Genomic DNA, 55,597 nt, shown 5'->3' on the forward strand with positions numbered 1-55,597 from the left:
GACCGCCGATGCTGCCAAAGTCCCCATCAGCCATCGCATCAAGAAATGCGCCTGGAACGACGACTATCTCATCAATGCCATCACTCATATGCGATAGCCCTGCACTAGAGGGGGAGATGTCCGGCAGGACAGAGGGGGGCGCGAAGGATCGCAGCCTGACTTGGCTTGAAGCCCGGTCGTCACCCTCGGCCGTTCACCAGATCCCCGACAATGTCGTATTTGCCGGAAATGCGCATCTTGTAGACCTCGTAATTCTCCATCACGCGCTGGACGTAACTTCTTGTTTCCGTATAGGGAATTCGCTCGATCCAGTCGACGATGGCGTCGACGTCCTTGCCGCGCGGGTCGCCGTATTTCGCCACCCACTGGGCGGCGCGGGTGGGGCCGGCATTGTAGCCTGCGAAGGTCAGCACGTAGGAGCCATCGAAACGGCCGAGCTGCTCGCCGAGAAAGGCAGCGCCCAGCGTTGCATTGTAGCCGGCATCGGTGGTCAGCCGGGCCTGAGAAAATGTGATGCCGGCCTTCTTCGCCAATTGCTTGGCCGTGCCCGGCATCAGCTGCAGCAGTCCGCGCGCGCCGGCGCTGGAGACAGCGCCGATGTTGAACTCGCTTTCCTGCCGGGCAATCGCATAGGCCAGCGCCTTGCCCGAGCCGGTGATGTTGGCGGTGTCGGGAATGACGCCGAGCGGATGCGACAGCGCGCCGACGTCGATGCCGCGGGCGCCGGCGATCTTGCCGACCTTCAGCGCCATGAAATGGTTGCCTTGTCTTTCCGCCAGCGCCGCCAGCAGCGCAAGTTCGCCGGGGCTGTTCAGCTGCCCGGCAAGGTCGCGGTAGAGCGTTTCGGCGTAGCGGTCATAGCCGGCCTCCTGCAGCCGCTTGATGGCGCTGACCGCCTCGCGGATGGCAAAATTCCGCCGGTCGGCGGCACTTGGCTGGGGGTAGACGATGTTGAGGGTCTGCCGGCCGACGCGCTCGCCGGCGAGTTGGCCGTAAAAGGTCGTGCCGTAGCTGGCGGCGCGGCTGAAATAATCCTTGGCATTGCCGGGCCCGCCGACTTCAGCAGCGCGGCCGAGCCAGTAATAGGCGCGCGACAGCGACATCGGCCCTTGGGCGAGCTCCGCGATTCGCGCAAAATGCTTCGCGGCGGTGCCGGGATCGTTGAGGCCGCGCAGCGCGTACCAGCCGGCGTGGAATTCCGCCTCGGCGGCATTGGCGGCACTTTCGGCGGCGTGCGCGGCGACTATTCTGTAGGCGGTCTTCATGTCGCCCTGGTCGACCAGCGCGCGCGACAGCACCCGGCGCTCGACCCACCAGGCGTCCGGATCGACCAGCGCGTCACGGTCGCCCGGCGCCTTCAGCACCAGCGCGGCAGCGTCTGAAAATTTCTGCTGCTTGCGCAGATATTCGGCTTCGGCAAAGAGATAGCCGGCCGCCCGCTGCGCTGTCGGCACCGCCTTCAGCAGCTTGGCCGCGTTCTTGTCGCCTTTGGTGACTGCCGCCCAGGCGTCGGCCAATTGCTGGGCGCCGGCGAGACCGGCGACGCGCAGCGCCGAAGCGACCCGGTCGGCATAGAACATGCGCTCCATGCGGAAGCGATGGTCGGCGGCCGGGATCAGCGCGCCGAACTCGCGGATGACCGCCGCCTCGTCCCTGGCTTCGAGCTTTTCGGTGCGCCAGAACGGCGACAGCACCGAGCGCGCCGCCTTCGTATCGCCCAGCGCTACATAGGAGCGGGCCAGGATCACCACGCCCTCGAAGGTCAGCGGCTGGCTGCCGTCGAACGCCCGCACCACGACCTGTGGCGCGGGGTTCTCGCGATAGAGCGCGCGCTCGCTGTTCTTGCGCAAGGCGATCGTGCCCGGCCAGTTCGGCAGCATCTTCGCGGCATCGGCGATGTCGCCGCTCGGCACCTGGTCGCCGCCATAGAGCGCTATCGCCCAGGCAAGGATGTGCCGATCGAGCGATTTGGCCGGCAGCGCCTCGCGCATCTGGCGCGCGCGCTGGATGTCGTTTGCCGCCAGCGCGTCGAGACCGCTCTTCAGCATCGCAACGCTGGCGGAAGGCGACGGGGACTGCGGCAGCGCATCGTTGTCCGGCGCCGTCATCGGGATCGCCGACGTGACCCGCATATCGACGCTGCCGCCGATCGCCGCGCCGGGTATCAACGCGACGATCGCGCCGAAAAGCGCGAAAAGATGAGGCCGCCTGGCCGGCATGGATCTGGTCATTTCCTGTTCTTCGACGTTACAACAGGCACAGTTGAACCGAAGCCTATTCGTCGGTGGTGAAGGGCCCGTAAAGAAACTTTGTCGAGGTCGTTCGAATTGCGATTGCCGGCGCAATGCTTGCCGCGCAACAATGTCGAGACTATGGTGCGCCGCTTCGCTTTCGGCTAGAAGGCGCGCACGACAAAACCCGAAAGGCCCCAAGGAGTTGGACGACATGCTGAGAGGCTCGCTGACCGCGCTCGTTACACCGTTCGAAAAGAGCGGCCGTTTCGACGAGAAAGCCTTTCGCGCGTTCATCGCGTGGCAGATCGCGGAAGGCACGACGGGCGTGGTCCCGGTCGGCACCACCGGCGAGTCGCCGACGCTGTCGCATGACGAGCACCGCCAAGTCGTCAAGGTTTGCATCGAGGTCGCCAAGGGCCGGGTTCCGGTCGTCGCCGGCGCCGGCTCCAACAACACCGAAGAGGCGGTCGGCCTGGTTCAGTATGCCGAGAAGGCGGGCGCCGACGCGGCCCTTGTCGTCACGCCCTATTACAACAGGCCGACGCAGCGCGGCCTCTATGCGCATTTCGCCGCCGTCGCCAAGGCGACCAGCCTGCCGATCATCATCTACAACATTCCACCGCGCTCGGTGGTCGACATGAGCCCGGAGACGATGGGGCAATTGGTACACGACTTCAAGAACATCGTCGGCGTCAAGGATGCCACCGGCAAGGTCGAGCGGGTTTCAGAGCAGCGCGCCACTTGCGGTAAGGATTTCATCCAGCTCTCCGGCGAAGACGCCTCGGCACTCGGCTTCAACGCGCATGGCGGTGTCGGTTGCATCTCGGTGACAGCAAATGTCGCGCCCAGGCTCTGCGCCGAATTCCAGGAGGCAACGCTTTCCGGCGACAGCGCCAAGGCGCTCGACCTGCAGGACCGTCTGTTACCGCTGCATAAGGCGATTTTCATGGAGCCCGGCGTTTCCGGCGCGAAATATGCGCTGTCGAAGCTGGGCAAGGTCGAAAACGTGCTGCGCTCGCCGCTAATGACGGTCGAGCCGTCGACCGCCGAGAAGATCGACGCGGCGATGAAGCACGCCGGCTTGATAAACTAGGGATGAGGCGCCACCTCTCCGCATCATGAATCAAGTCAGAAAAGCCGATCCCAACAACAAGACCGTTGCGGAAAACCGCAAGGCGCGGTTTTCCTATGAGGTGCTCGACACGATCGAGGCCGGCCTGGTGCTGACCGGTACCGAAGTGAAGTCGCTGCGCCAGGGCCAGGCCAACATCCAGGACAGCTACGCCTCGGTCGAGGGCGGCGAGATCTGGCTGATCAACTCCTATCTGCCGGAATACCTGCAGGCCAACCGCTTCAACCACGAGCCACGCCGCCGCCGCAAACTCCTGCTCAACAAGCGCGAGATGGCCAAGCTGTCGCAGAGCGTCGACCGCGAAGGCATGACGCTGGTACCGCTGAAGATCTACTTCAACGACCAGGGCCGTGCCAAGCTGCTGCTCGCCGTTGGCCGTGGCAAGAAATTGCACGACAAGCGCGAGACCGAAAAGCAGCGCGACTGGTCGCGCGAGAAGGGCCGGCTGCTGAAAGAGCGAGGGTGAGGGGCGGTCCGAAGCGGAGGAAAGCCAATGATTTGGCTTTTCGAGCGACGAACGCCCGGAGCCATAGCGGCGGGCAGGGCGGACCAATAGGGATAGGTCTCTGTTGAAAAACCGGATCGTCTTGTGGGGTGCTGCCGGTCTGCTCATGGCGGGCCTCATCCTGGCCGGCGGCTATACCTACTTTCAGACGTTTTCTCCGGATCGCGGCAAATATCCGATCAGGGGCATCGACGTTTCCCACCATCAGCGGCAGATCGACTGGCGGCGTGTTGCCGCCGACGATGTCGCCTTCGCCGTTATCAAGGCAACTGAAGGCGGCGACCATGTCGACGATGCCTTCGCGGGCAATTTGCGTGCGGCCCGCGCCGCCGGCCTTGCCGTCGGCGCCTATCACTTTTTCACCTTCTGCAGGCCGGGTGCCGATCAGGCACGCAACTTTATCTCGGTGGTGCCGCGCGATCAGCCTTTGCTGCCGCCGGTGGTAGACATCGAGTTCGGCGGCAATTGCCCGCAGCGGCCAACTCCCGAACAGCTGAGCGCCGAACTCTCAGCCTTCCTCGGCCCGGTCGAAGCAGCGTTCGGCAAGACGGCGATCCTCTATGTGACCGACGAGGCCGCCCAAGCCTATGCCGGGCAGGTAGCCGGCCGCCGGCGCTGGCTGCGTTCGCTGGCGCTGCGGCCAGGCCATGACGCCTGGATTTACTGGCAGTACCACAACCGGGGCCGCGTCGACGGCATCAGCGGCGACGTCGACCTGAATGTTCTCCAAGGCGGGCCGGCGACGCTGGCCGCGTTGTTTGCCGCAGAGCCTGAAGCGACGGCGTCGGATTGACACTATTCCTGTCCGCCCGAAAGCACCCTCAGTGGCGCGATGACGACGAAGCCTTCGCCAATTCATATCGCAGGTGGCGCTGTGCTAAGTACATTTGATGCCAAAGCGCCCTTCATCGACCAATGACAGCAACGCCCCGCCTGCAGCGACGGACGGCGGCGACCCCCGCCTGGCATTTGTCTACGCGGAGGCGGTGCGTGGCCTCCAACACCAGCGGGGTGTGGTTGAAAGTCTCAGTACGCGCGCTGGCAATCTGATTTTCGCAACTGCGTTCGCGAGTTCTCTCCTTGGAGGCAGGGCGCTCCTGGATGGCGTAGGGCCTTGGGACTGGATGGCGCTGACATTGCTCTTTCTGATCGGGCTGCTGGTCGCGATTATGGTGTGGCCGTATTATAACTATACGTTCCGTTTCGATCCCAAGAAGCTGCTCCACGACTTCGTCGATCAGCACCCTCCCGCAACCGTGGACGGGATGCACCGAGCGCTTGCTGCGCATCAAATCCGACATGGCCAGCAATTGGCGGATCATCCAACGCCTGCGCGTCGCGCTGCAGCTTGCACTGTTTCTGTGGTTGCTGGATCTCCTGGCCTGGTTGTTTGCGATTGCTCGAATCTAGGGCTCGTGCCCTGGCGGGCGTCGTCCGACTCTATGTCTTCAGAAAAGCTTCTATCTGACTGAAGACGTTGACGAACATCGCTTCCGTCAACACGCCGGTATTGGTGTTGTAGCGCGAGCAATGATAGCTGGAAAACAGCGTGATGCCATTGGCCTGCCGCTGCCCACCATGCCGAAACGGATAGGCGGCAACGCGTTGGCCGAGCGCCCGCACGGTCGACTGGTGCGCGATCGAGCCCAGCGCCAGCACAGCGCGCAGATTTGGAAACCGCGCAATCGTCGATACCAGGAACGTCCGGCAGGTCGCTATCTCGGCGCCAACCGGCTTGTTATCCGGCGGCACGCAGCGCACCGCATTGGTAATCGCCGTACCGACAAGCTCCAGCCCGTCATCTGGTCGCGCTTTGAATTCGCCCCGCGCAAAGCCGTGCGCGATCAGCGTGTTGTAGAGCAGGTCGCCGGCAAAATCGCCGGTGAAGGGGCGCCCGGTCCGGTTCGCCCCGCGCAGGCCAGGCGCCAGGCCGACGATCAGCAAGCGCACCGCGTCCTCGCCTTCCGGCGGCAAAAAGGTCGGCACTGGCGCGTTGAACCAGGACGGCTCGCGCCGCCGCCACTCGGCGATGAAGCCGTGCAGCCGCGGGCAGAGCGGGCAATCGCGATCGGGTTCGGGCGAGACGACCAGGGGCGCGGTCAAGGCAACGACCGTCAATAGTCTTCCTCGTCGACTTCGGCCGGTTCGGGCCGACGCACCGGCCGCTCCGACGGATCGCGGCCGACTTCGTTCTTGAGTGTCATCAGGTCAATGAAATGGTCGGCCTGGCGGCGCAGATCGTCGGAGATCATCGGCGGCTGCGACGCCATCGTCGAGACGATCGACACCTTGCGCCCGCGCCGCTGCAGCGCCTCGACCAGCGTACGGAAATCGCCGTCGCCTGAGAAGATGACATAATGGTCGACGACGTCGGCAAGCTCCAGCGCATCGACGGTCAGCTCGATATCCATATTGCCCTTGATCTTGCGCCGGCCGGTCGAGTCGGTGAATTCCTTGGCCGGCTTGGTCACCACCTTGAAGCCGTTATAATCGAGCCAGTCGATCAGCGGACGTATCGAGGAGTATTCCTGATCCTCGACCAGCGCGGTGTAGTAATAGGCGCGCAGCAGATAGCCGCGTTTCTGGAAGCTCGACAAAAGTTTGCGGTAGTCGATGTCAAAACCCAGCGCGCGCGAGGTGGCGTAGAGATTTGCACCGTCGATAAAGAGAGCGATTTTTTCACGAGGATCGAACATGGAAAAATGTCCTTTTTCGAAATAAGCGGTCGTCTAAATGCGTCGCGACTACCGGCCAGTCTGATACCGGTCTGATAATAGACCTGTTGGCCTTCATTGTTCGAGATAACGCCAGTTTTACGGCAATCCAAGGCGCCATGCCGCACTGCAAGCAATTGTGATCGGCGCTGTGTCGTCGTAGGCGGCCCGCGTCAGAGCTGCGCACCGCCATAAAAGCTTGTATTTTGGCGGCGTTCGGGTTATGGACCGCGCCTGTTTTCCATTAAATCCAGGCATGAAAGGGGCAACTCATGGCCCGCGTAACCGTTGAAGATTGCATCGACAAGGTCGACAACCGCTTCGAGCTGGTGCTCCTGGCCGGCCACCGCGCCCGTCAGATCAGCCAGGGCGCGCAGATCACCGTACCGCGCGACAACGACAAGAACCCGGTCGTTGCGCTCCGCGAAATCGCCGAAGAGACGCTGTCGCCGGACGACCTCAAGGAAGATCTCATCCATTCGCTGCAGAAGCATGTCGAGGTCGATGAGCCGGAAGCCGATGGCGAGGCGATTGCCGACCAGACCGGCAGCGCCGTTGCGGCCACCGATGCCGACGACGCCGAGGACAACGTCACCTTCGATCGCATGACCGAAGAAGACCTGTTGGCCGGCATCGAAGGTCTGGTGCCGCCGGAAAAAAGCGACGATTATTGATCTTAGCGACAACTGCCGACACTTTCGCGTCGGCGGTTTCGTGGCTATCTATGACATGCGCCGTACGCCAGTGCGGCGCATGATTCATTTCAGCATTGCGAGATCCTGCCCATGATGCGTCAGTACGAGCTTGTCGAGCGCGTCCAGCGCTACAAGCCTGACGTCAACGAGGCGCTGCTCAACAAGGCCTATGTCTACGCCATGCAGAAGCATGGCCACCAGAAGCGCGCTTCCGGCGATCCCTATTTCTCGCATCCGCTCGAAGTCGCCGCCATCCTCACCGAAATGCACATGGACGAGGCGACAATCGCCGTTGCCTTGCTGCATGACACGATCGAGGACACCACGGCGACTAGGGCCGAGATCGACGAATTGTTCGGCCCGGAAATGGGCAAGCTGGTCGAAGGCTTGACCAAGCTGAAGAAGCTCGACCTCGTCTCCAAAAAGGCCGAGCAGGCGGAGAACCTGCGCAAGCTGTTGCTGGCGATCTCGGAAGACGTTCGCGTGCTGCTGGTCAAGCTCGCCGACCGCTTGCACAACATGCGCACGCTCGACTATGTGCCGGAAGCCAAGCGCCTGCGCATCGCCGAGGAAACGATGGACATCTATGCGCCGCTGGCCGGGCGCATGGGCATGCAAGGCATGCGCGAGGAGCTCGAGGAGATCGCCTTCCGCTTCATCAATCCGGAAGCCTACCGCGCCGTCACCGCACGGCTCGCCGAAATCTTCGAGCGCAACAAGGGTGTGCTGTCCGAGATCGAGAAGGCGCTCTCCACGCTGTTCGACAAATATTCGATCAAGGCCGAGGTCAAGAGCCGGCAGAAGAAGCCGTGGTCGGTGTTCCGCAAGATGGAAGCCAAGGCGTTGTCGTTCGAGCAGCTGTCCGACATCTTCGGCTTTCGCGTCGTCGTCGATACCGTCGAGGACTGCTACCGGGCGCTCGGCGCCATCCACACCACCTGGTCGATGGTGCCCGGCCGCTTCAAGGACTACATCTCCACGCCGAAGCAGAACGACTACCGCTCGATCCACACCACCATCGTCGGCCCGTCGCGCCAGCGCGTCGAATTGCAGATCCGCACCTACCAGATGAACAAGATCGCCGAATACGGCGTCGCCGCTCATTCGATCTATAAGGATACCGGCGGCAAGATGAATGGTGCCGCCCATGCGATCTCGAAGGAAACCAATGCCTATGCCTGGCTGCGGCGCACCATCGAGCAGCTTGCCGAAGGCGACAACCCCGAGGACTTCCTCGAAAACACCAAGCTGGAACTGTTCCAGGACCAGGTGTTCTGCTTTACGCCGAAGGGCATGCTGATCGCGCTGCCGCGCGGCGCCACGCCGATCGACTTTGCCTATGCCGTCCACACCGATGTCGGCGACACTTGCGTCGGCGCCAAGGTCAATGGCCGCATCATGCCGCTGATGACGGAGCTGAAGAACGGCGACGAGGTTGAGATCATCCGCTCGAAGGCGCAGGTGCCGCCTGCGGCATGGGAATCGGTGGTGGTTACCGGCAAGGCGCGGTCGGCCATCCGCCGCGCCACCAAGAACGCTATTCGGAAGCAATATTCAGGTCTCGGTATCCGCATTCTGGAGCGCGCCTTCGAACGGTCCGGCAAGACCTTCACCAAGGAAAGCCTGAAGCCGGTGCTGCACCGCCTCGCGCGCAAGGACATCGAGGATGTGCTGGCCGCGGTCGGCCGAGGCGAAGTTGCCTCCACCGATGTCATGAAGGCGGTGTTTCCCGACTACAAGGACGAGCGCGTCACGCTGGTCGCGCCCAAGCAGCGCGAGGAGGGCTGGTCGAAGATCCGCAATGCCGCCGGCATGCTGTTCCAGATTCCGGGCCGCGCCGCGCGCAAGGATAAAAACCAGCCGCGCGACGATGCGGTGCCGATCCGCGGTGTGCGCGGCGATTTGCCGGTGCGCTTCGCGCCGGAAGGGGCAGTGCCAGGCGATCGCATCGTCGGCATCGTGCAGCCGGGAACCGGTATCACCATCTATCCGATCCAGTCGCCGGCGTTGCAGGCCTTTGACGACCAGCCCGAGCGCTGGATCGACGTGCGCTGGGATATTGACGAGCGCACCAAGGAGCGGTTCCCGGCGCGCGTCTCGGTCACCGCCATCAACGCGCCGGGTTCGCTAGCCGACATTGCGCAAGTCGTCGCATCCAACGATGCCAACATCCACACTTTGTCGATGGTGCGCACCGCGCCCGATTTCACCGAAATGCTGATCGATCTCGAAGTGTGGGACCTCAAGCACTTGAACAGGCTGCTGTCGCAGCTAAAGGACAATTCGAGCGTCAGCGACGCGCGACGCGTGAATGGGTGAATAGTGAATAGTGAATAGTGAATAGTGAATAGTGAATAGTGAATAGTGAATAGTGAATAGTGAATAGTGAATAGTGAATAGTGAAAGAGAGTGCACTCACTACTCACTACAATTCACCATTCACATTCACCATGGGCATGGAGTGAAAGATGAACACCGACGAAGTGCTGGGCATTTTCCGCGAGGCCGGCGCCGTTCTTGAAGGGCATTTCATCCTGACGTCCGGCCTGCGCAGCCCGGTCTTCCTGCAGAAGGCGCGCGTTTTCATGCATGCCGACAAGACCGAGCGCTTGTGCAAGGCGCTCGCCGAAAAGATCCGCACTGGCGTGCCCGGCAGGATCGACTACGTCGTCGGCCCGGCGATCGGCGGGCTGATCCCGGCCTATGAGACCTCGCGCCATCTTGGTGTGCCGGCGATCTGGGTCGAGCGGGAAGGGGGCGAATTCAGGCTGCGCCGCTTCGAGATCGCCAAGGGATCGCGCGTCGTCATTGTCGAGGACATCGTCACCACCGGCCTGTCGATCCGCGAGACCATCGACTGTCTGCGCGCACTTGGCGCCGATGTCGTTGCCGCTGCGTGCATCATTGACCGCTCGGCCGGCAAGACCGATGTCGGCGTGCCGCTGATCGCGCTCGCCGAATACGAGGTTCCGGCCTATCCGGCCGACAGGCTGCCGCCCGAGCTTGCCGCCCTACCGGCGATCAAGCCGGGCAGCCGCAATATCTAATGCATGTCGCCCAAAGCTTATCCTCGGGCTTGAACCGAGCATGTGCAGCGGTTTTGGGACAAAGAAATGCATAAAACAAGTCAAGAGGCGCTGCCGTGATTGCTGGTATCGACCATTTCGTGCTGACGGTTCGCTCCGTTGAAGACACCTGCGCCTTCTATCAGCGCGTGCTTGGCTTCAAGCGCCTCGACGAGCCGGACCGGCCGACGGCGCTGCTGTTTGGAACGCAAAAGATCAATGTGCATGAGGTCGGGCACACCTTCGAGCCGAAGGCCAAGGCGCCGACCCCGGGCTCCGGAGATTTCTGCTTGATTGCCGCCCGTCCGCTCGCCGAGATATGTGCCAACCTCGCCGCCAATGGCGTGGTGATAGAGGTCGGCCCGGTCGAGCGTGCCGGCGCTCGTGGCGCGATGATGTCGGTCTATTTTCGTGACCCGGACGGCAACCTCGTCGAGGTCAGCGAATATCGACCCTAAGTGGCGCTCCTTAAATTCGCCGCGATCATGCCCTGTTCAGAACGGCGATACCCAAGGCTGGCGCGACCGGCCACCGAGCGGATGCCCTCGGCCTCGTTGTTCTTCGGCCAGCGCATCGCTATATCAAAGTCGTAGTTGCTTTTCGGCGACCGCAGAGCGCAGCATGGGGCTGTCGCGCCCGGCTGGAGAAGCCGGCGTGAAGCTATTGACGGAACTAGGAACAGGAACAGAGTGCTTTTTCGACGGCGCAAGCCTGATGGTTTCTTAGAGCGGGTGCGTACTTATTTGTGGCCGCGCCGCTCGTTCTCGCGCTCGCTGCGGTATTTTTCCAAGCGCATCCTGCGGCTTAGAGCCACGCCGCATGCCGTGGCCGCCGGTGTTGCGGCGGGCGTATTCGCGTCGTTTTTCCCGCTTGGCTTCCACTTCATCATTGCCGCCATCCTGTGCTGGCTGATCGCCGGCAATCTGGTTGCCGCAGCACTCGGCACGGTCTTCGGCAACCCCCTTACCTTTCCGCTGCTATGGGCCGCCTCCTGGGAGGTCGGCAAGCTGATCCTGCATGAACACCTGCCGGCACACGGACCGCCTGCCCATCTCGGCGACATGCTGCACAATCTTTCCTTTGCGCAATTGTGGGGACCGGTGCTGAAGCCGATGACGGTTGGCGCAATACCGCTCGGCCTGGTTTTCGGGCTGCTGTTTTACGGCATCACCCGCTGGGGCATGGTCACTTTCCAGGAGCAGCGCCGCAAGCGTCTGGCCGAAAGAGCGGCAAAGGCTGGAAAAACCGGGCCGGAAGTTCCCGCCGAATGATTATCGGTATCGGCAGCGATCTCATCGACATCAGACGCATCGAGAAGTCGTTGGAACGTCACGGTCAGCGCTTCATCCAACGCATCTACACCGAGATCGAACAGGCGCGCTCTGAAAACCGCGCGGCGCGTGCGGCCTCCTACGCCAAGCGTTTCGCCGCCAAGGAGGCCTGCGCCAAGGCGTTGGGCACCGGTCTTGCACAGGGTGTGTTCTGGCGTGACATGGGGGTCGTCAACCTGGCCAGCGGCAAGCCGACCATGGCGCTCACCAACGGGGCGGCAGCGCGGCTGGACGAAATCCTGCCTGAAAGGCACCGAGCCGTGATCCACCTCACCATAACCGATGATTTTCCGCTCGCTCAAGCCTTTGTGATCATTGAAGCGTTGCCGGTCGAAGAAGCGCCACATTGATTGCATCTGACCACCGGCATGACGTTGCCCAGCGCGCGCCGAGACTCTATACCATCCAACGCACAATCGAGGACGACATGAGCGTGGCTGAAAAAACCCAGAAGAAATCCGGTGGACTTGGCGAAACCGTCAGCGTCATCGTCCAGGCCCTGCTGCTTGCGTTGGTCATCCGCACGCTCCTGTTCCAGCCGTTCTCGATCCCGTCCGGGTCGATGCGGCCGACTTTGCTCGAAGGCGACTATCTCTTCGTCACCAAGTGGTCCTACGGCTTCTCCCGCTATTCGCTGCCGTTCGGGCCGAACATCTTTTCGGGCCGCATCTGGGGCTCCGAGCCGAAGCGCGGCGACGTGGTGGTGTTCAAGTTTCCGCCGGATCCTTCTGTCGATTATATCAAGCGCGTCGTCGGCCTGCCGGGCGACAAGATCCAGGTCAAGGATGGCCAGCTCTTCATCAACGACGTGGGCGTGCCGCGCGTCAAAGTCGGGCAGATCGACAACCGCGACATCACCGAGGAGAACGGGCCGGTCGATGTCTATCGCGAGACGCTGCCGAACGGCGTCAGCTACGACACGCTCGACCTGACGCAGGCTTCGATCGGCGACAATACCAAAGAGTTCAAGGTGCCGCCCGGTCACTATTTCATGATGGGCGACAATCGCGACAACTCGTCGGACAGCCGCTTCACCGTCGGCTTCGTGCCGGACGAGAATTTGGTCGGCCGCGCCAACCTCATTTTCTTCTCGATCGGCGGCAGCGCCAGCCCGCTCGAAATCTGGAAATGGCCGTCGCAGATGCGCGCCTCGCGCCTGTTCCATTTCGTCAATTAGGACCATGGCGGCGACGAAACGGTTGACCGCCGATGCGCTCGCCGAGGCGCTCAAGGAGCGCACCGGCCACAGTTTTGGCGACCACCAGCGCCTGCAGCGGGCGCTGACCCATGCCAGCGCTCGCGGCAGTCATGCCGGCGTCGACTACGAACGTTTCGAATTCCTGGGCGACCGCGTTCTCGGCCTTGTCGTTGCCGATATGCTGCTGGCGGCATTTCCCGACGCTGCCGAGGGTGAGCTGTCGCTCAGACTGAACGCCCTGGTCAACGCCGAGGCCCTGGCGGAAATCGCCGATGAGATCGGCCTGCCGGAACTCATTCGCGCCGGTTCGGACGTACGCGGCCTCGATGGGCGCAAGCGCGTCAATCTGCGCGCCGATGCACTGGAATCGCTGATCGCCGTGCTCTATCTCGACGGCGGGTTGGAAGCGGCCCGTGCCTTTATCCACAGATACTGGCAGCCGCGCTCGCAAGCCATTGACGCCGCCCGTCGCGATGCGAAAACCGAACTCCAGGAATGGGCGCATCAGGCGGCAAGCGCAGTGCCGGTTTACATAATCGACAGCCGCGAGGGACCGGACCACGATCCGCTGTTCACCGTCAGTGTGAAGGTCGGCGCCTATCCGCCGGCGACCGGTAGCGGGCGCTCCAAGCGCGAAGCGGAGCAGGCTGCGGCCGCGGCACTTCTGCAGCGGGAAGGCGTCTGGCTCGATCAAGGGAGTGCCGCATGACCGCCACCGAAGCTCCCGCAACAGAAGCGCCCGCTACCCGCTCCGGCTTCGTCGCGCTGATTGGCGCGCCCAATGCGGGGAAATCGACGCTGGTCAACCAATTGGTCGGCGCCAAGGTGTCGATCGTGACACACAAGGTGCAGACCACGCGCGCCATCGTGCGCGGCATTGCCACCCACAACAACGCGCAAATCGTTTTCGTCGACACGCCGGGCATATTCAAGCCGAAGCGCCGGCTGGACACCGCGATGGTGACCACAGCCTGGGGCGGTGCCAAGGACGCCGATATCGTGCTGCTCTTGATCGATGCCGAGCGCGGCATCCGGGGCGATGCAGATGCCATCCTCGAGCGGCTGAAGGATGTCCGGCAGCCGATGGTGTTGATCCTCAACAAGGTCGATCGGGTCAAGCACGAGACGTTGCTTGCATTGTCGGCGGCAGCCAACGAAAGGGTGCCGTTCAAGCGCACCTTCATGGTTTCGGCGCTGACGGGGTCCGGCTGCAAGGACCTGCTCGACTATCTCGCCGAGACCCTGCCGGCCGGACCCTGGTACTACCCTGAAGACCAGATCTCCGACCTTCCGATGCGCCAGCTCGCAGCCGAGATCACCCGCGAAAAGCTCTATCTCAGGCTGCATCAGGAACTGCCTTATTCCTCCCACATCGAGACAGAGAAATGGGAAGAGAAGAAGGACGGGTCGGTGCGCATCGACCAGACAATCTATGTCGAGCGCGACAGCCAGAAGAAGATCGTGCTCGGCCATAAGGGCGAGACGATCCGCGCCATCGGCCAGGCCGCGCGCATGGAAATCGCAGGCATCCTCGAGCAGAAGGTGCATCTCTTCCTGTTCGTCAAGGTGCGCGAGAACTGGGGCGACGATCCCGAGCGCTACCGCGAGATGGGGCTGGAGTTTCCGCATTAGAGATCGGCTAAGGTCAAGACGCGCGGCTCTGATACAAGCGGCGGTCAGACCGGTCCTTACGTCGCCGCTTGGACGGTTCTCGTTCGTCGTCCCTCCGTCATACATGCTCCGTATAGGCTGTGCGAAAGACCCGCTTCCGAGCAACACGGAAGTGACGGGCAAGCAGCCAGATCTAGGACATGATGAGGACTTGGAATCGCATCGACCCCATCCGTCAGACCGAGTTGCAAATGCCGTCGCTGTTGAGATCGAGCGGGTGCTGGCGCGGCGAGATCAAATCATCGATGACGATGCGATTGGTTCGGCGGGCAGGATCGCCGGAGCCATCGCCGCTGCAATCGCCCTACTTCAACCGAGCGAACTTCGGGCCATCGACACCATGCAGGAAAGGCTGCCTGACAGGGTATTGCAGTTCGTGAGGATACTGGCAGCGGAAGCCGGCGGCCAAGCCACCGAGGCGTCTGCCTCATCGGGGTTTGAAGGCCGGAGCATACACGTCTCAAGCCGGCCTGCCGGACGAGACGACGTCGATTCGATGCGGGTCGAAGACTGGGCAGGTCGCGTCGCCGGACCGACATTCCTGGAAGACAATTTCGGTATATCCCGGTCGACCCTGCATCGTTGGCAGCGGAGCAGTAGGGTCGTCGCCTTGCGCACCGGCGGCCGCAAACATGTGTTTCCGCTGGCGCAGTTCGTCGACGGCAGGCCGGCATCCGGCATCCGGGAAGTGTTGTCTGCAATGCCGAATCCGCGGCGCGCATGGCACTGGCTGATCCGCCCCGCTGCCGTGCTCGGCGGCCGTATTCCAATTGAGTTGCTTAAACAGGATTTGGTGGCGGATGTTGCCGTTGCTGCTCAGCACGAAGCACGTATGAAGCTGGCTTAATTTCCTTCTACCCTTCGAATTTTCTAGATGGGTAGATAAACGTTGGGCTGCAATTGGACGGCTAACGTACAAGTACTCTTCTAACTTACGTGACAATGTGCCATTTGTGTCATTTCAGCTTGGTGGATTAAACGAACGTGATATTTGCGCAACACGAATTTATTCTGTTGCAAAAACCATAATTATTTTCGGAATAGTCATTGAGGATCAAGCGCGGTTGGGTATGTTCGCCGCCGAAAAGGGGGAGCGGTGCGAGCCTTTTTCGATGTGGGGTGAGGCGGGGAATGCTGCTGTTCAGCCACAAAATTCGAAACCATTTTTAACTTTGACTGGAGAGGTCAGAAAATGAACATCAAGAGCCTGCTTCTCGGCTCCGCTGCGGCGCTGATCGCAGTATCCGGCGCGCGCGCCGCTGACGCCGTCGTCGTTGCCGAGCCGGAACCCGCCGAATACGTCAAGATCTGCGACGTTTACGGCGCTGGCTACTTCTACATCCCCGGCACCGAAACCTGCCTGCGCATCGGCGGCTATGTCCGTTACGATATCGGCGTGGGTGATGTCGGCTCGTTCGACGGTGCGGTCACCGGCGACCATGATGATGGCAGCGCGAATGACACCTACCGCAAGAACGCCCGCTTCACGCTTAAGACCTGGACCGGCCAGGAAACCGAGCTCGGCACCTTGAAGACCTACACCGAGACCCGCTTCAACTTCGGTAATGAAAACGACTACATCTTCGCCAACGAAGCCCATAACAGGAGCCTGTCGCTAAAATTCGCCTGGATCCAACTCGGTGGTCTGCGCGTCGGTAAGGACGAATCGGCCTTCGACACGTTCATCGGCTATGCCGGTAGCGTCATCCAGGATACGCTGGTTCCGTATGGTGCCTTCGACACGAATGTCGTCCAGTACTATTTCGACGCCGGCACTGGCTTCTCGGCCGTGGTCTCGCTCGAAGAAGGCTCTGGCGTCGTTGGTACGATCGACAGCTACGTTCCGCATGTCGTCGGGGGCGTGAAATACACGCAGGGTTGGGGCGCCATCACCGGCGTCGTCGCTTATGACAGCAACTATGAAGAAGTGGCCGGCAAGGTTCGCCTGGACGTCAAGCCCATGGACAACCTGTCTCTGTTCATCATGGGCGGCTACGGCACCGACGACAACCTCACGGATGACGCAGGCAACGCGATCGACGCCCACGGTCGTGGCTTCTACAAGCAGTGGAGCGGCAACTGGGCGGTCTGGGGGGGTGGCACCTACACTATCAACGAGAAGATCTCGTTCAACACCCAGCTCTCCTATGACGAAGGCAAGAACTTCGGCCTTGCAGCGAACATCGCCTATGAAATCGTCAAGGGTCTCAAGATCACAGCCGAAGTCGACTACTTGCATCTTGGTGAAGATTCCGTCACGAATTTCACCAAAGCCGACAAGGAAAACAGCGTCGGCGGCATTCTCCGCTTCCAGCGCTCGTTCTAATCGAAGCCAGTATCTCCGAACGGCCCGTAGCGATACGCTACGGGCCGTTTTGGTTCGCGGCGGATAGTCGCTCATCTTGATTTCGCCATCCAACCGGTGACAAGCTCTCGTCATGGAATGGCGCGACGAGGGAATCATTCTGGGCACCCGCAAGCATGGCGAAACCAGCGCCATCCTCGAGGTGATGACGCGCGTGCATGGCCGCCATCTCGGCCTCGTGCGCGGCGGCCGTTCGCGCAAACAGCAGCCGGTCTTGCAGCCCGGCAATCGCGTCGACCTGCTGTGGCGGGCGCGGCTCGACGAGCATCTCGGCACCTTCCAGGTCGAGGCGATCGAGATGAACGCCGCCCGGCTGATGGACAGCGCCGTTGCCGTCTACGGCCTGCAGACGATGGCCGCACATTTGCGTCTTCTGCCCGAGCGTGACGCCCATGGCGGCCTTTTCGAGACGCTTGCGGTGATGATCGCTCATCTCGACGATGCCGATGCCGCAGGCGAGCTGGTGGCCCGCTTCGAGCTGCTGGTCCTCGACGAACTCGGTTTCGGCCTCGATCTCAGCCAGTGTGCGGCGACCGGCACCAGGCAGGATCTTGCCTATGTCTCGCCGAAATCCGGCCGCGCCGTGTCGCGCGCGGCGGGCGCGCCGTGGCGCGACAAGATGCTGGCGCTGCCGGCCTTCCTGCAGCGCGGCTCCGGGCTGCGCGCCGATCCGGCGGCGATCGAGGACGCCTTCCGGCTGACCGGCTTCTTTTTGACCCGCCATGTCTACGAACCGCGCGGCATCGAGCCTCCCGGCGCCCGCGCCGGGTTTCTCGCCGCCTTGCGCAGGCATCACTCACCCGGCCATGAATCCGGCAAGGCGAGCGCCGCAGAAACCGCCGGGGAGACCACCAGATGAGCGACGTTGAACCTTATCCCGGCAACGTTTCGCCGCTCGGCCTTGGCACAAAGGGCGGCACGCTGGCGGTTTCGGAAGCGGCGCTGAAGGATGTCAACGGCAAGCTGCTGGCTTTCGGCACTGAAACATGCTCGATCTGTCCGGCGGCCAATCTGGTGGCACGTTGAATGGACCGGCCGTTTGGCCGCCGCATTTGAATGTCACTGAACATTGAATGTCAGTGACAACTGGCCTGGTTTGGGGGAACCGCCATGTTTGAAAGCCTGATTGGCCTCGTCGCCATCATCGCGCTGTTCGTCATCATTTCACGCCAGCAGGGCCGTATCGGCCTGATCGAGCGCGAGCTTGGCGCCTTGCGCAGCCTTGTGCTTTCGGGCATGCCTGCGCTGCCGCTGCAAGCCAAAGAACCGGCAGCAAACGACAGCAAACCGGCGGATGCCGCAATACCGCTTGCGGCCGCAGCCGACCTGGCATCGCCAGGGACCGCAGCGGTCGCATCAGCCACAGAGGCCGAGGCCGATACCGCGGCGCCATCCGCGCCGGAGTCGGCGCTACCGGCGGCCGCGGCGAAGCCAGCTCGCCAGTCCGACGTCGAAACGGCTCTCGGTACTCGCTGGGCGGTCTGGGTCGGCGGCATCGCGCTGGCGCTGGGCGGCCTGTTCCTGATCCGCTACACCATCGAGGCCGGCATTTTCGGGCCGCGCGTGCGGCTCGCCATGACGGCGGCACTCGGGCTGGTGCTGGTCGCCGGCGGCGAGTTCATCCGGCGCACCGGCTTCAGGGTGCCGGTGCAAGGTGCCGCCGGTGCCTATATCCCGGCAATCCTGACGGCCGCCGGCGCTTTCATCCTGTTCGGTACCGTCTACGCCGCGTACAGCATTTACGGCTTCATCGGCCCGACGCTCGCTTTCACGCTGCTCGGCGCCATCGGGGTGGCGACGATCGCGGCAAGCCTGGTCCACGGTCAGGCGCTGGCCGGCGTCGGCCTGCTCGGTGCCATGGTGACGCCGCTGCTGGTCGCCTCGCAGGCGCCCAATCCGTGGGCGCTGTTCGGCTATCTGGCGATCGTGCTCGTCGCCACCGGCGTCATCGCCCGTATCCGCGACTGGAGCCTTTTGATGGCCGCTGCCTTCGTCGCCACCGGCATCTGGACCGTCTTCTACATGACCGAAGCGCCGGGGACGAACCTTTCCGTCATCCTTTTTATCGACGGGGTGACACTGGCCGTGCTCGCCTTCGTCTGGCTTGGCCGCCGCGACGAAACGGTCGCCGGCAGCGGCTTCGATTGGCCGTCGATCGCGCCGGGCTTCTTCGTCGGGCTTTCGGCGCTGGCCCTGTTTGTCGATCCGGCCTTCGCCGCCATCCGCGGTGCATTGCCGGGTGCCGCCCTTGTCGCAGCCCTGGTGGGGGTGGCGCTCTATCGGCCGCGGGCGCTGGCACTGCTGCACGCCGCCGGGCTGGCGACGGTACTGGTCTATCTCGGCATCATTCCGCCGACCACGATCGCTTCCGATTTTTCGGGCGGCGCTCTTGGCGTCGACGGCATGCCGGTTGTGGCGTCCGATGCCTTGATGCTCAGGGTCGGCATCGTTCTCGGCCTGGTCTTCATCGGCCTCGGCTTTTGGGCGGCGCGCCGTTTTGCGGCCCATGGCTGGCTGCGCGCCGCCACATGGGCGGCCTGGAGCGCTGTCGCGCCACTGGTCATCCTGCTGGCGCTCTGGTCTACCTTCGGCAATCTCGACCGTGACCTTGCTTATGCGGCGGTCGCAGCCGTTTTGGTCGGCGTCTTCGTCGCCGGCGGCGAATGGATAGCACGCGGCGAAGCGCCGCCGCTGACCGGCGGCGCTGCCGTCTCCTTCGCGCTCGGCGGCGCGGCGATTGCCGGCCTGCTGATGCTGCACATGGCCTTTGGTTCCGGCTGGACAACCATCCTGCTCGGAGCAGCCGCCGCCGTGCCGGCGCTGGCGACGCGCTGGCGTAGCTATCCGGTGCTTGGCTGGATTTCCGTTGGTGCGGTGATTGCAGTGCTTGGCCGCGCTGCCTTCGACCCGACCATCGTCGGTGCCGAGTTCCTGTCGAAGACGCCGGTGTTCAACTGGCTGCTGCTTGGATATGGCGTGCCGGCGCTCGCTTTCGGTTTTGCCGCCTGGCAGCTTGCCCGAACTACCAATGGCCGACCGCGCCTTGCCATGGAGGCCGGCGCCGCGCTGTTTTGCCTGCTCACCGTCGCCATGCTGGTGCGCCATGCCATGCATGGCGGCGTCATCGATACGGCTGCTGCAACGCTTGCCGAACAGGCGATCTACACGCTGATCGCCATCGGTGCCGGTGCCATCCTGGTCGCTATCGACATGCGCTCGCCAAGTCAGGTGCTGCGTTACGGCTCGATTGCAGCGGGCGTGGTCTCGGTCGCCTTCATCGTCCTCCAGCATTTTCTGGCGTTGAACCCGTTGCTGACCGATGAATCGACCGGCAGCATTCCGGTGTTCAACCTTCTGTTCCTCGCCTACCTCTTGCCGGCGGTCGCGGCAGGCGCACTGGCACTCTATTCCCGTGACAAGCGGCCGCAATGGTATGCGGCGATGCTGGCGGTGGTGGCGGCGGTGCTCGCTTTTGCCTATGCCACGCTGTCGGTCAGGCGCCTGTTCAAGGGTGAGTTCATCGGACTGTGGAGCGGTCTCGGCCAGCTTGAGACCTATACTTATTCGGCTCTGTGGCTGGTCATCGGCGTGGTGCTGCTCACCGCCGGTGTCTGGCTGAAGTCCCAGGTGCTGCGCATAGCGTCGGCGGCGCTGATCTCGATCGCCGTGCTCAAAGTCTTCGTCTTCGACATGTCGGAACTGGAAGGGGTGTTACGGGCGCTGTCCTTCATCGGCCTCGGCGCGGTGCTCATCGGCATCGGCCTGTTTTATCAGCGGCTGCTGACAAGGGCGGCGAGAGAGGTAAATTAGGTCGTCCACTGCAAGAAGCTCCAGCCTGGAGGACAGCGCGTTGCTCATAAACGACATAGCTACGATCGGCATCATCACGGCAGGCCCTGGGGGACCAATCGAAGGCTTCAAGGAGGGGCTGAGAGAATTGGGATTTGCCGAAGGCCGGAGCATTCGGTTTGAGCAGCGATCGGCCAATGGTGATTTGGGCAGGCTTCCCACCCTGGCGACGGAACTGGTTAGGCTGAACGTCGACCTTATCGCCGTGATCGGGGCGGTAACCGCGCGTGCGGTCCAAAAGGCGACAACGGAGCTCCCCGTCGTTTATTCTGTCGTCGTCGATCCGGTCAGTGATGGCCTCGCCGCAAGCCTGGAGAAGCCCGGCGGCAACATGACAGGAGTAACCAGCTTCGATCCAAACCAGGCGCGGACGCATGTCGAGTTGTTGCGAGCCGTCTTACCAGCGCTCTCCCGCATCGCGATCTTGAGCGATCAGGGGGTGTCCGATTGCCTGTCAGCCTCCAATGCTGGGGCAATACAAGAATTTGGGCTGAACCCGCAGGTTCTCCGCATTATAGGGCCTCAGCCCGATCTTGACGGCGCTTTTGCAGCGATGGATCGCGAACTGGTCGAAGCGCTCATCGTCCTCGAGGAGCCGAACATTGCAGCACTCCGCGCAAGAATCGCGGAGCTTGCCCTTGCGCGTCGCTTGCCAACCATCTTCGCGCGGGAGCAGATCGATGCGGGAGGTCTGTTCTGCTACGGCACCAGCTTGCGAAGCGCAACATATCACATGGCGCTGTGCGCGAAGAAGATTCTTGATGGCAAGAGCCCCCGCGACATACCAATTCAGACTTTGTCCCAGCACGAATTGGTGGTGAACTTGCAGACCGCGAGAAAGCTCGGTCTAACGGTGCCTTCAAATATAGTAAATAGAGCGGTGCGTGTGATTGAATAGTACTGCGGCCGCTGACCCGCAGCAAGGGAGACATAGGATCAAATGGCACTCTATATACGAGGCCCCGAAGTGGATGCTTCAGCGACTATGTTGCAGCGCCAGACGGACGCTCCAAGCAAAACGGAGGCGGTGCGGACCGCGCTTTGCACGAACTCGAACGCAGTCGCACCAATGTGTCGCTTCGCGACCGGATTGCCAGGCTGCAAGCCGAGGCGGTGAGGATGGGCCTGCCCAATCCTGACTTCGATATGAAGAAATTCACAGACGAGACGCGGGAAGACTGACGTTTGTCGACGCGCCGCTATTCGTCACCACGCATTTCTTTCAACTTTCGGATGCAACCCGGGAATAAACCTGCCACCGGCAGCGTTATTCAGTTGCTTGGGTGACCGGGGCGGCGGACCGCTTCGCGCTGGCCGCTTGCGCCGCGCTGCAAAGGCGCGTTCAATCACCACGGACAGGGGCTCCAGAACCAGCGGTCATGGACGAAAAGAAGGCAGCAATCCTGGGTGAAATACCGCGTCTGCGCCGCTATGCACGCTCGCTGTTGCGCGACCGCGATTCCGCCGACGATCTCGTCCAGGATTGTCTCGAGCGGGCGCTTGTGCGGCTCGACAATTGGCAGACAGGAGAAAGCCCCAGGAGGTGGCTGTTTACGATCATGCACCATTTGTTCATCGACCAGATGCGCAAGGTGAACCGGCGCGGCGAGGCGGCGATGCTGCCGCTCGAGACAAGCGAGGCGCAGGCAGCACCCGCCGAGCAGGTCGAGAGCATCGCCTCGCGCGAGATCGTCGACGCGCTGCAGGCGATCAGCCCTGACCGGCGCGCGGCACTTGTGATGGTCGCCATCGAAGGGTTTTCCTATGCCGAAGCCGCCAACATCCTTGGAGTGCCCGCCGGCACTTTGATGTCGCGCATCGCGCGCGGGCGTGACGAACTGCGAGCGCTGCTGGATGATACCGCGCGCCGCCGCTCGATAAGGATCGTTGAGAAATGAGCCGGCGCGATTTCTCCGAACGCGACATCCACATGGCTCTCGATGGCGAGTTGCCGGGCGACGAGCGGACGGCCTATGAGGCATGGCTCGAGGCCAATGCCGAGATGAAGGCCAAGAGCGCACGCTACGCCGCCGACCGGGAAGCGTTGCGCGCAGCCTTTAATGGCGTGCTGGACGAACCCGTGCCGGTGCGGTTGAGCAAGGTGGTGCTTGGCGAGGCGCCGGTGGTCAGAGTATCGCCGTCGCGCTCGCGTTGGTGGCTTGCGGCCGCCGCTGCCGCCATCCTGGCGATTGGCGGTGCTGGCGGCTACCTTGCCGGCATCGGCCGCCTCGGACTGGAAAATACCGCCGAGGACCAGCTTGCCGAAGAGGCGATCGCCGCCCACGTCATCTATGCCGCCGAAACGCGGCATGCGGTGGAAGTGCCGGCAAGCGACAAGGATCATTTGCAGAGCTGGTTGTCGAACCAGGTGGGTCTGAAGCTCGTCGCGCCGGATCTGGCGGCGCAAGGATTCCAACTGGTCGGTGGCCGGCTGCTGCCCGCCGGCCAGGGCAAGGCCGCGATGCTGCTTTACGAGGACGTCAAGGGCGAGCGCATATCGCTCTTCGTCACCGCCGAATCGGCAGCCAAGGCCAAGGGCACCTATGGGGAGGACGATGGTCCTGAGGCCGTCTATTGGCTGGACAAGGGTTATGGCTGCGCCGTCGTCGGCTCGCTGCCGCGCGAGCAACTGGCCGCAGTGGCCAAGAGCGCCTATGGCCAGCTTTTGGCGGGCTTGCAAAGCTGAGCAGGCTCTCGCTCTTCCGAAGCCGCGCCGATGCCTAAACACGGAGGTCGTTCAAAGCCTTTGCGCGACCTGCCTGCAGTCAAAACTGTCACAATTCGGCCCTAATCGAGGTGCGATAGCGCTTGCTTAATGCTGGCACTTCGGCTGGTGTGACCGATGTTTAGACTAGGGCCGTTTCCACAACCCAATCGAGGTTTTCTGAGCCCGCATGCCTGCCGAGATTCGCAAGGCCCGCGCGTCCGACGTCGATGACCTCGCCGCCATCGAAAAAGCCGTTTTCTCGAGCGATCGCATTTCTCGCCGCTCCTTTCGCCAACTGATCGAACGCGACACCGCCGAGCTGCTGGTTGGCGAAAGCGATGGCCGCGTCGCCGGCTATGCAGTCGTGCTGTTTCGCAAGGGCAGCGGCGTCGCGAGGCTTTATTCGATCGCCGTTGGTCCATTTTTCGGCGGCCGTGGCGTTGGCCGGCTGCTGCTGGAAGAGGCCGAGGCCGCCGCTTTCGAGCACGGCCGCATGATGCTTCGTTTGGAAGTCCGCGAGGACAACCCGCGCGCGATCCAGATCTACGAGCAGAGCGGCTACCGCAAGATCGGCCGCGAGCCGGACTATTACGAGGATGGCGCCACGGCGCTGCGCTATGAAAAGACCTTGCGCGGCGACATTCCGGTGGCCACCGAAGTGCCGTTTTATCAGCAAACTTGCGAATTCACTTGCGGACCATGCTGCCTGATGATGGCGATGGCTTACTTCGGCCCCGGATTCGTGCCGGATCCGGTGATGGAAATCAGGCTGTGGCGTGAGGCGACGACCGTTTTCATGATGTCGGGGCCGGGCGGCTGCGAACCGTTCGGGCTTGCCGTCGCCGGCTATGAGAGCGGGCTTGCTGCTGAGATCTATGTCTCCTTCTACGGCGCGCTGTTCCTGCAGTCGGTGCGCAGCGAGGACAAGCGCCGCGTCATGGAGCTGGCGCAGGTCGACTTTCGCCGCCGCGCGGAACTTTACAGCATCCCGGTGAATTACCGTTCATTCGGGCTTGACGACATTCGCACCGCGATCGCAGAGGGAAAACTGGTGCTGGTCCTGATCAGCGGCTTCCTGATGTTCGGCAAGAAGGTTCCGCACTGGGTATTGGCCATCGGTGACGACGGCGATCATATCCTGATCCACGACCCCTGGGTCGAGGACGAGCGGCAGGAGACGATCCTCGATGCTGCCAACATTCCCGTGCCTTACGGCATCTTCATGAACATGGCGCAATTCGGCCGCGACGGATTGCGCGCCGCTATCACTCTCGGAAAGCGCGATAGCCAATGACCTGGGTCATCCTTACCGGCCGGCAGAACGATCTCGACCAAGTGGCGACGCCGCACAAGATCATCACCAATCGCGACTACCTTGCCCATCCGGCACTGTTTCGCGGTCAGCGGCCGAAGGTCATCAACCTGTCGAACAATTACGGCTACCAGAGCCGCGGCTATTACGCGTCGCTGCTTGCTGGTTCGCGCGGCCATAAGGTCATCCCGACGGTCGAAACGATGATCGACCTGTCGGAGCGCAAGCTCTATGAGCACGCGTTGCCGGAACTCGAACTCGCACTCAACAAGTGCCGCAAGGATCTGGGTGGCGCTTTTCCCCAGAAGGTCTGCATCTTCTTCGGCATCGGACCATCCAGGATCTGGGACCGCTTCGCAAAACTTCTGTTCGACTGGTTCCGTGCCCCGGCGCTCGAGGTCCACATCAGGGACAGCGCCGAATGGGCCTCGATCCGCAAGATCGGGTTCCATCCCCTGGCCAGGATGACCGAGGACGAGGAAACGCACTTTCTCCAGTGCCTGGAGACCTACACCAACCGCGAGTGGCGCGACACCAAGGGCCGCACGCCGGCGCGCTACACTTTCGCCACTCTGGTCGATCCGCATGAGGAACTGCCACCGTCGGAGATTTCGTCGCTGCGCCACTGGGCCAAGATCGCTGAAAAGATGGGCGTCGAAATCGAGCCGATCACCAAGCGGGATCTGGCCAAGCTCGCCAACTACGACGCGCTGTTCATCCGCGAGACCACCTCGATCTCCAACCACACCTACCGCTTTGCCCGCCGCGCCCAGCAGGAAGGCATGCCGGTCATCGACGATCCGCTGTCGATGATCCGCTGCACCAACAAGGTCTATCTCAACGAGCTGATGACCTACAACAAGGTACCGGTGCCGCCAACGGTGATGATAGCCGGCACCTCGGACCTGGAACTTGCGGCGCAGACGCTGGGCTTCCCGCTGGTGCTGAAGATCCCGGACTCCTCGTTTTCGCGCGGCGTCAAGAAATGCGGCACCTTCGACGAGCTGAAGACGCTCGCAACCGAATGGCTGGAGGATTCCGACCTCCTGATCGCGCAAAAATTCATTCCGACGGAATATGACTGGCGCGTCGGCGTCCTCGGCGGCCAGCCCTTGTTTGCTGTCCATTATCTGATGGCCAAGAAACATTGGCAGATCGTCAATCACAAGGCCAACGGCAAGCCCGACCAGGGCGGCATCAAGACCTTCACCCTGAAGGAAGCGCCGGCCCATGTCGTCGAGACGGCGGTGAGTGCGGCGCGTTGCATCGGCGACGGCCTCTACGGCGTCGACCTCAAGGAAACTAGGGACGGCGTCTTCGTCATCGAGGTCAACGACAACCCCAACCTCGACCACGGCTGGGAAGACTCTGGCGAAAAGGACGAGGTCTGGGTGCGGCTGACGCAGTGGTTCCTGGAGCGGCTGGACAGGCCGGGGCGATGATATACGATTGTGGGGGAAAAGATGCTGTTCTTCGTGATCGAGGATTTTCGCGGCTGCGACCGCAAGGAGATCTACCGCCGTTTCCGCGACCAGGGCCGCCTGAAGCCGGACGCGCTTCTCGTGCACCACAGCTGGATCGCAGCGGATATGAGCCGCTGCTTCCTGCTGGTGGAGGCCGATGACATCACGCTCCTGCAGCGGTGGGTCATCGAATGGGCGGATCTGGTCGAATTCGAGATTGTTCCTGTGGCGACGAACAAGGATATGGTTGAGGCATTGAACGGGCACCTCTGACCCGGCAAGGAACCTCCTGGTTCGCCACACCTGAATTCCGCCTTCTCTATCAAGGAATTAACACGCGAATCGAGCGTCATCTCAAGCAGATCTAAGCCGGTTGCCCGCGCTTCCGCGAGACTGTCGCACTTAGCCGGACTGCCGGATCGTCGCGCTCGACTTCAGCAGCCGATTGATGTCCGACGCCTTTGACGGCACGCCGATCAAATAGCCTTGGGCCTCGACACAACCCTCTTTTTGCAGGAATTCAAGCTGCGCTTCGGTCTCGACACCTTCGGCGGTGACGGTGATGCCCAGCTGTGCGCCAAGCCCGATGATGGTGCGCACGATCGCCGCGGTATCGCGACTGTCGATGTCACGGGTGAACGAGCGATCGATCTTGATCTTGTCGACGGGAAAGCGCCTGAGGTAGCCCAGCGAGGAATAGCCGGTGCCGAAATCGTCCAGCGCGATGCGGACGCCCAGATCGCGTAGCTGCCTGAGTGTCTTGAGCACCAGATCGCTCTCGTCCATCAGCACCGTTTCGGTGATTTCCAGTTCAAGTCGGTTGGCCGGCACGCCCGAGAACGCCAGTGCCGAAATGACGCTGCGGGCAAAGGTACCGCTTTTGATCTGCACGGCGGAGACATTGACTGCGATGCGCCAAGCCGCCCAGCCGGCCGCGGTCGTGCAGGCTTTTCGCAGCGCCCATTTTCCGAGCGGCACGATCAGCCCGGTCTCCTCGGCGGCCGGAATGAAGTCGTCCGGCCGCACCAGGCCGCGCACCGGCGATCGCCAGCGCATCAAGGCTTCGGCACCGACGATTTCGCCGGAGGCGATGTTCATGATCGGCTGGAAATCCAGCTCGAATTCGCGGCGCGACAGCGCTGCCCTGAGATCGATTTCGAGCGCCCGGCGGGCCCGCACCCTCGCGTCCATGGCCGGTTCGAAGAAGCGGTAGAGGTTGCGCCCTTCGCTCTTTGCCCGATAGAGCGCCATATCGGCATTTTTCAGCAAAGTCTCGGCGTCCTTGCCGTCATTCGGAAACAGCGCGATGCCGAGACTGATGCCGACACGCATGTCGTGTCTCTTGTCGCGAAACGGCTTTCCGATGATCTCGACTATGCGTTTGGCCAGCTTTTCCGCGTCGCCCGGGCTTTTGAGATTGAACAGGATGATGACGAATTCGTCGCCGCCGAAGCGGGAGACAACGTCCGTTTCATTGCGCAGGCACCGTTGCAGCCGTTCGGCCACGCATTTCAGCAGCCAGTCGCCGGCGGGGTGACCCCAAGTATCATTGACTGCCTTGAAGTGATCGAGGTCGAGCGAGAATATCGCCAGCGATCCGTCTCTCGTCTCGCTCAGGGCTTGGTCGAGCCGTTCGCGAAGCATCGAGCGATTGGGCAGGTTGGTCAGTGTGTCGTGGTGCGCAAGATGGGTCATGCGCTCTTCCACACGCCTGCGCTCGGTGACATCGTCGAACGTCGCGACCCAGCCGCCGCCGCTCATCGGCCGGCGCGCAACCAGCAGCGTCCTGCCGTCGGCGAGATGACGATGCGTTACGTGTGTTTTCCCCGCCCGCAGGCAGGCTTCGATTTGCGAGATTTCGCTGTCGGGGTCGAGCTTTGTATAAATGCCCAGTTCCAGCAGCCGCTTGAACGCATCACGGTGGCTCATGCCAAGCGGGAAGTCGGCGGGCCTGACATGATAAAGTTCCAGGAAACGTTCGTTGCGCACGATCAGCTTGCCGTCCGCATCGTACATCAAAAGGCCTTGCGACATGTTGGCAAGTGCTGCGTCGAAACGGCGGTGCTGCTCTTTCAACTCCTGCTCGGCGCGCCGTTGCTCGGTGATGTCCTCGTAGATCGAGACCCAGCCACCTGACGCCAGCGGCCGGTGCGAAATGTTGACGATGCGCCCGTCTGCAAGCGTTTCCTCATAGGTGGAAGGTTTTGCCTGGTCGATATAGGGCTTGCGGATGGCATAGAGTTGCTCGGCGCTTTGCGAGGCGATGCCGATATCCACGCTGTGCTGGAGGATGTCGAAAAACCGGATGCCGGGCCGCACCACTTCGGCGTCGAGGCGAAAGATGCTGATGTAGTTCCTGTTGCAGATGATCATCCGCTCATCGGCATCGAACATGCACAGGCCATGCGACATGTTCTCGATCGCTGCCGAAAAACGCTCGTTCTGTTCGCGTAGCTCGTCTTCGATCCGTCGCGGCAGACCAACGCCTTTGGCCCTCCGTCGGCGGACGGATGAACCAGCCTTGATACCGGCAACGGGCATGAGGCAAGCCTATGGACCATGGTTAACCACGGCACTGTTGTCCCTGCCGGTTAATTTACCGTTTTCAGCCGGCTGGAACGGCAGTCTGGCGTCGCGACTTTTCGATCGCCGCAAACCGTTTGAGAAAGGCATTCTGCGCCCAGGTCACCGAGCGCGGCGTGACATCGAAGTGCTCGGCGTTGAAACCGCGCGGCCTGCCGAAGAACTCGGTCGCCTCTGCCGTCGAAAAACCCGCAAGCAGCGTTGCTTCGAAATAAGCGGCGATCTGATCCGCTCGCTTAATTTCCTTGCGCAGCCCCGCGTCGAGTTCGGCCGGCAGTGAAAAGCGCAGATGGATGGCGCGCTGCAGCCTGGTCTCGCAATCCCTGTAGCTGCCGCCCATCACGGATTTGAACGGCGAGATCATATCGCCAATGACGTATTCCGGCGCGTCATGCAGCAGCGCCGCCAACCGCGCGTCAGCGTCGGCATCCGGCATCAGTTCGCCGACAAGCGTTTCGACCAGCAGCGAATGCTGGGCGACCGAAAAGGCGTGATCGCCTCTGGTCTGGCCATTCCAGCGTGCGACGCGGGCAAGGCCATGGGCAATATCGGAGATCTCGATGTCGAGCGGCGAGGGATCGAGCAGGTCGAGCCGGCGGCCGGACAGCATACGTTGCCAGGCACGCGGCGGCGCCCCGGCGCGGTCGGCCGCCATCAGGCGTCCTCCGCGCCGACGGCTTCCTGCGGAAAGCTGAATTTCGCCCAGGACGGGATGGCGAGCGACACAGCGACGTCGTCAGCCAGGATCGGCAGGCCGGCGTCGAGCGCTGCCTTGACCCGGTCGATGCGGGCAATGGCAAGGCCTGTCGTGCCGGCGGTAGAGCCAAGCGTGCCGACTGGTCGCCCCGCCACGGCCAACTCTGCGCGCGAAGTGGGCAGGGGGCGTTCGGCCGAGACGATCAACACTCGGCGCCTGGCAGTGCCGCGATGCTGCATGCGCGAGACGACCTCCTGGCCGACGTAGCAGCCTTTCTTGAAGCCGACGCCACCGATCTCGTCGAGCAGCACATCATGCGGAAACGCGTCGCCGAGCTGATAGTCGCTGCCGCTTTCGGCAATGCCATTGGCGATGCGAAAGGCTTGCCATGCGGCAAGGTCGCCGCTGTCTGCGGCGCCACCATAGAAGCGCGTGACGATAGCATCGACAAACCGCGCATCGGCAACCGGTGCGGATTCAAATTGCGAGGCAGTTGAATCGCTTTCCCATACGACGGTCACAACCGACTGATCTGCCTTGGCAATTTCGACTTTGGCGCGCAACTTGTAGAGCGTCAGCCGTCGCATGAAGTCATCGGTGGTCTCAGCACGGCATTCGAGCAGGAAAATATTTTCGCCAGCGCGCGAGATCAGGAAGTCGAAAAGGATCTTGCCTTGCGGCGTCAGTAAGGCGCCGGGCTTTGCTTCGCCGCGGCCTAGCGCGTCTAGGTCGGTGGTCAGGATGTTCTGCAAAAAGTGTTCGGCATCCGGTCCGGACACGGAAACGAGTGCGCGATCTCTGAGCGAGGCAAAGGGCATGGTGGGAAAACGAGCCTGATCTTGCAAAACTATCGGTCATTACGTAAGCCGCTGGCACTTCCCCCGCAAGAGACCGGATCCGCATGGCCCCCCTCTACGATCTCATCCTGACAGGCGGCACCGTGGTCAATCACGACGGCGAGGGTTTTCGCGACGTCGGTATCAATGGTGGGCGCATCGCTGCCATCGGCGACCTCCGCCAGGCATCGGCGGGCGAGACGATCGACTGCCACGGGCTGCATATCCTGCCGGGCGTCGTCGACAGTCAGGTGCATTTCCGCGAGCCGGGACTGGAGCACAAGGAAGATTTGGAGACGGGCTCCCGGGCAGCGGTGCTTGGCGGCGTCACCGCCGTCTTCGAGATGCCGAACACCAATCCGCTGACCACCAGCGAGGCAACCCTTGTCGACAAGGTGCGGCGTGCCACCGGCCGCATGCATTGCGACTTTGCCTTCTGGGTCGGCGGGACCCGCGACAATGCAAAAGACGTTGGCAATCTCGAGCGGCTGCCGGGTGCGGCCGGCATAAAAGTGTTCATGGGCTCGTCCACCGGCGACCTGCTGGTCGAGGACGACGAAGGCGTTGCCTCGATCCTGAGGAACACACGCCGCCGCGCCGCCTTTCATTCCGAGGACGAGTTCCGGCTGCGCGAGCGGCTTGGCGAGCGCATCGCGGGCGATCCGTCCTCACATCCGGTGTGGCGCGACGAGATCGCTGCATTGCGCTGCACAGAGCGCCTTGTGCGCATCGCGCGCCAGGTTCGCGCCCGGATCCACGTGCTGCACATCTCGACCGCCGAGGAGATAGGCTTCCTCGAACAGCACAAGGATGTCGCGACCTGCGAGGCGACGCCGCATCATTTGACGCTGAGCGCCGATGACTATGCGCAGCTCGGTACGTTGATCCAGATGAACCCGCCGGTGCGCGCCACGCGTCATCGCGAGGGGATCTGGCAGGGCATTGCGCAAGGCGTTGTCGATGTCCTCGGCTCAGACCATGCGCCGCACACGCTGGCCGAGAAGGCAAAAGCTTATCCGGCGTCGCCGTCCGGCATGACCGGGGTGCAGACTTTGGTGCCGATCATGCTGGACCATGTCAACGCCGGCCGGCTGACGCTGCAGCGCTTTGTCGACCTGACCAGCCACGGCCCGCAGCGTATTTTCGGCATCGCCAGGAAAGGCCGTATTGCCGCCGGCTACGATGCCGATCTGACCATCGTCGATCTGAAGCGCCGAGAGACCATCGCCAACGCCCAGCAAGGCTCCAAGGCCGGCTGGACGCCTTATGACGGCAGGCAGGTGACCGGCTGGCCGGTCGGCACCATCGTTCGGGGCCGGCGCGTGATGTGGGAAGGCGAGATCGTCGCGCCGAGCCAGGGCAGGGCGGTGGAGTTTTGCGAGGCGTTGGCGGGCTAAGCTCCCTGCCTCATAAGGGCCAGGCTAAACCACTCAATCCCCAGCAACGAAGAACGTCCATTGTCCGGTCGGCGTGATGCCGACTCGGTAGAAGATGTACGCACCGAACTGCTTCATATCGTCATAGTCGCTGGCGGTGACGATCTTGAACAGCTCGACCCGCTGCCTGGCATCGAGCTTGTCCAGCGGCAGGGCGAAGAAATAGGGCCAGACATAGAGATCCTGCGGCGTGCCGGCATCGACATGGACAAAACCGGCACTGAGCACCTCTTCCAGGATGGCGAGGATCTCCTGGCCTTCCGTATCGCCCGAAAGGCCCTTCAGGAAGGCGATCGGGTCGCCCTCGATGTCACCCAGCGACAATTGGGTCATCATGTCTCCCGTGCCGATCAGCGGCCGAAGCTTTTCGATGTCGCCGCTTTTGCACGCCTCGACGATCAGATCGTGCATGCGCCTGACCGGTTCCGGCAACTTGGCCAGGTCGTAGACGACTTCGGGCACAGGCGCGTCCGGATCGACATGCGGATTGGCCATCCCGCCATCGTCCGTTGGCCCTTTCGGTTCGGTTTGCTCTGGCTCCTCGGATGGAGTCGGCTGGCGGGCTGGAGGTGGTACCGTGCCGAGCGGGCCGGGCATCGGCACGGTACTTCCAGACGGCGACATGTCGCCGTCCGGCGGCGGCGTGACCGGCGAGGGCAGGTCTTCGCGTTTGATCTCGCTGAGGGCGTGAGCGGGACTGCTCGCAAGAAACAGTGCAAGGGGAATTGTGGCGCAGGAAGCAGTAAGCCAAATGCCGAGGACCAGGCCGCGTGGCTTGCCTGATATCGAAAAATTCACCGCCTGCTACTCCCTGGTTCCAGCCCATCCATGTGCCCGGACATGACGTCCGGCGGCGCGCCGTCGTCAAAGAACCGAGATCAGTGCCGCAGTCTTTCGGGCTCGAAGGCCCCGGCAATCACCTTTTCACGCATGCGATCGAGCAGGGCAAGCGCCGAGGTCTCGCCATTGGCGCGCAGCATTTCGCCGAATGCCGTTTCGAGGGCTGCCTCGGCGATGATTTCCGGCTCGATCCCCGCCGACAATCCTTCTGCCCAGGCTTCGCTGTGGCTTTCCACGGCAGTCAGGCGCTTTTCTTCCCTGACCAGCGCGTCGATGTCGTTGACGCCATGTTCCATTGCGATGTCCACCCTTTCAAGCGGTGATCCGTTGGACAGGGATCAAGCTTGAGTTGTCCCTTTTACACGCAGGCGCAAGTAAGTATCTGTAAATGCGACATTTTTTTGGTCGCTGTCTACAAATTCCGTCGCGTCTAGCAAACCTGCATCCGATCCGTTTCAAACTTAGCCGATTAGGTCGGCCAAGGGGACGGAAACCTTCAGTTTGAGTTAATTTCACATCTGCGCGCTAACGTTTCGTTAACATAGTTGCAAAAGTGCAACATTAGGTTTGCACCAAGACCTCAGTCGAGGCAAGCGGGGAAGTGTCGAACGCGTCCGCCGCGACGGCGCCGACCCTTGATGCAGCTTTTCCGGAAAGCGGCTGCCGTCGTCAGTTTCCGTAGCGCGAAGCGATGTCGCGAGACAGCGTCTCGCCTTCCTTCATGTAGCGGCTGATGGCTTCCGTCGCCGAGGCGGTGCATTGCGTATAAGTGCCGCCGAACGACCGGTAGCCGCGGTTGAAGCTGGCGATGAAGCGGGCGCGCCGCTCCGGGTTCGGATTTTCCGATGCGATCAGTTTTTCCATCTCGGCTCGCCACCGATCGCCCTTCTCGCCACACAGATTACGCAGGAAATGCAGCGAGCCGAGCACTTCCGCCAGCCGCATCAGCCCGGGCTCGAACGGTGCTTCGGCGGCAATCGCCGGGCGCGCACCGACAACCACACTGACGGCGAGGCATGCGGCGAGAAACGAAGACGTGCGGCTCATGAGGCTTTGTGCTGGAACAATTTGTCGCCTGCAAGGCGATTCTCTGGCTCACGTCTCGCCGTCTTTTTTGGGACCGAGTAGATCGTCGGCAATTTCAAACACTGCATCGGCGAGCGGCATCGCCATCATTTCGGCCAGCGTATAGAAAGCCGCGGTTTCGGCGTCGTCGCTGGCAACCGCCTCGCCGCCGGCATAATCGGCCCCAAACACCGTCAGCCAGTAGTCGACCGGATGTCCGTCCCCGCTGCCGTCAATGTGGATTTCCCGCAGCGGCCGGTAGCTGCACGCCTGCAATCCGGTCTCTTCCAGCAATTCGCGCCGTGCTGCCTGTTCCAGCGTCTCGCCGGCTTCGACCTTGCCGCCGGGAAAGGCATAGAGGCCTTGCGAGGGCGGCCTGGCCCGCTTGACCAGCAGCACCGTGTTCTCGCGCACGACGCAGGCCGAGACTGCCGGAATGATCTTGCGTGCTTCCATGGCTCCGGATCGCTCGATTGGCACAGCCCGTTGTGGACCGACCGTCGGCGAACAGCTTTAGCGGTTGCGAAAGGCAGGTTCCATGGCCACTTTCATACGCCACCAATCGAAAGCTGAATTCATGTGCGGACGCTTTGCTTTGACAGCCACTCCGGACCAGACCGCTGCCTTTCTCGGCCTGGCGGAACCTGAGGAGTTTCCGGCCCGCTACAATATCGCGCCGACGCAGCCGGTGCTGATGGCGCTCGCCGGATTGACGCAGGCGCCGGGCTCGAACCTGCCCGACCGCCGCTCGATTCTGGTGCGCTGGGGCCTGATTCCTGCTTGGGTGAAGGATACGCGTAATTTCCCGCTGCTGTTCAACGCGCGTTCCGAGGGGGCTTCGGAAAAGGCGTCGTTTCGCGCTGCCATGCGCCATCGCCGCGCCCTGGTGCCGGCTTCGGGATTCTACGAATGGCACCAAACCGGTGGCAGAAGAGGGCAGCCCTATTGGGTGCGGCCAAGACAGGGCGGGCTTGTCGCCTTCGCCGGGCTGATTGAGACCTATGCCGAGCCGGGCGGCTCGGAAGTGGACACCGGCGCCATTCTGACCGCCCACGCCAATGCCGATACTGCCCATATCCACGACCGCATGCCGGTAGTGATCCATCCCGAGGATTTCGCACGCTGGCTGGATTGCCGCACGCTCGAGCCGCGCGACGTGGCCGATCTGCTGAGACCCGCCCAGCCCGATTTCTTCGAAGCGATCCCGGTTTCCGACCTCGTCAATAAGGTCGCCGATACCGGGTCGGAGATTCAGGAGAAGGGCGTCATCGAGCCTGAGCCCGAGAAGGTCAAGCGCCAGAAGTCCGGCGCGAACGACAATCAGATGAGTTTATTTTAGCAAAAGCTACTGTTACTGGCTCGCCGTGAGCGCCTCAATCTTCACCCGACCGCATTCTCAGGCAGCGCGCGGCGAGACGATCTTCTGTGCCGGCTTCTTCTTCTTCGCGGTGTGCAGAAGAGCGGCGACGATTGCTGCCGGGCCGATCGCTCGGTAATAGCTGTCGAGCGCCGGTTGCTTGGCACGGCTGGGTTCCTGCTTGGGCATTCTTCTCTTCCCTAGTAACGTCTTCGTGTCTGCGTTTGCTGGCCGAATCCGACCAAATCGTGACGCTTGCTGATCTAGCCGGCGAATGTTTCATGACAGTGCCGACATGTTTAATAAAATGTTTCAGTGCCGCATTTCCTGTGATCCAACGATATTTTTGGCGAAGGTAGCGACTTGACGGCAACACCGGGCAAGGCGATAAAGCCGGCCATGAAAACGCCTTTCGCCATTTGTGGCATTTGCATTATCGGCTAGCCTCGCGCTGGTCCTGGACGTTTTCGCCTCATCTCCTCCAAGATTGGACAAACGCCCCGGCCAGCAGGCTGGAGCCCGATTTGCGCCTCGGCGTAACTGGCTTCATCCAGAGCACGATCCCAAAGATCATGCTCAACCAAAGTAACGCACCGGGAACGCACGTATGTCTGACGCATCGAAGAGCCTGCGCCTCTACAACACGCTAACGCGGAGCAAGGAGGATTTCTTCCCGATCGATCCGCGCAACGTGCGCATGTATGTCTGCGGCCCGACGGTCTATGACTTCGCCCATATCGGCAATGCGCGGCCGGTGATCGTCTTCGACGTGCTGTTCCGTTTGCTACGGCATCTCTACGGGCAAGCGCACGTCACTTATGTCCGCAACATTACGGACGTCGACGACAAGATCAACGCTCGCGCGCTGCGCGATTTCGGCGGCGAGATTGCATCGGGCAAGCTGTCGCTGAACGAAGCGATCAGGCGGGTCACCGAAAAGACCGCCGGTCAGTTCCACAAGGACGTTGCGGCGCTCGGTTGCCTGGAACCGACGGTCGAGCCGCGCGCCACCGAGTTCGTCGAGCCCAGGCCCGACGGCAAAGTCGACATGATCTTCTTGATTCAACGCTTGATCGAAGGCGGCCATGCCTATGTCGCGGCTGGAGAAGTCTTGTTCGACACCGCTTCCATGCCGGATTATGGGCAGTTGTCGAAGCGCAATCTCGATGAGCAGCAGGCCGGCGCCCGCGTCGCCGTCGATGCGCATAAGAAGAACCCGCAGGATTTCGTGCTGTGGAAATTGTCTTCGCCCGAGGAGCCGGGCTGGGACAGCCCGTGGGGCAGGGGTCGGCCGGGCTGGCACATCGAGTGCTCGGCGATGTCGGCCGCCTATCTCGGCGAGGTGTTCGACATCCATGGCGGTGGTCTCGACCTGATCTTTCCGCACCACGAGAACGAGATCGCGCAATCGCGTTGCGCCCACGGCACCGAAACGATGGCCAAGGTTTGGATGCACAACGGTTTCCTGCAGGTCGAAGGGCAGAAGATGTCCAAGAGCCTGGGCAATTTCTATTCGATCACCGAATTGCTGGAGACGGATACCTTTGGCGGCCGCAAATGGCCGGGCGAGGTGCTCAGGCTGGCGATGCTGATGACGCATTATCGCGAGCCGATCGACTTTTCCGTGCGCAAGCTGGAAGAGGCGGAAAGGCTGCTTACGAAACTCTACCGTCGATTTGATGAAATCTGGCCCGTGAACCCAATCACACCGGAACCTCGAATATTGGAGCATCTGCTCGACGATTTGCAGACATACGATGCGTTCCGCACCGCTTCTTCATCTGCGTACGGAGCTGGGGATGATGCGGGCCGAGTCTTGGCTGGTCTAAAACTTCTGGGTCTTATGCAGCACACCCCAGATGAATTCTTACGTGGCGTCCCAGCTGTGACTGAGACCAAGGCCGTCGCCCACGCAAGCATTCAGGAGGAGGACGACACCCTCGACTCATACGGCTCTGTTGGTCCCACCAAGGATCGTATCAGAGCGCGTATAGACGAAAGACTCGGTCTTATTCGCGAAAAGAACTGGGCCGAGGCCGACCGCATCCGCGACGAGCTTCTGGCGCAAGGCGTGCAATTGAAGGACGGAAAGGACCCGGTCACCGGCGCCCGCATCACCACCTGGGAGGTAAAGCGGTGAGGGTGGAGGTCGAAATGTGTGCAAGGCTGGCGAAGGCTTTTGTGATGGCCGATCTCCCCCCTTGCGGGGGAGATGTCCGGCAGGACAGAGGGGGGTGGGAAGGATCGCCGACTTTCGACGTAACCCATTCGCACCCCGGAACCTGCTTGAGGGCGTGGCTGCCATCGGTTGACAGGCCGGAGGGACAGTACCCCCCTCTGTCCTGCCGGACATCTCCCCCGCAAGGGGGGAGATTGGCTGTCGTCGATGATTTCGCCAATCGCGAAGGCGAGGGTGCTTGATGGGTCACGACCTCGTTCCATCGCGTCAGCGAAAGAATGCAAAATCTCTGCGCCGTGGCATGACCGATGCCGAGTTGAAGCTTTGGAACGAATTGCGCGCCCATCGGCTGATGGGGATGAGCTTTCGCCGGCAGGTGCCGATCGGACCTTACATCATCGACTTTGCTTGCTCGACACACAGCTTGATCATTGAGGTTGACGGCAGCCAGCACGCGGATCCCGAAAGCGTCCAGCGTGACGAGGCACGAAGCGCGTACTTGAATGCCAGCGGCTGGACCATCCTGCGCTTTTGGAACGACGACGTCGTTCGCGATATTGACAATGTCTGCCAGCACATCGTGATCGTGGCCGGCCTGACTGGCGCCGACGTGTTGGCAGGCCAGCCAGCAACGGAGGTAGTTCCATGATCGATCATCTCGGCATCACCGTTTCGGATTTCGACGCGTCGAAGGCTTTTTGCGACAGGGCGATGGCGCCGCTCGGCGCCTCGCTGCTGTACATGGTGCCGCAGGAATATACCGGCGGCGCCAAGGTCGGCGGCTACGGCCGCGACCGGCCGGTGTTTTGGCTGCACGCCGGCAAGGACAAGTCGAAGCATCATCAGCATGTCGCTTTCACCGCGCGCAGCCGCGCCGAGGTCGATTCCTTTCACGCCGCGGCAATCGCCGCCGGCGGCAAAGACAATGGCGGGCCTGGCCTGCGCCCGCACTACCATCCGAACTATTATGGCGCCTTCGTCCTCGACCCCGACGGCAACAATGTCGAGGCGGTCTGCCATGCTCCGGAGTAGTGCGCGATGAGCCTCGACAACAGACCGGTGTATACAGGCGGCTGCCAGTGCGGCGCCGTGCGCTTCCGCGTCGAAGGCACGCTCGGCGATGCTTCCGTCTGCCATTGCCGCATGTGCCAGAAGGCGAGCGGCAATTTCTACCTGCCGCTGGTCTCGGTGCGCGGCGCTAGGCTGGACTGGACGCGCGGTGAGCCCAAACGCTTCCGCTCGTCCAACGCGGCTTTGCGCGGTTTCTGCGCCGAATGCGGCACGCCGCTGACCTTCGAAGCGCCCGATGGCGTGGCGCTCGCCATCGCCGCATTCGACCACCCCGAGGAGATTGCGCCGACGATCCAATGGGGTGTCGAAGCCAAGCTCCCCTATGTGGATCATGTTCACGAATTGCCCGGTGAGGAAACGATGGCCGACGTCTCGTCTGCCTCCTATCTCGCCGACCTCGTCTCCTACCAACATCCCGACCACGACACCGAACAATGGCCGCCGGAGGAAAAATCATGACCGAAACCGTTCGTACCGGTGGCTGCCAGTGCGGCGCCGTGCGCTTCCGCATCCACGGGGCGCTCGGCCGCCCGTCCATTTGTCATTGCGGCATGTGCCAGAAACAGTTCGGGTCGTTTTTCGGCGCGCTGGTGACAGTGCCGAGCGACGGCGTCGAATGGGTGCGCGAGGAGCCGAGTTACTTTCAGTCGTCGGTCAACATCGATCGCGGCTTCTGCGCCCGCTGCGGCACACCGCTGACCTACCGCCAGCCCGGCGCGCTGGAGATCGCCATCGGCGCCTTCGACGACCGTTCCGATCTGGCGCCGCAGATCCAGGTCAACTACGCCGCCAGGCTGCCTTGGGTCGAGACGATCTTCGACGCACCGATCCACGACGACCCGGATTTCTACGCGCGACAGGAATCCATCATCTCCTTCCAGCATCCCGATCACGAGACGGCCAACTGGCCGCAGCAGGGCCTGAAATTATGAGCAGCGAATTCCGTACCCTCTATCCCGAGATCGAGGCCTTCGAGTCCGGCATGCTCGACGTTGGCGATGGCCATCAGGTCTATTGGGAGCGCTCCGGCACCAAGGGGGCCAAGCCGGCTATATTCCTGCATGGCGGGCCGGGCGGCACCATTTCGCCAAAGCACCGGCGGCTGTTCGACCCGAAGCTCTACGACCTCGTTCTGTTCGACCAGCGCGGCTGCGGAAAATCGACGCCCAATGCGTCGCTCGAAGCCAACACCACCTGGCACCTGGTCGCCGACATCGAGCGCCTGCGAAAAATGTGCGGCTTCGACAAATGGCTGGTGTTCGGCGGCTCGTGGGGTTCGACGTTGGCGCTGGCCTATGCCGAGACCCACCCCGAGCAGGTCAGCGAACTGGTCGTGCGCGGCATCTACACGCTGACCCGCGCCGAACTCGAATGGTACTACCAGTTCGGCGTCTCGGAGATGTTCCCCGACAAGTGGGAGCGGTTTTTGGCACCCATTCCGGAGGCTGAGCGCGCCGACATGATGGCCGCCTACCGCAAACGGCTGGTCGGCAACGATCCTGTGGCGCGGGTCGAGGCCGCCTGCGCCTGGAGCCTGTGGGAGGGCGAGACGATCACGCTGCTGCCGGAACCGGAAACCAGCGGTCCCTTCGGCCAGGATGATTATGCCCTGGCTTTCGCCCGCATCGAGAACCACTATTTCGTCCATGCCGGCTGGCTGGAAGAGGGACAGCTGCTGCGCGATGCATGGAAGCTTAAGGATATCCCGGGTACCATCGTTCACGGCCGCTACGACATGCCGTGCCCGGCGCGCTATGCCTGGGCGCTGCACAAGGCGTGGCCGAAAGCGGACTTCCATCTGATCGAAGGCGCCGGCCACGCCTATTCGGAGCCGGGCATCCTCGACAGGCTGATCCGCGCAACGGACATGTTTGCCGGGAAATGACCATGGCTCGCGAGCGCCTTTATCTGTTCGACACCACGCTGCGCGATGGTCAGCAGACGCCGGGTATCGACTTTTCCGTCGAGGACAAGATCGCCATCGCCAAGCTGCTGGACGCGTTCGGCATCGACTACGTCGAGGGCGGCTACCCCGGCGCCAATCCAACCGACACCGCCTTCTTTGCCGAGCGCCGCACGGCCGATGCCAAATTCGTTGCTTTCGGCATGACCAAGCGGGCAGGCGTGTCGGCTTCGAACGACCCCGGCCTCACGACGCTGATCCAATCCAAATCTGATGCCATCTGCTTCGTCGCCAAGAGCTGGGACTACCACGTCCGCGTCGCGCTCGGCTGCACCAATGAGGAGAACCTCGAGGCGATCAAGACCTCGGTCGAGGCGGCGCTCACTGCCGGCAAGGAGGCGATGGTCGACTGCGAGCATTTCTTCGATGGCTTTAAGGCCAACCCCGATTATGCGCTGGCCTGCGCCAGAACGGCTTATGAAGCCGGCGCGCGCTGGGTGGTTCTGTGCGACACCAATGGCGGCACCCAGCCCTCTGAGGTGCGCGCCACCGTCGAAAAGGTGATCGCCGCCGGCATACCGGGCGACCATCTCGGCATCCACGCCCATGACGACACCGGCCAGGCGGTGGCGAATTCGCTTGCCGCCGTGGAGGCCGGCGTGCGCCAGATCCAGGGCACGCTGAATGGCATCGGCGAGCGCTGCGGCAACGCCAATCTGATCTCGATCGTGCCGACATTGGCGCTGAAGCCGGCCTTTTCGGGCCGCTTTGCTACAGGCATTTCGGCAGAGGCGTTGACCGGTATATCGCGTCTGTCCCGCGCCTTCGACGAGTTGCTGAACCGCGCGCCCGAAGCGCAGGCGCCCTATGTCGGCGCCTCCGCTTTCGCCACCAAGGCCGGCATCCATGCCTCGGCGCTGGCCAAGGAGCCGGCGACCTACGAGCATGTGCCGCCAGAGACTGTCGGCAACCGCCGCCGCGTCATGGTGTCGGACCAAGGTGGGAAGGCCAATTTCCTCGCCGAGCTGAAGCGGCGCGGCATCGACGTGCCCCGGGATGACCATCGCCTCGACGCTCTGATCGCCGTGGTCAAAGACCGTGAGGCGGAGGGTTACGCTTACGAAGGCGCCGACGCCAGCTTCGAGCTTCTGGCGCGCAAGATGCTGCATGGCCTGCCGGAATTCTTCCGCGTCACCTCGTTCCGCTGCATGGTCGAGCGCCGCTTCGACGCCAACGGCCAGTTGAAGACGGTCTCGGAGGCGATTGTGAAAGTGCTGGTCGAGGGCGAGGAGAAGATGTCGGTCGCCGAAGGCCATGGCCCGGTCAACGCGCTCGACATTGCGCTGCGCAAGGATCTCGGCAAATTCCAGAGCGAGATCGCCGATCTCGAGCTGGCCGACTTCAAGGTGCGTATCCTCAATGGCGGCACCGAGGCGATCACCCGCGTGCTGATCGAATCCCATGACGGCACCGGCGCGCGCTGGTGGACGGTCGGCGTCTCCGAAAACATCATCGATGCTTCGTTCCAGGCGCTGATGGATTCGATCGTCTACAAGCTGATGAAGAACCGCGACATGGCGGGATTGGCGGCGGCGGAGTAGCGTTGAACCATCAGCGAGACTCCATTGATCCATCAGAAATTTGCGATGGTTTTGGGCAAGCCGCTGGCGCATAGCGTTGGGCCATGACCGCCCAAGCAATGCAAATCGAAGCCGACACCAAAGCTCGTCGCGGTTTTCTGCTGGCGCTTGGCGCCTACCTCCTTTGGGGGCTGCTGCCCTTCTACATGAAGGCTGTCGCGCATCTGCCGCTGGCCGAAGTCATCGCCCACCGCATCGTCTGGTCGGTGCCAATCGCCGCCGCTGTCCTGGTCTGGGCAGGCCGGACTGCCGATTTCAAAGCGGCAGTTCGTTCGCCGCGCATCATTTCGATGGCCGTGCTGACAGCGGCGCTGATCTCGGTCAACTGGGGCATCTATGTCTGGGCGATCGCGGTCGACCGCACCATCGAGACCGCGCTTGGCTACTACATCAACCCGCTGGTCAGCGTCGTTGTCGGCGCGCTGCTGCTCGGCGAACGGCTCGACCGCCTGCAGGTCGTGGCGGTGGTGCTCGCGGCAATCGCCGTCGCGGTACTGACCATCGACGCCGGCAAGCTGCCTTGGGTGTCGCTGGTGCTGGCCTTTTCCTTTGCCGCCTATGCCTTCTTCCGCAAGACGCTGCCAATCGGCCCGAGCCAGGGCTTCCTGCTTGAAGTGCTGCTGCTGTCGGTGCCGGCGCTCGGCTACATCATCTTCCTGATCGCCACAGGACAGGATCATTTCGTCTCCAAATCGTTGAACGACACCGCCTTGCTGATCGGCTGCGGGCCGGTCACCGCCGTGCCGCTGCTGTTGTTTGCGTTCGGCGCCAGGCTGCTGCGCCTCTCCACCATCGGCATCATGCAATATATCGCGCCGACCATCGTCTTTTTGATCGCGGTGCTGATTTTCGGCGAACCCTTCGGCAGTGTTCAGGCCATAGCCTTCGGGCTGATCTGGGCAGCACTGGCGATGTACTCCTGGTCGATGTTTTCTTCGGTGCGCAAGACCGTTTCCGCATCAGCTCGAGCCGCGTAACGAAGAAAGGCGGTTGGCCGGTCATTGCGGATTTAAGGAAGGCAGTAGGGAAAGGAGTGAATAGTGAATAATCAGTAGTGGATAGACAGGCGCGGTCTGGAACGTCTTGTGTTTCACTATTCACTGTTCACTCTACATCTTATCAATCACCGACTGTACGCCCTCCGTCGGAGCGTCGACGGACGATCCCGCCACCATGATGGCGGCGACGATTGCTTCCGGATCCTCGACCACCAGCGGCTTTACCCGTTGCGCCGTGTGGATGAAGCCTTCCGTAGCCATGTGGTCGAGCAGCGCTAGCATCGGATCCCAGAACCCTCCGACGTTACCGAAGACGATCGGCTTGCGGTGGTGGCCGAGTTGCGCCCAAGTCATGATCTCGACGATCTCCTCGACCGTGCCGATGCCGCCGGGCAACGCCACAAAGGCGTCGGATTTCTCGAACATCCTATGTTTGCGCTCATGCATATTGTCGGTGATGACGAGCTCGTCGAGCCGGTTAAGCGCGGTTTCGGTCGCCTCCCGGTTGATCAGAAAACGTGGAATTATGCCGGTTACCTTGCCGCCGGCCTTTAATGCCCCTTCAGCGACGGCACCCATGATCCCTTTAGTGCCACCCCCGTAAATCAGACGCAGGCCGGACTTGGCGATCGAGCGGCCAAGCAGATGTCCGGCCTTGATATAAGTTTCATCTCGGCCCGGGGACGAGCCGCAATAGACGCAGACAGATCGAATCGTGTTCATGTTATGATTGGTGATAGGGACTATTGGCATGGTCAAGCCCTGGGGCGGGCTTTTTCTTGTCGGATTTGGTAAAACAGGCTAGACCGAATTAGGTGGCTAAGGGGCAGGGAAACATGGCAATTAATCCGTTGAAGGCGTTTTTGTTCGCGGCTGGCGGCTCTGTCGCCGCGGCGGGAACCGCCTATCTATCGGGCGCGCTCGACCCGTATCTCAATTCTACCCGGCCTGCGGAGGTCGCGGCGCTGACGCCGCCGGCTTCGAAACCGGTCGCTCCGGCGACCGAGGGCCGGTTGCCGCCTGCGCCCGCGGCGTCCACCGATGCGGCAGCGCCCGCTGCGCCGACCGCAGCAGGTGCAATCGTGCCGACCTTCGACATCGTGCGCGTCGAAAGCAACGGCTCGATCGTCGTCGCCGGCAATGCGGCGCCCAACGCCAAGGTCGAGATTCTCAACGGTTCGACTGTGCTCGGCTCGACGGTCGCCGGTCCCGACGGCGCCTTTGCCATTATTCTCGACGATCCGCTGAAGCCCGGCGACTACACGATCACGCTGCGCTCGACGGCTGGCAATGTCGCGACCGCCTCGGCGCAGACCGCCGTCGTTTCGATCCCCCGGAATTCCACCGGCCAGGTGCTGGCAATGGTCGAGGAGCCGGGCAAGCCGTCCGAACTGCTCACTGTTCCGGCCCCTGAGGCAAAATCTGATGCCGCGCTGCCTGCCCCCGGCACCGAACTGCCGGCCGCCGCCGCGCCGGCACCAGCCGCGCCGGCCGCCATTGAAGCCGCACCGGCTCCGGTGGCGCCCGCCACACCGGCAGCGTCTGCTGCTCCCGCGGCAGAGCCCAAGATCGTCGTCGAAGCCGTCGAAATCGATGGCAACAAGATTTTCATTGCCGGCGTCACTGATCCCGGCCGCAAGGTGCGCGCCTATGCCAACGATATCCTGCTCGGCGACGCGAAGACCTCGCCCGACCGCCACTTCCTGGTCGAAGCGACACGTGACATCCCGGTCGGCACCTACACCATCCATGTCGACGCGCTCGATGCCGACGGCGTGAGCGTGGTGGCCCGTGCCGCCGTGCCGTTCGAACGCGAGCCAGGCGAGGCGGTTGCCGCCGTGGCGCCGGCCGAGCCGAAGCCTGCCGAGATAAAACCGGCCGAGCCGAATGCGCCAGCGACCGAAGCCGCGCCGACTACACCGGCAACAGCCGCCGAAACGCCGGCAACCACCCCCACTCCTGCCACCGAGGCTCCGGCCGAAATGGCCGTCGCAACACCCCCGGGCGAGACTCCCGAGACCGTCGCTCCTAAGCTCGAACATGCCGATGGCGCAGTCATTATCCGCCGCCATGACACGCTGTGGCGAATTTCGCGGCGAGTCTATGGCCAGGGCATGCGCTACTCGACCATCTATCTCGCCAACCAGGACCAGATCAGCAATCCGAACCGCATCTGGCCGGGACAGGTGTTCAAGGTGCCGGAGAAATCGAAGGAAGGCGAACCCGCCGATCTCAAGGCAATGGGCGACCAGATGACGACGGCGCCAGCCAAGACCGAGTAGCCGTTCTGCCCATCAGGATAGCTTGCGGCAGGGCCAGTCATCGTTTATCGCCGATGCACGATGATCGAATCTCCCCCCGTAATGGACCGACGCCGGGCGGCAGATGAACGCGCGCCGGCCAATTGCACGCCGGCCAACTGCACGCCGGATAGCCGCGCTGTCGCTGTCCGGCTCGCGGCCCTTTCGCATCCGGCGCGGATCGAAATTCTCAAACACCTTTCCGCCAGCCGTTCCTGCTGCTGTCGCGAGGTCGTCGAGCATCTCGATCTGGCGCAGTCCACCGTTTCCCAGCATTTGAAGATCCTGGTCGAGGCCGGGCTGATCCGCTTCGAGCCTGACCGCCAGCGCTCGCGCTATGAGCTCGACCGCGCCGCGCTCGCCGATGTTTCGGCATCACTAGCCGCGCTGGTCGATTCCTGCTGCTCCGGCCGCTAAGATTATAAAAGGTAAACAAGAATGGCCGAGAAAACCGTTTCCGCCGATTCCGGCTCGACCTTCAGAACGTTGCGCAATCTCTGGCCCTACATGTGGCCGGCCGACCGCGCCGACCTGAGGGCCCGGGTGGTGTGGGCCACCGTGCTGCTGGTTGTCGCCAAGCTGACCCTGGTGGCCGGACCCTATTTCTTCAAATGGGCGACCGACGCACTGGCCGGCGATAGCAAATCGCCGCCGCCGCTGCCGGCCTTTCTGCTGGCGCCGGTCATGCTGGTCGTCGCCTACAATGCCGTGCGGCTGGTGCAGCTCGGCTTCAACCAGCTGCGCGACGCCCTGTTTGCACGGGTCGGCCAGCATGCCGTGCGTCGGCTCGCCTTCCGTACCTTCGTGCACATGCACGAATTGTCGCTGCGCTTCCACCTCGAACGGCGCACCGGCGGACTGTCGCGCGTCATCGAGCGCGGCACTAAAGGCATCGAGACGATCGTCCGGTTCACCATGCTGGCGACTGCGCCGACGATCGTCGAATTCGCGCTCACCGCCGGCATCTTCGCCGTCACCTATGGCTGGCTGTACGTCTTGGTGATCGCGGTCACGGTCTGGCTCTATGTCTGGTTCACCGTCAGGGCGAGCGATTGGCGTATTTCGATCCGCCGCGAGATGAACGACAGCGACAATGAAGCCAGCACGAAGGCGATCGATTCGCTGCTCAACTACGAAACAGTCAAATATTTCAACAACGAAGCCATGGAGGCCGAGCGCTTCGACCGTTCCACGGCGCGCTATGAGGTGGCTGCGACCAGGACCTGGACCTCGCTTGGTTGGCTGAACTTCGGCCAAGGCGTGATCTTCGGCATCGGCATGACCGTCGTCATGGTGCTGTCGGCACTCGAGGTGAAGGCAGGCACACAGAGCGTCGGCGATTTCGTCTTCGTCAACGCCATGCTCATGCAGCTTTCGGTGCCGCTGAATTTCATCGGCATGATCTACCGCGAAATCCGCCAGGGCCTGACCGACATCGAAAACATGTTCGATCTGCTTGACGTCAAGCGCGAGATCGTCGATCGGCCGGGCGCCAAGCCACTGGTCGTCAGCGCCGGCAATGTCGAGTTCCGTGACGTGCATTTTTCCTACGACCCCAACCGCAAGATCCTGAAGGGTATCAGCTTCGAGGTGCCAGCAGGCAAGACGGTGGCCATTGTCGGTCCCTCCGGAGCCGGAAAGTCGACCATTTCGCGGCTTTTGTTTCGTTTCTACGACATCCAGCGCGGCAAGGTTCTGATCGACGGCCAGGACATTCGCGACGTGACGCAGGAGAGCTTACGCGCCGCCATCGGCATGGTGCCGCAGGACACGGTGCTGTTCAACGATACCATCGCCTACAACATCCGCTACGGCCGCATCGGCGCCAGCGAGGAGGATGTGCGCAAGGCAGCAGAGCTGGCCCAGATCGGACCGTTCATCGAGCGGCTGCCCGACGGCTATCGCTCAATGGTGGGCGAGCGCGGGCTGAAACTCTCCGGCGGCGAGAAGCAGCGGGTGGCGATTGCCCGCACCATCTTGAAGGCTCCGCCGATCCTGATGCTCGACGAGGCGACTTCGGCGCTGGACAGCCACACCGAGCAGGAGATCCAGGCGGCACTCGACCTGGTCAGCCAGGGCCGCACCACCCTCGTCATCGCCCATCGGCTGTCTACAGTGATTTCCGCCGACGAAATCATCGTCCTGCAGGACGGCCGGATCGCCGAGCGCGGCACCCATGCCGCCTTGATGGCCAAGCGCGGCCTTTATGCATCGATGTGGGACCGCCAGCGCGAGGCAAGCGAAGCCGAGGAGCGGCTGCGTATTGCCCGCGAACGCGACGAGTTCGGCGTCGTCGTCCGCCGCCGCACCTCGGAGGTGAGCTGAAAATCGTGCTTGACCTCAACTTAAGTTGAGATCGTAGGCCGTTTTGGATCGCAGCAAGATGCGTCGTTCAAAAACGGAGACAATCGATATGAATGGGACAAATCAGGCAGGTAGTGGCGGAAGCGTATTCCGGGTGGACAAGTTTGTCGTTCCGGCAAACGCCCGCGAGGAGATTCTGGCCAAGGTCCGAATGACGCATGAATTGCTGCGCCAGCAGCAAGGGTTCGTCCAGGATTTCCTGCTTGAGCAATTCTCGGGGCCGGGCGAGTTCAACCTCGTGACCATTGTCGAATGGGAAGGGCAGGCCGCTGTCGACAAGGTGGTGCCGATCATCAAGGCTGCGCATGAGCGCAGCGGCTTCAATCCTCAGGAGACCATCGCGCGACTTGGCGTCAAGGCCGATATTGCCAACTATCAGCGGATTCCCGGGATGTAAGCTCTCTACGGCCAGCCGGCGCCCGGCGCAGTAGCGTCGACGCTGAGCACATGGCCGCTACGGGCATCGCTGATCATATGTTCGAAGCCGCGCCATTCGGCGGCGACGATGAACAGCGTTTTTCCCTCGCTGCCGCCGAGCATGCAGGCAAAGCAGCCGCGGTCGACATCGACGCTTTCGAGCATCGCGCCGCCCTCGCGCACCCGCACGCAATGCCGGTTCGGAACGTCGGCATACCAGGCCGCACCTTCGGCATCGAGGCAGATGCCGTCTGGAAAACCGTTGCCGAGATTGGCCCAGATCCTGCGGTTGGAAAGGCCGCCATCGGCAGCGATGTCGAAGGCGGTCAGCCGGTTGGCGTGGGACTCGGCAACGATAAGCGTCTTATTGTCAGGCGTCACCGCCATGCCATTGGCGAAGGCGAGGTTCTCAGCCACTTGTTGAACCGAGCCGTCAGGTGCGACCAGCACGATGGCGCCGGGGCCGAATTGCTGGCCGGGACCCGGAGCAGGCCCACCACCATTGACATAGATGTTGCCGCGTCCATCGACGACGATCTCGTTCCACGGGCTCTTTGATAGTTGTCTCAGATCGGCATGGGTGACCAATGTCCTGTCTACCTCCTGCCTGAGGATCAGCCCTTCGCGGCCGGACACGACAAGCAGGCGCCCGTCCGGCAGCCAGTCAATGGAATAGGGCAGGGTGGCCGGCACGGTGAGCACGATCTCACTGTTGCCTAGGGCGTCAACGGCGATGATCTGGCCCGTACCCCAGTTGCAGAACCACAGCCGGCCATCGTGCCAGCGCGGTGACTCGCCGAAGGCCAAGCCGTTCATCACCACTTGCACTTGCCTAGCTGCTGATTTCTGCATGGGCCGAGAACCTCCGAGTTTGCGCAAATCGTCAAGGCCGAAAGGCCGATGAGAGGCGCTGTCTTGCCAAGGACGGGCGAGAGTGCTGCGTTCCGACAAATGAGGATGGCGACGGCGTCGTTTATATTTGACCTGAGTAGCCGCACGGAACCGCGCGATGCGCCGTGCGCCTCCACTCATCCTTCTTCAATGAAGTATAACCGGCCGGTGCTTGCGGACGAGAAAGTCAAATGCAAGAATCACGTTGGCCCGCAGAATCCTGTAGTGGCAAGCAGGAAGGGCGTTTGGCGTGTTTGAAAGATTTTCCCGCTGGGCTAAGAAGAAATTTCAGCGATCAGCGACCATTTCACCGACTCGGTCCAAACAGTCATTCCCAGGCAAGCCATCATCTTCGGTGATCGTGCCGCGCTCAGTCGTGGAAGACGCGGCCGACAATCCTTTCGGTCTCATTGTAGCCGTCAGAGAATTCGTCGAAGCCATGGTCTCGCAAGGCCTTTACCGTTCCACGGAAATCAGCCCCAAGGCAATGCAGGCCTGTCATGCCGATGACTATTTGGCTGAGGTCAACAATGGCGGCCATAGCCAGTTCATCTATAATTCTGGCGAAGAACTCGACACCGTCATTGCCGACGCACGCACCGCCCTCGCTGAGATGGGCGCGCACGGACAACTGGCGACTTTGGACCAAATGGCTGCCTGGGTCGCGGAGCACCCCGAGGAGACTGAGGAACAGACAGGCTTCGAAGGAGGTACTGACGATAAGCTCAGTACTCTCGACCGTCTATTCTACCAAGCCGATCAGGCCGCATCGATGCTCGCTCTATCGGCGCGCTGGATAAACTCGTGGCCTGAACTCGCAATCGTTGAGGATGCCGACTACCGAGAAGCCATTCATCAGCTGGCCGTGACCAATCCCCGGCGCCAGCCGAGGCTACTCCATCGTTCTGTTGGCAAGCTGGTCAATCAAATGACGGGCTGGCGTGATGTCGGCGTCGGCCTTGCATGCGCCGAGGCGCCTAGGCCCGAGGTCAAGCTGGCGCTCGGCATGGCAAGGGTGCTGGACGTCGAGGGCGAAAAACTGTTGGCTTTTCAGCTGCGCACCAATGCCAAGGAGCCGCGTCTAGCCGTCGCCACGCCCACGCATGCGGCCGTCTATGAATATATCGCCCCGAAGGATTCGTACGTCGCGCGTCCGGGCGAGAATCCATTCGCTGCCGGCGCCCCGCGCGTCGGCAAGAGACTTGCCCGTGTTGAAGCGCAGGCAATAGAAACGGTGCTCGAATTGGCCGCAGCCTATCATGCGCCGGTCGCTGTCGACCTCTTGCTACGCAGGGCCGGGTTCGATCCGACCGAAGCAATTGTCTCGGCGAACTCGGTCGTGGCCAGGGAAGGCGACACGGTTGTGAACTGGGTGGTTATGGCCGACGGGCACGTATTCTTCCTCCAGTCGACCCCGAACGGCGCCGAGCTGCGCGGCAGCCACGAAGAGAGCCTGGCGGAGGCCGATCGGCGCGAGCTCGACGAGTATTTCGACCAAGCGGCGGCAGCGGGTGCCTGAGTGGATTTCGCTTGGTCGTTCTGAGAGACGGCGGCGCGACCGCCAAACCCTCAACCGCCCCCATTGTCGCGTTGCGACCGCGGGGTGTTTCCGCTATTGAGGCCGGACTTGGAACCAAGGTTGTCCTGATCCCATGAGCCTCGTTGACACGATCAAGAATGCGTTCGTTCCGATCCATCGCGAGGGTTATCCCTTTATCGCTGCGTTCGGCGCGGCGACGCTCTTTCTTGGCTATTTCTCCTCGACCCTGTTCTGGATCGGTCTCATCCTGACAGCCTGGTGCGCCTATTTCTTCCGCGATCCCGAGCGTGTCACGCCGATCGACGAGCGGCTGGTTGTCAGCCCGGCCGACGGCATCGTCTCGGCGGTTGGCCCGGCCGTGCCGCCGCGCGAGCTTGGCCTCGGCGGCGGCGAAATGACCCGCATCTCGGTATTCATGAACGTCTTTTCCTGCCACGTTAACCGCTCTCCGGTGCGTGGCCGCATTTCCAGGATCGAGCATCGGCCAGGAAAATTCCTCAACGCCGAACTCGACAAGGCAAGCACCGAGAACGAGCGCAACGGGCTGGTCATCGAAAGCCCCAATGGAACGGTCGCCGCGGTGCAGATTGCCGGCCTGGTGGCGCGGCGCATCGTCTGCTGGGCCGAGCCCGGCGGCGCCATCGGCACCGGCGAGCGCTTCGGGCTGATCCGCTTTGGCTCGCGCGTCGATGTATTCCTGCCCTCGACCGCGACGCCGCGTGTCGCCGTCGGCCAGACCGCGGTTGGCGGTGAGACGGTGCTGGCGGAATTCGGCGGCGTTGCTGCAACGCCGCTCGTGCGGGTCTCCTGACCGGTGGCGCCGCCGTTCAAGAAATTCGAGGCGCATGGCGGCGGTGGCCCGCGCATTCGCGAAATCCCGATGCGCATGGTGCTGCCCAATCTGGTCACGGTGCTTGCCATCTGCGCTGGCCTGTCCGGTATTCGCTTCGGCTTCGAAGGCCGCTTCGAGCCAGCGGTGGTGATGGTGCTGCTCGCCGCCTTCCTTGATGGTATCGACGGCCGTCTGGCGCGAATGCTGAAGGCGACTTCCAAATTCGGCGCCCAGATGGATTCGCTGGCCGATATCGTCAATTTCGGCGTGGCACCGGCGCTGGTGCTCTATGCCTTTCTGCTCGATAGGGCAGGTTCGCCGGGCTGGATCGCCGCACTGCTGTTCACCATCGCCTGTGGGATGAGGCTTGCCCGTTTCAACGTGCTCGACGAAGAGCTCGACCGTCCGCAGTGGCAGACCGAATATTTCGTCGGCGTGCCGGCGCCGGCGGGTGCGGTGTTGGTGATGCTGCCGCTCTATCTGTTCTTCCTCAGGCTTGGGCTTGAACCCAGCCGCCTGGCGGCCTTCATTGCCACCGGCTTTACAATATTGGTGGCGTTCCTGCTGGTCAGCAGATTGCCCGTCTATTCCGGCAAGAGCGTCAGGATACCGGGCGACAGGGTGCTGCCGATCATTCTCGCAGTCGTTCTCTACGTCCTGCTTTTGATGACCTATCCCTGGTATACGCTGACGGCCTCGGTTGCCGGCTACCTGGTCTTCTTGCCGTTCAGCGTGCGCGCCTATTCGAGACGCGCCAAGCGCGAAGGCGAGAAGGTGCCGTCGTCGGACATTGGCTGACGGATTTTGACTTGGGAGCGGCTCGCAGAGCACGCGGCGCTGTGGAACGCAGCTCAAAAACCCGTTTTCGGAACTTGCTGGGCGGCCAGATCGTTTGTGTTGGTAGGTCCGTTTGAGCGGCGGGTCGTGATACATCGTCAACGTCGCGCAAGCTGCCGCATCGGGCGCAAACCATCGGAAACGAGGAGAAATGGCTGTCATCCTCATCGGCGCGTTACTGACTGTCGCCGGCCTCGTCTATATGGCGGTTGCGGCCATCATGCGCGGGCGGCTTAGTGAGCCGGCCGCTGTCTCCGCCGCGCCGGATAGTCCGACGCCCAATCTCGCAACACCAGGTCCGACTCTGGAGCCGCGACGACGCGGGCTCCGTTTTCTCGGCCTGTCGCAGAACTGGCCGGGCCTGCTGATGATGGCCGTCGGCATCATTCTGCTGTTGTCGGTAGTGGTCTTCTAATGGATGTCGCGCAAAAATGTGCAGCGGTTTTGCGATAACGGCATACAAAAGCAAGAATCTAAGCGCGTCGCACAAGGCCGGTCAAACGCGACGCGCTTTGGAGTTTCGACAGCAAACCTCAGGCGGCTGCGCTCAGTCCCAGCCTCTCGAGCGCCAGCTTTCTAGTCGAGACATAGTCGGTCTTGCCGGAGCCCAGCACCGGGATCTCTTCGACCTTGACGATGTCGTTCGGCACCATCAGTTCGGCCGCCCCGGCTTTTTTGCCGAATTCGCGCAATTCGTCGGGATCCGCATTGTCGGCGGTGGTGACCAGAACGAGGCGCTCGCCGCGCCGCTTGTCCGGCACTGCCACCACGGCGTGATGTTCTTCCGGCCACAGCGACTGCACCAGCATCTCGACCGCACCAAGCGATACCATCTCGCCGGCTATCTTGGCGAAGCGCTTGGCGCGGCCGCGAATGGTGATGAAGCCTTCGCGATCGACCGAAACGATATCGCCGGTGTCGTGCCAGCCTTCGAGCGGCTGCAGCTCGCCCGGCCTATCGGCGGTCATGTAGCCCATCATCAGGTTCGGCCCGTCGAGCCACAGCCGGCCGGCGTCGCTGATGCCTTCGACCGGTTCGAGTTTCATGCGCATGGCCGGCAGCAGCCGCCCGACCGTTCCGTCGCGGCCGTGGATGGCGGTGTTGACGGCAACCACCGGTGCGGCCTCGGTCAAGCCAAAACCTTCGATGATCTCGGCCTGGAAGCGCTCGCGGTACACCCGGCGCGTCTCCGGCTTCACCGCCTCGGCACCGGCGACGACGAAGCGCAGGCTGGAAAAATCGCCGTCCTTGGCGGTGCGGGCATAGTTGGCGAGGAACGTGTCGGTGCCGAACATCACCGTTGGCCGGACCTTGCGCGCCACCTCCGGAATAAGTTTGTAGTGGAGCGGTGACGGGTAGAGGAACAGCTTTACTCCGGTGACCAGCGGCAGGATGGTGCCGCCGGTCAACCCGAACGAGTGGAACACCGGCAGCACGTTTAGCAGGATGTCGGCAGGCGAGATGGTGATGCGGGCTTCCGCCTGCATCGCATTGGCAAGAAGGTTCCGGTGCGACAGCACCACTGCCTTGGGCGTGCCTTCCGAGCCGGAGGTGAACAGGATCACGGCCGGCTTGGCCGCATCCTGGCGCTGCAGCGGCCAGCGCCACAGCAAGGCGGCTGCGGCCTTGTCCAGCACGGTCACGCTTGCGCGGACATCCTCCAGCCACAACAGTTTCGCCCCGCCCTTTTCCACCGCCTCGACGATGTCGGCGAGGTTGGCCTTTTCGACAAACGCGCGTGAGGAGACCACGGTGCGGATCATCGCCGTGCGGACGGCGGCGGTGACGCTGGCCGGGCCGGCGGTATAGTTGATCATTGCTGCCACCCGCGCAGCCGACAAAAGTCCGACGAACGACAGCACGACGCCATTAGCGTTGGGCAGGAGCAGCCCAACCGCTTCGCCCGGCGCTGTTATTGCCTCGAAGCGGTGGCCCAAAACCCTGGCGCCGATGAACATTTTCCGGTAGCTCAGCGCGCCACCAATGACGTCCTCGACAATTGGATGGGAAGCGCCAACCCGGTCGGCGGCATCGCGCATGGCAAGAAACAGGCCGCGATCGAGATCGTTGCCGAAAAGCCTGGCCTCAGCGAAGCGATCGAACAACGCATTTGTGTTGGAGGCCTGATCAGGATTCCGCGCCACCAACTCGGCAATGGTCATCGGCTCCAGCACGCTGATCGACAGCTGCGGAAACCAGTGGCGGGGCGCCTTGTCCGCTGGCGTCAGTGAAGCCGGCAGGCTGCGTGCGCCGGCAACGAAGATCGGCACGATGCGCGCGTCGGCCTGCATGGCGATACGGGTGATGGCGCGAAACAACCGAAACGACTTGACGTCGGGCTCGACCGCATCCGGCAGGTAAACGGCGAGCCGGCCCTTGCCCTTCAGCACCCGCACCAATCTGCGGCTGACGAAGACATGCTCGGCGTTGAAGGCGATGGTGCGGCCGAGCTCACGCCACGGCTCCAGCCACGGCGACCTGGCCGAAGCCTGGTCGAGGATGTGCAGCGTGTCCTCCGGCAGCAGCGACAGCATCAGCGCCGGCTCGATGCGTGACTGATGCCAAACGACGTAGATGACCGGGGCCGCCGACTTGCGGGCAATCTTGATGCGCTCGTCGCTGATCCGGTAGGCGAGCTTGAACGGCACGTAGAGCAGCGCCTGGCTCAAACGCAGGCCGAGGCGGAACGTCTCCACCACGCCGATCAGCAGCCACTCCGCGACAAGACCCGCAAGCAGCGCCAGTGTCAGGATCATCGCCGCATCTCCCAACAATCTCACGTCACGGCTCTTCAGTGGCCGCTTCGGGTGAGAACCTAGCCGAAGTTGGATCAACGTCAATGCGGCTCCATTTTCCTTTTCTCCTGTCATCACTGGATTCGGCTGCCTATCGCAGCTACGCCGCTTTCATCCTTCCGCTGATGAAGCGGAATTCCTGCGTTTTGCCGCCAAAGCCATAGGCCGCCGCAGGTACTTCATGCACGAGGGCGTAGCTTTCCTCATGCACCTTGCCCAGAAGCCGGCCGAATGCGGCAAAAATTGCCTGCAGATACGCCTCCAGCTCGAGCTTGGTGTTGGTGCCGTCGACAACCTTGATGTCGAGCCAAGCCGTGTTGGCGCCATGCTCGGCCAGCGACTTGCCGCCGGCGAACCAGTGCTCGGGGTCGTGATAGGAAATGGCAACAGCTGTAATCGTTGCGTCTTTGCGCAGATGCATGGCCGTCAGTTCGGTTACCTCCTTGGCAATGGCGGCTGACAAACCGGCATCGGGTTTGCCGGTAACGCTGACATTGATGATCGGCATGTTTCTTCTCCTCGGCTTCAAGCGGCGTTTCTCGCCGTCCAAAAAATCGTGCCATCATTATTAAATCAAAAAAATCGAATTGTTTTTGATAAACACTTTGATAATATCGAATTATGCAGGTGTTCGATCCCGACCTCCTCAAGACTTTCCTCGCTTTCGTCGATGGCGGTTCCCTGGCGCGGGCTGCGTCGATCGTCGGCCGCTCGCCGTCCGCAGTGACCGCGCAGATGCAGCGGCTCGAGGATGTTGTCGGCGAAGCGCTGCTGG

General features: G+C 62.3%; 60 protein-coding genes (1 of these 60 cut by a window edge). 45 read left to right on the forward strand and 15 right to left on the reverse strand.

What is annotated here, in order from left to right:
* Nucleotides 1-179 precede the first annotated feature (179 nt).
* The gene (locus NKJ84_RS23830; protein ID WP_352508538.1) at nt 180-2,219 is read right to left on the reverse strand and encodes a lytic transglycosylase domain-containing protein; all 2,040 of its coding nucleotides are present in this window, start codon (nt 2,217-2,219) and stop codon (nt 180-182) included.
* Nucleotides 2,220-2,445: 226 nt separating this feature from the next.
* Between NKJ84_RS23830 and dapA the strand changes: the two genes are divergently transcribed.
* The 4 genes from dapA to NKJ84_RS23850 all read left to right on the forward strand — a co-directional run bounded on the left by dapA (nt 2,446) and on the right by NKJ84_RS23850 (nt 5,281).
* Nucleotides 2,446-3,327 (forward strand): 4-hydroxy-tetrahydrodipicolinate synthase, encoded by an 882-nt coding sequence (dapA, locus tag NKJ84_RS23835; protein ID WP_254820184.1) that lies wholly within the window; start codon nt 2,446-2,448, stop codon nt 3,325-3,327.
* Between the two features lie 25 nt (nt 3,328-3,352).
* Complete coding sequence (gene smpB, locus NKJ84_RS23840) at nt 3,353-3,832, forward strand: SsrA-binding protein SmpB (protein ID WP_006202221.1); 480 nt, start codon at nt 3,353-3,355, stop codon at nt 3,830-3,832.
* Between the two features lie 103 nt (nt 3,833-3,935).
* Nucleotides 3,936-4,664, forward strand: coding sequence for a GH25 family lysozyme (locus tag NKJ84_RS23845; protein WP_352508495.1), 729 nt, complete (start codon nt 3,936-3,938; stop codon nt 4,662-4,664).
* Nucleotides 4,665-5,149: 485 nt separating this feature from the next.
* Entirely contained in the window at nt 5,150-5,281 is a 132-nt protein-coding gene (locus tag NKJ84_RS23850) for a hypothetical protein (RefSeq protein ID WP_352508496.1), read from the forward strand.
* Nucleotides 5,282-5,311: 30 nt separating this feature from the next.
* Here NKJ84_RS23850 and NKJ84_RS23855 read toward each other — a convergent pair whose 3' ends face one another.
* Nucleotides 5,312-5,989, reverse strand: coding sequence for a uracil-DNA glycosylase (locus tag NKJ84_RS23855; protein WP_352508497.1), 678 nt, complete (start codon nt 5,987-5,989; stop codon nt 5,312-5,314).
* Nucleotides 5,986-6,567, reverse strand: coding sequence for a LabA-like NYN domain-containing protein (locus NKJ84_RS23860; protein ID WP_292657898.1), 582 nt, complete (start codon nt 6,565-6,567; stop codon nt 5,986-5,988). The genes NKJ84_RS23855 and NKJ84_RS23860 overlap by 4 nt, the downstream gene beginning before the upstream one ends.
* A 290-nt stretch (nt 6,568-6,857) precedes the next feature.
* Here NKJ84_RS23860 and rpoZ point away from each other — a divergent pair, with 290 nt between their 5' ends.
* From rpoZ to NKJ84_RS23970, 22 genes are all read left to right on the forward strand, one after another.
* Nucleotides 6,858-7,259, forward strand: coding sequence for a DNA-directed RNA polymerase subunit omega (gene rpoZ, locus NKJ84_RS23865; protein ID WP_023677773.1), 402 nt, complete (start codon nt 6,858-6,860; stop codon nt 7,257-7,259).
* A gap of 111 nt (nt 7,260-7,370) precedes the next feature.
* Nucleotides 7,371-9,599, forward strand: coding sequence for a RelA/SpoT family protein (locus NKJ84_RS23870; protein ID WP_352508498.1), 2,229 nt, complete (start codon nt 7,371-7,373; stop codon nt 9,597-9,599).
* A 149-nt stretch (nt 9,600-9,748) separates the two neighbouring features.
* On the forward strand, nt 9,749-10,327 hold the full coding sequence (gene pyrE / locus NKJ84_RS23875; protein ID WP_352508499.1) for an orotate phosphoribosyltransferase: 579 nt from the start codon (nt 9,749-9,751) through the stop codon (nt 10,325-10,327).
* Nucleotides 10,328-10,422: 95 nt separating this feature from the next.
* The gene (locus NKJ84_RS23880; protein ID WP_352480324.1) at nt 10,423-10,803 is read left to right on the forward strand and encodes a VOC family protein; all 381 of its coding nucleotides are present in this window, start codon (nt 10,423-10,425) and stop codon (nt 10,801-10,803) included.
* Between the two features lie 231 nt (nt 10,804-11,034).
* Nucleotides 11,035-11,616 carry a DUF2062 domain-containing protein gene (locus NKJ84_RS23885; protein ID WP_254820192.1) on the forward strand — a complete coding sequence of 194 codons (582 nt, stop codon included), beginning with the start codon at nt 11,035-11,037 and terminating at the stop codon, nt 11,614-11,616.
* Nucleotides 11,613-12,026 carry a holo-ACP synthase gene (gene acpS, locus NKJ84_RS23890; protein WP_254820193.1) on the forward strand — a complete coding sequence of 138 codons (414 nt, stop codon included), beginning with the start codon at nt 11,613-11,615 and terminating at the stop codon, nt 12,024-12,026. Before NKJ84_RS23885 ends, acpS begins: the two co-directional genes overlap by 4 nt.
* A gap of 77 nt (nt 12,027-12,103) precedes the next feature.
* Nucleotides 12,104-12,853: a signal peptidase I gene (gene lepB / locus NKJ84_RS23895; RefSeq protein ID WP_352508500.1), complete on the forward strand. Its 750-nt coding sequence runs from the start codon at nt 12,104-12,106 to the stop codon at nt 12,851-12,853.
* 4 nt (nt 12,854-12,857) lie between these two features.
* Nucleotides 12,858-13,583, forward strand: a complete 726-nt coding sequence (rnc, locus tag NKJ84_RS23900) for a ribonuclease III (RefSeq protein WP_254820195.1) — start codon at nt 12,858-12,860, stop codon at nt 13,581-13,583.
* The gene (era, locus tag NKJ84_RS23905) at nt 13,580-14,506 is read left to right on the forward strand and encodes a GTPase Era (RefSeq protein ID WP_023677765.1); all 927 of its coding nucleotides are present in this window, start codon (nt 13,580-13,582) and stop codon (nt 14,504-14,506) included. The genes rnc and era overlap by 4 nt, the downstream gene beginning before the upstream one ends.
* Before the next feature lie 151 nt (nt 14,507-14,657).
* Nucleotides 14,658-15,392, forward strand: coding sequence for an antitoxin Xre/MbcA/ParS-like domain-containing protein (locus tag NKJ84_RS23910; protein ID WP_352508501.1), 735 nt, complete (start codon nt 14,658-14,660; stop codon nt 15,390-15,392).
* Nucleotides 15,393-15,498: 106 nt separating this feature from the next.
* A complete protein-coding gene (locus NKJ84_RS23915) occupies nt 15,499-15,741 on the forward strand; it encodes a hypothetical protein (RefSeq protein WP_352508502.1) in 243 nt (80 codons plus the stop codon).
* Nucleotides 15,738-16,871 (forward strand): porin, encoded by a 1,134-nt coding sequence (locus NKJ84_RS23920; protein ID WP_352508503.1) that lies wholly within the window; start codon nt 15,738-15,740, stop codon nt 16,869-16,871. The genes NKJ84_RS23915 and NKJ84_RS23920 overlap by 4 nt, the downstream gene beginning before the upstream one ends.
* A 112-nt stretch (nt 16,872-16,983) precedes the next feature.
* A complete protein-coding gene (gene recO, locus NKJ84_RS23925) occupies nt 16,984-17,769 on the forward strand; it encodes a DNA repair protein RecO (RefSeq protein WP_352508505.1) in 786 nt (261 codons plus the stop codon).
* Nucleotides 17,766-17,936, forward strand: coding sequence for a hypothetical protein (locus NKJ84_RS23930; RefSeq protein WP_352508507.1), 171 nt, complete (start codon nt 17,766-17,768; stop codon nt 17,934-17,936). Before recO ends, NKJ84_RS23930 begins: the two co-directional genes overlap by 4 nt.
* Nucleotides 17,937-18,020: 84 nt before the next feature.
* On the forward strand, nt 18,021-20,720 hold the full coding sequence (locus NKJ84_RS23935; protein WP_352508509.1) for a DUF2339 domain-containing protein: 2,700 nt from the start codon (nt 18,021-18,023) through the stop codon (nt 20,718-20,720).
* 40 nt (nt 20,721-20,760) lie between these two features.
* Nucleotides 20,761-21,657, forward strand: coding sequence for an ABC transporter substrate-binding protein (locus NKJ84_RS23940; protein ID WP_352508510.1), 897 nt, complete (start codon nt 20,761-20,763; stop codon nt 21,655-21,657).
* A gap of 143 nt (nt 21,658-21,800) precedes the next feature.
* Entirely contained in the window at nt 21,801-21,941 is a 141-nt protein-coding gene (locus tag NKJ84_RS33300) for a hypothetical protein (RefSeq protein WP_502896235.1), read from the forward strand.
* A 197-nt stretch (nt 21,942-22,138) separates the two neighbouring features.
* Complete coding sequence (locus NKJ84_RS23950) at nt 22,139-22,657, forward strand: sigma-70 family RNA polymerase sigma factor (RefSeq protein ID WP_254820200.1); 519 nt, start codon at nt 22,139-22,141, stop codon at nt 22,655-22,657.
* Nucleotides 22,654-23,445 (forward strand): anti-sigma factor family protein, encoded by a 792-nt coding sequence (locus NKJ84_RS23955; RefSeq protein WP_352508511.1) that lies wholly within the window; start codon nt 22,654-22,656, stop codon nt 23,443-23,445. The genes NKJ84_RS23950 and NKJ84_RS23955 overlap by 4 nt, the downstream gene beginning before the upstream one ends.
* A 208-nt stretch (nt 23,446-23,653) precedes the next feature.
* Nucleotides 23,654-24,760, forward strand: coding sequence for a peptidase C39 family protein (locus NKJ84_RS23960; RefSeq protein ID WP_254820202.1), 1,107 nt, complete (start codon nt 23,654-23,656; stop codon nt 24,758-24,760).
* On the forward strand, nt 24,757-26,220 hold the full coding sequence (locus NKJ84_RS23965; RefSeq protein WP_352508512.1) for a RimK family ATP-grasp domain-containing protein: 1,464 nt from the start codon (nt 24,757-24,759) through the stop codon (nt 26,218-26,220). The genes NKJ84_RS23960 and NKJ84_RS23965 overlap by 4 nt, the downstream gene beginning before the upstream one ends.
* A 21-nt stretch (nt 26,221-26,241) precedes the next feature.
* A complete protein-coding gene (locus NKJ84_RS23970) occupies nt 26,242-26,514 on the forward strand; it encodes a DUF3303 domain-containing protein (protein WP_352508513.1) in 273 nt (90 codons plus the stop codon).
* Between the two features lie 129 nt (nt 26,515-26,643).
* On the opposite strand, the gene NKJ84_RS23975 is transcribed toward NKJ84_RS23970, so the two are convergent.
* The 3 genes from NKJ84_RS23975 to ygfZ all read right to left on the reverse strand — a co-directional run bounded on the left by NKJ84_RS23975 (nt 26,644) and on the right by ygfZ (nt 30,339).
* On the reverse strand, nt 26,644-28,782 hold the full coding sequence (locus NKJ84_RS23975) for a putative bifunctional diguanylate cyclase/phosphodiesterase (protein ID WP_352508514.1): 2,139 nt from the start codon (nt 28,780-28,782) through the stop codon (nt 26,644-26,646).
* Nucleotides 28,783-28,846: 64 nt separating this feature from the next.
* Nucleotides 28,847-29,479, reverse strand: a complete 633-nt coding sequence (locus NKJ84_RS23980; RefSeq protein ID WP_352508515.1) for a YfbR-like 5'-deoxynucleotidase — start codon at nt 29,477-29,479, stop codon at nt 28,847-28,849.
* Nucleotides 29,479-30,339: a CAF17-like 4Fe-4S cluster assembly/insertion protein YgfZ gene (ygfZ, locus tag NKJ84_RS23985; RefSeq protein WP_352508516.1), complete on the reverse strand. Its 861-nt coding sequence runs from the start codon at nt 30,337-30,339 to the stop codon at nt 29,479-29,481. Before ygfZ ends, NKJ84_RS23980 begins: the two co-directional genes overlap by 1 nt.
* Before the next feature lie 83 nt (nt 30,340-30,422).
* Here ygfZ and NKJ84_RS23990 point away from each other — a divergent pair, with 83 nt between their 5' ends.
* Entirely contained in the window at nt 30,423-31,754 is a 1,332-nt protein-coding gene (locus NKJ84_RS23990) for a dihydroorotase (protein ID WP_352508517.1), read from the forward strand.
* Between the two features lie 33 nt (nt 31,755-31,787).
* Here NKJ84_RS23990 and NKJ84_RS23995 read toward each other — a convergent pair whose 3' ends face one another.
* The 4 genes from NKJ84_RS23995 to NKJ84_RS24010 all read right to left on the reverse strand — a co-directional run bounded on the left by NKJ84_RS23995 (nt 31,788) and on the right by NKJ84_RS24010 (nt 34,154).
* A complete protein-coding gene (locus NKJ84_RS23995; protein WP_352508518.1) occupies nt 31,788-32,591 on the reverse strand; it encodes a hypothetical protein in 804 nt (267 codons plus the stop codon).
* 80 nt (nt 32,592-32,671) lie between these two features.
* Entirely contained in the window at nt 32,672-32,929 is a 258-nt protein-coding gene (locus NKJ84_RS24000) for a hypothetical protein (RefSeq protein ID WP_008874920.1), read from the reverse strand.
* A gap of 373 nt (nt 32,930-33,302) precedes the next feature.
* The gene (locus tag NKJ84_RS24005; RefSeq protein ID WP_023677748.1) at nt 33,303-33,680 is read right to left on the reverse strand and encodes a TIGR02301 family protein; all 378 of its coding nucleotides are present in this window, start codon (nt 33,678-33,680) and stop codon (nt 33,303-33,305) included.
* Nucleotides 33,681-33,728: 48 nt separating this feature from the next.
* Nucleotides 33,729-34,154 (reverse strand): NUDIX hydrolase, encoded by a 426-nt coding sequence (locus NKJ84_RS24010; RefSeq protein ID WP_352508519.1) that lies wholly within the window; start codon nt 34,152-34,154, stop codon nt 33,729-33,731.
* Between the two features lie 121 nt (nt 34,155-34,275).
* On the opposite strand from NKJ84_RS24010, the gene NKJ84_RS24015 reads away from it, so the two are divergent.
* Nucleotides 34,276-35,037: an SOS response-associated peptidase gene (locus NKJ84_RS24015; protein ID WP_352508540.1), complete on the forward strand. Its 762-nt coding sequence runs from the start codon at nt 34,276-34,278 to the stop codon at nt 35,035-35,037.
* 57 nt (nt 35,038-35,094) lie between these two features.
* Here NKJ84_RS24015 and NKJ84_RS24020 read toward each other — a convergent pair whose 3' ends face one another.
* Nucleotides 35,095-35,244, reverse strand: a complete 150-nt coding sequence (locus tag NKJ84_RS24020) for a hypothetical protein (protein WP_352508520.1) — start codon at nt 35,242-35,244, stop codon at nt 35,095-35,097.
* A 418-nt stretch (nt 35,245-35,662) separates the two neighbouring features.
* Between NKJ84_RS24020 and cysS the strand changes: the two genes are divergently transcribed.
* The 8 genes from cysS to rarD all read left to right on the forward strand — a co-directional run bounded on the left by cysS (nt 35,663) and on the right by rarD (nt 42,825).
* Nucleotides 35,663-37,195, forward strand: coding sequence for a cysteine--tRNA ligase (gene cysS / locus NKJ84_RS24025; protein ID WP_352508522.1), 1,533 nt, complete (start codon nt 35,663-35,665; stop codon nt 37,193-37,195).
* 280 nt (nt 37,196-37,475) lie between these two features.
* Nucleotides 37,476-37,883, forward strand: a complete 408-nt coding sequence (locus tag NKJ84_RS24030) for an endonuclease domain-containing protein (protein ID WP_352508541.1) — start codon at nt 37,476-37,478, stop codon at nt 37,881-37,883.
* Entirely contained in the window at nt 37,880-38,266 is a 387-nt protein-coding gene (locus tag NKJ84_RS24035; protein WP_352508523.1) for a VOC family protein, read from the forward strand. Before NKJ84_RS24030 ends, NKJ84_RS24035 begins: the two co-directional genes overlap by 4 nt.
* A 6-nt stretch (nt 38,267-38,272) precedes the next feature.
* Entirely contained in the window at nt 38,273-38,764 is a 492-nt protein-coding gene (locus tag NKJ84_RS24040) for a GFA family protein (protein ID WP_352479207.1), read from the forward strand.
* Nucleotides 38,761-39,237: a GFA family protein gene (locus NKJ84_RS24045; RefSeq protein ID WP_352508524.1), complete on the forward strand. Its 477-nt coding sequence runs from the start codon at nt 38,761-38,763 to the stop codon at nt 39,235-39,237. Before NKJ84_RS24040 ends, NKJ84_RS24045 begins: the two co-directional genes overlap by 4 nt.
* The gene (gene pip / locus NKJ84_RS24050; protein WP_352508525.1) at nt 39,234-40,190 is read left to right on the forward strand and encodes a prolyl aminopeptidase; all 957 of its coding nucleotides are present in this window, start codon (nt 39,234-39,236) and stop codon (nt 40,188-40,190) included. Before NKJ84_RS24045 ends, pip begins: the two co-directional genes overlap by 4 nt.
* Nucleotides 40,187-41,809 (forward strand): citramalate synthase, encoded by a 1,623-nt coding sequence (cimA, locus tag NKJ84_RS24055; RefSeq protein ID WP_352508526.1) that lies wholly within the window; start codon nt 40,187-40,189, stop codon nt 41,807-41,809. Before pip ends, cimA begins: the two co-directional genes overlap by 4 nt.
* Nucleotides 41,810-41,892: 83 nt before the next feature.
* Complete coding sequence (gene rarD, locus NKJ84_RS24060) at nt 41,893-42,825, forward strand: EamA family transporter RarD (RefSeq protein WP_352508527.1); 933 nt, start codon at nt 41,893-41,895, stop codon at nt 42,823-42,825.
* Between the two features lie 132 nt (nt 42,826-42,957).
* Here the strand turns inward: rarD and NKJ84_RS24065 are convergent, their stop codons facing one another.
* Nucleotides 42,958-43,569, reverse strand: a complete 612-nt coding sequence (locus tag NKJ84_RS24065) for an LOG family protein (RefSeq protein ID WP_254820219.1) — start codon at nt 43,567-43,569, stop codon at nt 42,958-42,960.
* 113 nt (nt 43,570-43,682) lie between these two features.
* Between NKJ84_RS24065 and NKJ84_RS24070 the strand changes: the two genes are divergently transcribed.
* The 4 genes from NKJ84_RS24070 to NKJ84_RS24085 all read left to right on the forward strand — a co-directional run bounded on the left by NKJ84_RS24070 (nt 43,683) and on the right by NKJ84_RS24085 (nt 47,907).
* Nucleotides 43,683-45,128 carry a LysM peptidoglycan-binding domain-containing protein gene (locus NKJ84_RS24070; RefSeq protein WP_352508528.1) on the forward strand — a complete coding sequence of 482 codons (1,446 nt, stop codon included), beginning with the start codon at nt 43,683-43,685 and terminating at the stop codon, nt 45,126-45,128.
* 81 nt (nt 45,129-45,209) lie between these two features.
* Nucleotides 45,210-45,563: an ArsR/SmtB family transcription factor gene (locus tag NKJ84_RS24075; RefSeq protein WP_352508542.1), complete on the forward strand. Its 354-nt coding sequence runs from the start codon at nt 45,210-45,212 to the stop codon at nt 45,561-45,563.
* A gap of 21 nt (nt 45,564-45,584) precedes the next feature.
* Complete coding sequence (locus tag NKJ84_RS24080) at nt 45,585-47,471, forward strand: ABCB family ABC transporter ATP-binding protein/permease (RefSeq protein WP_352508530.1); 1,887 nt, start codon at nt 45,585-45,587, stop codon at nt 47,469-47,471.
* A gap of 88 nt (nt 47,472-47,559) precedes the next feature.
* A complete protein-coding gene (locus tag NKJ84_RS24085) occupies nt 47,560-47,907 on the forward strand; it encodes an antibiotic biosynthesis monooxygenase (RefSeq protein ID WP_352508543.1) in 348 nt (115 codons plus the stop codon).
* Between the two features lie 5 nt (nt 47,908-47,912).
* On the opposite strand, the gene NKJ84_RS24090 is transcribed toward NKJ84_RS24085, so the two are convergent.
* Nucleotides 47,913-48,779: an SMP-30/gluconolactonase/LRE family protein gene (locus tag NKJ84_RS24090; protein ID WP_352508531.1), complete on the reverse strand. Its 867-nt coding sequence runs from the start codon at nt 48,777-48,779 to the stop codon at nt 47,913-47,915.
* A 289-nt stretch (nt 48,780-49,068) separates the two neighbouring features.
* Between NKJ84_RS24090 and NKJ84_RS24095 the strand changes: the two genes are divergently transcribed.
* The 4 genes from NKJ84_RS24095 (at nt 49,069) to NKJ84_RS24110 (ending at nt 52,442) form a co-directional block, all read left to right on the forward strand.
* Entirely contained in the window at nt 49,069-50,337 is a 1,269-nt protein-coding gene (locus NKJ84_RS24095; protein WP_352508532.1) for a DMP19 family protein, read from the forward strand.
* A 133-nt stretch (nt 50,338-50,470) separates the two neighbouring features.
* A complete protein-coding gene (locus NKJ84_RS24100; RefSeq protein WP_352508533.1) occupies nt 50,471-51,169 on the forward strand; it encodes a phosphatidylserine decarboxylase in 699 nt (232 codons plus the stop codon).
* A 3-nt stretch (nt 51,170-51,172) separates the two neighbouring features.
* On the forward strand, nt 51,173-51,988 hold the full coding sequence (locus NKJ84_RS24105) for a CDP-alcohol phosphatidyltransferase family protein (RefSeq protein ID WP_023677728.1): 816 nt from the start codon (nt 51,173-51,175) through the stop codon (nt 51,986-51,988).
* A gap of 190 nt (nt 51,989-52,178) precedes the next feature.
* A complete protein-coding gene (locus NKJ84_RS24110) occupies nt 52,179-52,442 on the forward strand; it encodes a hypothetical protein (RefSeq protein WP_352508534.1) in 264 nt (87 codons plus the stop codon).
* 118 nt (nt 52,443-52,560) lie between these two features.
* On the opposite strand, the gene NKJ84_RS24115 is transcribed toward NKJ84_RS24110, so the two are convergent.
* Both NKJ84_RS24115 and NKJ84_RS24120 read right to left on the reverse strand, forming a co-directional pair.
* Entirely contained in the window at nt 52,561-54,783 is a 2,223-nt protein-coding gene (locus tag NKJ84_RS24115; RefSeq protein ID WP_352508544.1) for an AMP-binding protein, read from the reverse strand.
* A 139-nt stretch (nt 54,784-54,922) separates the two neighbouring features.
* A complete protein-coding gene (locus NKJ84_RS24120; protein ID WP_352479219.1) occupies nt 54,923-55,330 on the reverse strand; it encodes a tautomerase family protein in 408 nt (135 codons plus the stop codon).
* A gap of 113 nt (nt 55,331-55,443) precedes the next feature.
* On the opposite strand from NKJ84_RS24120, the gene NKJ84_RS24125 reads away from it, so the two are divergent.
* A protein-coding gene (locus NKJ84_RS24125; protein ID WP_352508535.1) for a LysR substrate-binding domain-containing protein crosses the window boundary here: on the forward strand, nt 55,444-55,597 show its start. It continues 701 nt past the right edge of the window; 154 of the gene's 855 nt are visible here — the first part of the coding sequence; it begins with the start codon at nt 55,444-55,446; its stop codon lies off the right edge, out of view.

Origin of the sequence: Mesorhizobium sp. M0048, from assembly GCF_040323405.1 — a bacterium.
In the GTDB taxonomy this organism is placed as follows: Bacteria; Pseudomonadota; Alphaproteobacteria; order Rhizobiales; family Rhizobiaceae; genus Mesorhizobium.

Coding starts and splice junctions, on each gene's coding strand:
- rpoZ (WP_023677773.1), top strand. CDS start 6,858: ATGGCCCGCGTAACCGTTGAAGATTGCATCGACAAGGTCGACAACCGC.
- NKJ84_RS23980 (WP_352508515.1), bottom strand. CDS start 29,479: ATGGCGGCCGACCGCGCCGGGGCGCCGCCGCGTGCCTGGCAACGTATG.
- NKJ84_RS24100 (WP_352508533.1), top strand. CDS start 50,471: ATGAGCCTCGTTGACACGATCAAGAATGCGTTCGTTCCGATCCATCGC.
- acpS (WP_254820193.1), top strand. CDS start 11,613: ATGATTATCGGTATCGGCAGCGATCTCATCGACATCAGACGCATCGAG.
- NKJ84_RS23955 (WP_352508511.1), top strand. CDS start 22,654: ATGAGCCGGCGCGATTTCTCCGAACGCGACATCCACATGGCTCTCGAT.
- NKJ84_RS24085 (WP_352508543.1), top strand. CDS start 47,560: ATGAATGGGACAAATCAGGCAGGTAGTGGCGGAAGCGTATTCCGGGTG.
- NKJ84_RS24110 (WP_352508534.1), top strand. CDS start 52,179: ATGGCTGTCATCCTCATCGGCGCGTTACTGACTGTCGCCGGCCTCGTC.
- NKJ84_RS24070 (WP_352508528.1), top strand. CDS start 43,683: ATGGCAATTAATCCGTTGAAGGCGTTTTTGTTCGCGGCTGGCGGCTCT.
- era (WP_023677765.1), top strand. CDS start 13,580: ATGACCGCCACCGAAGCTCCCGCAACAGAAGCGCCCGCTACCCGCTCC.
- NKJ84_RS23920 (WP_352508503.1), top strand. CDS start 15,738: ATGAACATCAAGAGCCTGCTTCTCGGCTCCGCTGCGGCGCTGATCGCA.
- NKJ84_RS24065 (WP_254820219.1), bottom strand. CDS start 43,569: ATGAACACGATTCGATCTGTCTGCGTCTATTGCGGCTCGTCCCCGGGC.
- cysS (WP_352508522.1), top strand. CDS start 35,663: ATGTCTGACGCATCGAAGAGCCTGCGCCTCTACAACACGCTAACGCGG.
- NKJ84_RS23970 (WP_352508513.1), top strand. CDS start 26,242: ATGCTGTTCTTCGTGATCGAGGATTTTCGCGGCTGCGACCGCAAGGAG.
- NKJ84_RS23965 (WP_352508512.1), top strand. CDS start 24,757: ATGACCTGGGTCATCCTTACCGGCCGGCAGAACGATCTCGACCAAGTG.
- NKJ84_RS24075 (WP_352508542.1), top strand. CDS start 45,210: ATGGACCGACGCCGGGCGGCAGATGAACGCGCGCCGGCCAATTGCACG.
- dapA (WP_254820184.1), top strand. CDS start 2,446: ATGCTGAGAGGCTCGCTGACCGCGCTCGTTACACCGTTCGAAAAGAGC.
- NKJ84_RS24000 (WP_008874920.1), bottom strand. CDS start 32,929: ATGGAACATGGCGTCAACGACATCGACGCGCTGGTCAGGGAAGAAAAG.
- NKJ84_RS24030 (WP_352508541.1), top strand. CDS start 37,476: ATGGGTCACGACCTCGTTCCATCGCGTCAGCGAAAGAATGCAAAATCT.
- NKJ84_RS23870 (WP_352508498.1), top strand. CDS start 7,371: ATGATGCGTCAGTACGAGCTTGTCGAGCGCGTCCAGCGCTACAAGCCT.
- rarD (WP_352508527.1), top strand. CDS start 41,893: ATGACCGCCCAAGCAATGCAAATCGAAGCCGACACCAAAGCTCGTCGC.
- NKJ84_RS24040 (WP_352479207.1), top strand. CDS start 38,273: ATGAGCCTCGACAACAGACCGGTGTATACAGGCGGCTGCCAGTGCGGC.
- NKJ84_RS23930 (WP_352508507.1), top strand. CDS start 17,766: ATGAGCGACGTTGAACCTTATCCCGGCAACGTTTCGCCGCTCGGCCTT.
- NKJ84_RS23830 (WP_352508538.1), bottom strand. CDS start 2,219: ATGCCGGCCAGGCGGCCTCATCTTTTCGCGCTTTTCGGCGCGATCGTC.
- pip (WP_352508525.1), top strand. CDS start 39,234: ATGAGCAGCGAATTCCGTACCCTCTATCCCGAGATCGAGGCCTTCGAG.
- NKJ84_RS23975 (WP_352508514.1), bottom strand. CDS start 28,782: ATGCCCGTTGCCGGTATCAAGGCTGGTTCATCCGTCCGCCGACGGAGG.
- NKJ84_RS24090 (WP_352508531.1), bottom strand. CDS start 48,779: ATGCAGAAATCAGCAGCTAGGCAAGTGCAAGTGGTGATGAACGGCTTG.
- NKJ84_RS24020 (WP_352508520.1), bottom strand. CDS start 35,244: ATGCCCAAGCAGGAACCCAGCCGTGCCAAGCAACCGGCGCTCGACAGC.
- NKJ84_RS24010 (WP_352508519.1), bottom strand. CDS start 34,154: ATGGAAGCACGCAAGATCATTCCGGCAGTCTCGGCCTGCGTCGTGCGC.
- NKJ84_RS24035 (WP_352508523.1), top strand. CDS start 37,880: ATGATCGATCATCTCGGCATCACCGTTTCGGATTTCGACGCGTCGAAG.
- NKJ84_RS23935 (WP_352508509.1), top strand. CDS start 18,021: ATGTTTGAAAGCCTGATTGGCCTCGTCGCCATCATCGCGCTGTTCGTC.
- NKJ84_RS24045 (WP_352508524.1), top strand. CDS start 38,761: ATGACCGAAACCGTTCGTACCGGTGGCTGCCAGTGCGGCGCCGTGCGC.
- lepB (WP_352508500.1), top strand. CDS start 12,104: ATGAGCGTGGCTGAAAAAACCCAGAAGAAATCCGGTGGACTTGGCGAA.
- smpB (WP_006202221.1), top strand. CDS start 3,353: ATGAATCAAGTCAGAAAAGCCGATCCCAACAACAAGACCGTTGCGGAA.
- NKJ84_RS23960 (WP_254820202.1), top strand. CDS start 23,654: ATGCCTGCCGAGATTCGCAAGGCCCGCGCGTCCGACGTCGATGACCTC.
- NKJ84_RS23990 (WP_352508517.1), top strand. CDS start 30,423: ATGGCCCCCCTCTACGATCTCATCCTGACAGGCGGCACCGTGGTCAAT.
- ygfZ (WP_352508516.1), bottom strand. CDS start 30,339: ATGCCCTTTGCCTCGCTCAGAGATCGCGCACTCGTTTCCGTGTCCGGA.
- rnc (WP_254820195.1), top strand. CDS start 12,858: ATGGCGGCGACGAAACGGTTGACCGCCGATGCGCTCGCCGAGGCGCTC.
- NKJ84_RS23860 (WP_292657898.1), bottom strand. CDS start 6,567: ATGTTCGATCCTCGTGAAAAAATCGCTCTCTTTATCGACGGTGCAAAT.
- NKJ84_RS24115 (WP_352508544.1), bottom strand. CDS start 54,783: ATGATCCTGACACTGGCGCTGCTTGCGGGTCTTGTCGCGGAGTGGCTG.
- pyrE (WP_352508499.1), top strand. CDS start 9,749: ATGAACACCGACGAAGTGCTGGGCATTTTCCGCGAGGCCGGCGCCGTT.
- NKJ84_RS24080 (WP_352508530.1), top strand. CDS start 45,585: ATGGCCGAGAAAACCGTTTCCGCCGATTCCGGCTCGACCTTCAGAACG.
- NKJ84_RS24120 (WP_352479219.1), bottom strand. CDS start 55,330: ATGCCGATCATCAATGTCAGCGTTACCGGCAAACCCGATGCCGGTTTG.
- NKJ84_RS24005 (WP_023677748.1), bottom strand. CDS start 33,680: ATGAGCCGCACGTCTTCGTTTCTCGCCGCATGCCTCGCCGTCAGTGTG.
- NKJ84_RS24015 (WP_352508540.1), top strand. CDS start 34,276: ATGTGCGGACGCTTTGCTTTGACAGCCACTCCGGACCAGACCGCTGCC.
- NKJ84_RS23950 (WP_254820200.1), top strand. CDS start 22,139: ATGGACGAAAAGAAGGCAGCAATCCTGGGTGAAATACCGCGTCTGCGC.
- recO (WP_352508505.1), top strand. CDS start 16,984: ATGGAATGGCGCGACGAGGGAATCATTCTGGGCACCCGCAAGCATGGC.
- cimA (WP_352508526.1), top strand. CDS start 40,187: ATGACCATGGCTCGCGAGCGCCTTTATCTGTTCGACACCACGCTGCGC.